This window comes from Schaalia sp. JY-X169 (genome assembly GCF_014069575.1).
Lineage (GTDB): Bacteria > Actinomycetota > Actinomycetes > Actinomycetales > Actinomycetaceae > Scrofimicrobium.
This window is the reverse complement of record NZ_CP059675.1, coordinates 2,302,509-2,360,179: the sequence shown is the minus strand read 5'-3', so window position 1 is coordinate 2,360,179 and position 57,671 is coordinate 2,302,509. Positions and strand designations below refer to the sequence as shown.

Here is a 57,671-nt window from a genome sequence, read left to right as displayed (position 1 = left end):
ACAGTGCCGGAAGGTAGAGGACAAGGGTGACAATGCCTGTCCACGCCAGGTATCTCCCCTCCGATGCTCCGATGAGGACGCCGTCGAGAAGAAACACAACGCCCCCGATAGGCATGAGCAGACCCGCGACAAGAAGCGCTCCCGATGCTGCCTGGTGCATTACGGGATCGGTCCCAAAGGCAAGCGGTATCCACGGTGAAAGCACCGCCATGACTACTCCGAGGACCGCCGCGGATCCGGCGCCCCAGAGTGTCATTTTGCGTACCAGAGAGCGCAAAACGTTGCGGTGACCACTGCCCAGTGCGACTCCGACTAGGCTCTGCGCGGCGATGGCGAGGGCGTCGAGCGCGAATGATGCCATGGTCCACACAGTGTTGACCACCTGGTGTGCAGCAAGGGCAATGACGCCGGCCTGCGTTGCGATCGCAACTGTCGCAAGGAGTGCAAGCCTGAGAGAGATTGTCCTAACCAGCAGTGGCAGGCCCGCGCCAAACGCACCGCCGAGACCTGTGAGTGAGGGCTTGAAAGAAACACCAAGTGGGCGCGCCTTTCTGACCACCACGGACACCAACGCCACGCACATCAGCGTCTGGGTCACCGAGAGGCCGATGCCCGCGCCGAGTATCCCCAAGTTGAGGCCGAAAATCAGGAGCAGGTTCAGTCCGACATTGACGATTGAACCGCCAGCTAGGACATACAGGGGAGTCTTCATGTCGAGGACGCCCCGGAGAGTTCCAGTTGCGGCCAGGATAACCAGCATGGGGAGCATACCGAAGGAGGCGCCCCTCAGGTAAGCAACCGCCTGTGGAAACACCTGTGCATCAGCGCCCATGAAGGTGATGATTGTGGGTGCAGAGAACACTAAGACTGTCACCACGAGGATGCCGATTCCCAGTGCCAACCACATTGCATCGAGGCCCGCCTGGATGCCCTCCTTAGGGCGCCCAGCCCCCAGTGCGCGGGCGGTCAGCGCGGTCGTTGCATACGCAAGAAATACGAATACACCAACGAGGGTCGTAAGGATGGTTGAGGCGAGTGAAAGACCAGCTAACGGCGCGGTTCCAAGGGATCCGACCATGATCGAGTCGATCATCAGCAGCAGCGGCTCTATTACAAGGGCGCCAAGTGCAGGGACGGCAAGCCCGAGGATTGTCCTACTGGAAAAGTCGAGTTCAACACCTCCATGAGGGCCTCGGTTGGAACCTTCACGGGACACTTGAGGGTAATTGTCATCTGCCGGCGTGTCGGGAGAAGTTCTTTCCACCAATTCTGCTTCCAGTTCTTTTACACAGCTTGTGAACAACACTGTGGATATGTGTGAACCCATCTAGGCGCGAGATGACGCCACAGAGGACCCAAGCTAGAAAAACTGTTCACCCGCACTCATCCACCCTATTTCCACAACTAATCCACAAACAATCCACCGATAAGTTGTTCACATCCCCAGGTTTTCCACACTCTACCCACATTGAGGATTGGAAATTACTTCCGATGCCCCATAGTGTTCCCAAGGGTGTCACGCATCGTTCATGTTGATGTCTGGAGCTTGCATCAAGAAGTTTTCCCACAACCTGCGGGTTTTGAGAAGCGAGATCAGGAGAACAGTGGATAACTCACCGAGCGATTTTGATCGTGTCCCGCCTCAGGCGCTGGAGGCTGAGCAGTCAGTGCTTGGGTCCATGCTGCTCAGCAAGGATGCGATCGGTGAAATAGGTGAGATCATCTCGGGGATCGATTTCTATCGGCCACAGAATGAAACTATCTACAACACCATCCTCGACCTCTATTCGCGGGGCGAACCTGCCGACCCAATCACCGTCGCTGCGGAACTGGAACGAGCTGGTGCTCTTAAGAGGATTGGTGGGGGAGCGTATCTCCACAGTCTTACGGCATCCGTTCCAACAACCGCGAACGCGACTCACTATGCGCGGATCGTCCGTGAGAAGGCGATGTTGCGGCGCCTAGTTAGTGCGGGGACGCGCATTGTCCAACTCGGTTACTCCGAGGACGGTGGCGAGGTGGACGACCTCATGGATGCCGCTCAAGCCGAGGTTCACGCAGTTGCCGAAGGGCGCCAGAAGCAGGACTACATTGCTCTAGGAGAGATGTCGGATGACATCCTCACCGAACTCGAGCGGATAGCCAACAACAAGAACAAGCTAACGGGCGTACCTACAGGGTTTTCTGATCTTGATTCCTTGACGCAGGGGCTTCACCCCGGACAGATGGTCATTATCGCTGCGCGTCCGGCAATGGGTAAGTCAACTCTCGCCCTCGACATCTGTCGCAGCGCCGCCATTCACAACAACATTGCGGCCGCCATGTTCAGTCTGGAAATGTCGCGTTCAGAGATAGCCATGCGCCTACTTTCTGCGGAGACGGGGGTTTTTCTGGGGAAGATGCGTTCGGGTGACATGACAGCTGACGACTGGACCAGGGTCTCGAAACGTGTGGGTGAAGTATCGTCAGCACCGCTCTATATTGATGATTCTCCGAACATGTCAATGCTGGAGATCCGCTCGAAGTGCCGCCGTCTCAAGCAACAGCACAACCTGGGCCTTGTGGTCCTCGACTACCTGCAACTGATGTCCAGCGGCAAGAGGGTTGAATCCCGTCAGCAAGAGGTTTCAGAATTCTCTCGTTCGCTGAAACTGCTGGCTAAGGAGCTGGAACTCCCGGTGATTGCTGTAGCACAGTTGAATCGCGGACCTGAGCAGCGCAGTGATCACAAGCCAATGATGGCTGACCTACGCGAATCCGGTTCGCTGGAACAGGATGCCGACGTGGTTTTCCTGTTGCATAGGCCCGACTACTATGATGCCGAGGACCGTCCTGGTGAGGCCGACATAATCGTTGCGAAGCATCGCAATGGTCCAACCGATACCATCCCAGTTGTCTTCCAGGGCGCCCAGGCCCGGTTTGGCAACTTGGCGAGGCACCCGGGCGAGTTCGGGTAGGCCCCCAGGGGATCGCAGCCCGGCGCCACACCCACCAACCCCCATTCTCATTAGCGAGCCGATTGCGCCTTAGCGAGCCGACTAGGCATCTATAACAGTGTGATTGACGTTCAAACCGGGCCCATTCGGCTCCCTATGCCCTAGTTGGCTCCGTAGTGCTTGGACACTGATCCTTGGTGACAGGCCTCAAGACCCCGCTGCGCGCATTCCGGCCATTGTGGGGGCGAGCGTGGGGGTGAGCATCGGGTTCGCGCGGCGATCCGGTCCTCACAAATGCCTACTGCTGTGCCTTGCTGGCGATACAGGTGTGCTTGTGAGCCTATGAGGCTGCCGGGACACGCAACGAGTCGGACAGACGATCGATACGCGCGTTCGTTGCATCGATGCGCTCGTTGATAGTACGAAGCTCGGCTTTGGTGTCCATTCGAAACTCCGCGATCTCACCACGGAGAGAGGCTTCCAGTGCTTGGGTTCTTGCCTGTTGGCTAATGTCGAGCGTTTGGATTCGTTCTTGGAGGTTGGTATCAACGGCCTTGATTTCTTTGCGGAGGTTGGTATCGAGTGCTTGGATCTCGCCACGCAACTCGGTGCGCATAGCACCCATTTCGTTCCGGAGTGCTTGGTCACCAGCCCGCATCTCGGTACGGAGGCTAGATGAGAAACCCACCATGGTGCCAATTAGCGTCAGGATTATCCCAAGCGCAGAGACGATTATCGCCACCAGTTCCACCGACATTGTCACCATCTCCTGATTATCGCCCAGTACCAAGCCATTGTCACGGTTCAGAAATGGTCCCATCCGTCAAACAAGTGGACAAGGACCAAAGCGGTCACCTGTGGATTCCACCGGAAATGCTGTGCTGTGGACGGAGTGGCTGCGATGGTGGCCGTCGCTTGCGGAGCCAAATGGTCGTGATGCGGTTTTGGGACCGCGGACTTGGGTGTGCCTCAGCCAGTGAGCTGTGAGTTGTTTACCAACGCCGACCTTTTGTTTATCGGCGCGGACCCGCGCCAATCTGGGACGTAAGGCCCAAGTTGTAAAATACAAACTCCCAGGTCAAACACTATTTGAAAGTTGCGAATGTGATTGCGTGCACGTAGGCCACGATGTTCCTAGATTTGAAACATGGTTGAAATTAGAATCCACGGGCGAGGGGGCCAAGGGGTTGTCACGGCTTCTGACCTAGTCGCCATGGCCGCATTCCACGAGGGCCACCACGCGCAGGCATTTCCATCGTTTGGCTCCGAGCGCACAGGTGCGCCGGTCGTCTCCTACTGCCGCGTTGAGGACAGGGAGATCCGCAGTCGCGAACCCGTCCTCGAACCCGACATCATCATTGTCCAGGACCCCACTCTGCTCACGGTCATGGACGTCTTCTCCGGACTGAAGCCCGGCGGGTACGCCCTCATCAACTCAAGTAAGACTCTTGAAGAACTTGAGCTTGAGGACGTCCTCAGTAAGACGGATGCCGACCACTTGGTAACAGTGCCGGCCTCAGAACTGGCACGCGAACACCTGGGACGTCCTCTTCCCAACGCGGCCCTGCTGGGCGCCATGTCCGCTTTGACTGGCCTGGTAGACATCGCCAGTGTCGAGGGCGCGATCAAGCAGCGCTTTCATGGGCGTTTGGGTGACTCGAACTCGGCCGCAGCCCGCGCGGCCTACGACTATGTAAAGGAGAGCGCGGATGCGGAAGCAAATTGAGGGGTCCAAGGCCGTCGCTGAGACGGTCGCGCACTGCCACCCCGAGGTGATTGCCGCCTACCCGATTAGCCCTCAAACACACATTGTTGAGGAGCTTTCTAACCTGGTGAAGCGCGACGTCCTCAAAGGCTGCGAATATATCAACGTTGAGTCGGAGTTTGCCGCCATGTCTGCCTGCATCGGCGCCAGCGCCGCAGGGGCGAGGACGTACACCGCGACGGCATCACAGGGCCTCTTGTTCATGGCCGAGGCCGTCTACAACGCCTCTGGCTTGGGAATGCCCATTGTCATGACTGTCGCCAACCGAGCCATCGGCGCACCTATCAACATCTGGAATGATCACACTGACGCCATGAGCCAGAGGGATTCCGGGTGGTTGCAGCTCTACGCTGAAGACAACCAAGAGGCGGCCGACCTGCATGTTCAGGCTTTCAAGATTGCCGAGGAACTGTCACTTCCTGTCATGGTGTGCATGGACGGGTTCATCCTCACCCACGCAGTTGAGGTCGTTGACATTCCCGAAGAAGCAAAGATTCGCGCATTCCTGCCGCCATTCGAGCCACGGCAAGTGCTTGACCCCAAACACCCTCTCTCGATCGGCGCCATGGTTGGCCCAGAGGCTTACACGGAGGTGCGCTACCTGGCCCACCACCGGCAAATGCAGGCACTCGACCTCATTCCCCAGGTCCAAGAGGAGTGGAAAGAGTTGTTTGGACGCGACTCGGGCGGGCTGGTGAAGCCATACCGCATGGAGGATGCGGACACGGTGATCGTCGCCCTCGGATCCGTGCTTGGCACCATCAAGGATGTTGTCGATGAGCGCCGTGAACAGGGTGAGAAGATCGGAGTCCTAGGCATCGTCTCATTCCGTCCCTTCCCGACAGAAGCGCTCCGTGAGGCTCTCGCTGGGATAAGCCGCGTCATCGTTGTTGAGAAGGCTTTCAGCGTCGGGATCGGTGGCATTGTCGGCGCTCACCTGCGGCCCGCACTACCTGACGGCGACGTGTCCTTCTTTGAAGTCATTGCCGGACTGGGCGGTCGCCCAATCACGAAACGTTCACTTCACAAGATGATCGACCAGGCTGCCCGGGACGATCTGGAACCACTGACATTCCTCGACCTCGACCAAGAGCTTGTCGACAAGGAACTGGCTCGCGAAGCCGAATCACGTCAGTCGGGTCCCGCGGCAGAGAACCTGGTTCGCCTCGCTCGCGAACGTACCGACTCGGCTCTCGGAAGGTAGGAAAGACAATGAAGGTTGAACTAGGAATACCTGCCACGCGGGAGACCGAGATTCCCTCCCGCGACAACGTGAAGTTCTATCAGGTTGGTTCCTACGCCGTGGGCAACCGCCTTGCCGAGGTGATCGACAGGTCGATACAGTCCGATCCTCACCGCTACAACTCCCTCACCTCCGGTCACCGCGCATGCCAGGGCTGCGGTGAGGCGCTTGGCGCCCGCTATGCCCTCGACACGGCGATGGCGGAAACCGATGGTGACCTGGTTGCAGTAAATGCCACCGGATGCCTGGAGGTGTTCTCCACCCCCTACCCAGAGTCAGCATGGACTGTTCCGTGGTTACACTCCCTGTTCGGCAACGCCCCGGCGGTTGCGACGGGGGTGGCTGCGGCGATGAAAGCGAAGGGGCGAAACACCCGGGTTGTGGCGCAGGGCGGCGATGGTGGAACTGTCGATATTGGCATGGGCTGCCTGTCAGGCATGTTTGAACGCAACGATGATGTGCTCTACATCTGCTACGACAATGAGGCCTACATGAACACCGGCGTGCAACGTTCCGGTGCCACGCCCCCGACCGCACGCACCGCAACCACCCAGGCAGTGGGGGAGCACCCGGGAAACATCTTCGGCCAGGGCAAAGACATGGCACGCATTGCGATGGCCCATGAGATCCCCTACGTGGCGACCGCTACCGTGGCTGACCTGCGCGACCTCGAATACAAGGTCCGTAAGGCCATGACGTTCCGCGGGGCGCGCTACATTCACGTGTTGGTACCGTGCCCGCTGGGCTGGGGGACGCCCTCGAACGAAACGATCAAACTGGCAAGACTTGCGACGCAAACTGGGTTCTTCCCAGTGTTCGAGGCCGAAGCCGGAGAAGTCACTTCAGTATCGAAGATTCGCCGCCCCGCCCCAATCGAGGAGTACTTGAAATCCCAGCGTCGCTTCGCATCCCTGTTCCGCCCGGAACGCGACGAAGAGGCACTGGCACGCCTGCAGGCAATTTGTGACCGCAATATCCGCCGCTACGGGCTGATCGAGGAAGACAAGTTGGACTCGGACGTCCTCGAACGCGTTGTCAATGCGCCTGAGGATCCTGAAGGGCGCTTCGACTCCATCCGCCAGGCAACTGCCGAAACTAAGCGGGCCCAGGTTGAGGCCGCATTCGGCAAGCGGAAGAAGAGCAAGCTTGAGGGAGAGAGTTTCTCAACCGTCATGCGCCCCGAGTTCGAGGGCGATGCCCGCTCGCAGGCTGGTGGTGCGCAGGGACGCTCGCACACCAAGGCCGGATCCGGTTCGGCAACCGACAAGCCGCTTGCGGAGCGACGCAGCGAGGTGCTCATTGATTCTTCAGGAATCGAAGCGGGGCCATCCGTCCTCGACCCCGAGACTGAAACGTTCGGAGTCCACGACCCCGGCACCACGAACTACGAGGGCGACGTAGAAGCCACCTCGAATGAAGAGGAGAAGTAGAGATGACAACCGTTGACCCACGTCCCGCGACCGAACCGTTCGCAATCACTCTGGAGGTCGGTTCCTCGCTTCTGAATGAGACCGGATCCTGGCGCAGCGAGCGTCCCATCTACGTCGACCTGCTTCCTCCCTGCAACCAGGGCTGCCCTGCTGGTGAGAACGTTCAGCAGTGGCTGTACCGTGCCGAAGAAGGTGACTACGAGGGCGCCTGGCGGCAGATCATGTCCGACAATCCTCTGCCCGCTGTGATGGGACGCGTTTGCTACCACCCCTGCCAGACGGTGTGTAACCGCGGGTTTGTGGACGAGGCCGTGGGGATCAACTCCATTGAGCGCTTCCTTGGTGACAAGGCAATCGAAGAGGGTTGGAAGATTTCTGTAACCGCCCCGCCGACTGGCAAACGTGTCCTGGTGATTGGTGCTGGACCATCTGGGCTTTCCGCTGCGTATCACCTCCGCAGGCTTGGACACCGTGTCACGGTCAAGGACGCAGGGCCCATGGCGGGTGGAATGATGCGTTTTGGAATTCCCAAGTACCGTCTGCCACGCGAGATCCTTGATGCGGAAGTAGAACGCATTCGTGAAATGGGTGTCCATTTCGAGTTCAACTCCAAAGTTGAAGATGTCGAGGCCGCAGCGAAGCAGTATGACGCTGTCTTCGTGGCCGTGGGTGCCCACATTGGGCGTCGCGCGCACATCCCCGCCGGCGAGTCAGCGAAAATCATGGATGCAGTGACCATGCTGGCGGATACTGAGGTCGGTGAGAAGCCGCTTCTGGGTCGCAGGGTGGTCGTCTACGGTGGGGGTAACACGGCGGTTGACGCGGCTCGTACAGCCAAGCGTCTGGGTGCTGAAGAGGCCGTCATCCTCTACCGCCGCACGCGCGACAAGATGCCCGCCCACGATTCCGAGGTTGCAGAGGCCGAAGAAGAGGGCATCATGATGCGCTGGCTTTCCACCGTCAAGCATGTCGATGGCGGCTCGATCACCATTGAAAAGATGGAGCTTGATGACAAGGGCTTCCCCCAGCCGACGGGCGAAACCGAAGAACTTGGTGCCGACTCCCTCATCATGGCGCTGGGGCAAGAGGCTGACCTCAGTCTCATGGAGAATGTTGATTCGATTGAGATCGAGGACGGAGTCGTCAAGGTCAACTCCCAAATGATGACCGGACTGCAGGGTGTCTTCGCTGGCGGCGACATGGTGCCTTCCGAGCGCACGGTGACCGTCGCGATCGGACATGGCAAGAAGGCCGCGCGCTACATCGATGCCTACCTGCGCGGCGGACATTACACGGCCCCGGAAAAGCACCCCGTAGCGACACTTGGGCGCATGAACACCTGGTATTACGCGGATGCTCCCAAGCAGGTGCGGCAGAGGATTGAAGGCGCGCGCCGCTCGTCAACTTTCGACGAGGTCGTTCAAGGTCTAGATGAGGAATCCGCGGTCTTTGAAGCTCGACGTTGCATGTCATGCGGCAACTGCTTTGGTTGCGACAACTGCTTCGGGGTTTGCCCAGACAACGCCATCACCAAACTGAAGCCGGGGGAGTACGAGTTCAAGTACGACTACTGCAAGGGCTGCGGTCTTTGCGCTGAAGAGTGCCCGTGCGGCGCGATCTCAATGATCCCAGAGGAGGTCTAGGCTCTTAGCGTGATTACGCTAGCGCCAAACACCAAAGAACCCCGAGTGGAGTCCTGGGAGGATATCGCCCTCCCGGACTTCGCGAAACTCGTCATTGAGCAGGCCCGGCAGAACCACGATGCACGTGGGGCTCTCGGTCCGACAATCATTGCGATCAACGGCCGCAGTGGGGCAGGCAAGTCGACGCTGACGAGGGCGCTTGCGGAAGCATGCTCGAGGGCGGGGCTTGGCGACGCAGCCATCCTTGAGGCGGATGACCTGATGTGGTGGGAGCCGATGTGGCAGTGGGCTCCCATTGCCATCGATGGCGTGTTTGAGGCGCTGCGACGTGGTCAGGGAGTCGCCCTCGTCCCCCCAATGTGGCGGGAAAAGGGTCGAGAGGGGTCAATCGAGATTCCCCAAGACACAGAGGTTGTTATTTTCGAGGGCGTGGGTGCATCGCAGATCGCATTTGCGGAATACCTAGACGCCAGCATCTGGGTGCAGTCCGACTACCTGGTGGCACGGCGCCTCGGGCTGGCGCGCGATATCGCGCATGGTGGGAATGGTGACGCGGAAGAATCAGAGCGCTTCTGGGATGAGTGGGACGCGTCAGAGTGCACTTTCCTTGAGGAAGATATGCCCTGGCATCGCGCCGACTTCACCGTCCTCGGGACATCGGAACGACCCGAAGCGCAGGCAACGCAAAAGGCTGTGGCAGTGGCGGTGAACCAGCAGAATAACCGCTGACTTCATGCCACAACCACAGCCCTTGCTGAGATTGAAACGTAGCCCCTAACCGATACCGAGCGGGATCGAGTGACCGGGAACTGCGCTGATAAGTTCCTGGGTGTAGGGCTGCTTCGGGTTTGCAAACAGCTGTTCCGAAGAAGCGGCCTCGACAACCTTGCCGTTCTCCATAACCACGACGTCATCTGCGATCAGACGAACAACTGCGAGGTCGTGGGTGATAAACAAGTAGGTCAGATCCAGTTCCGCCTGCAGGTCGTTGAGCAGGTTGAGGATCTGGTTCTGTACGAGGACGTCCAGCGCCGACACCGCCTCATCCAACACCACGACCTCAGGCTTCAACGCCAAAGCGCGAGCGATAGCAACACGCTGACGCTGGCCGCCCGACAGCTCGTTCGGGTAGCGTCGCATCGCTGAGCGGGGTAAGGAAACCAGGTCGAGCAGTTCAGCGACCCTTGCCAGACGCTCCTTCTTGTTGCCAACCCCGTGAACTCGCAGGGGTTCTTCGACAATTCTGAACACTGAATACATCGGGTCCAGCGACCCGTAGGGATTCTGGAAGACCACCTGCAGGGTCCGCCGCAGGTCGAAAAGCTCCTTGCGGCCCAGAGTCGCAAGGTCGTGTCCTCGGAGGAAAACCTTTCCGGAGGTTGGGTCCAGCAGGTTGAGAATAATGTTCGCAACCGTTGACTTGCCCGATCCCGATTCGCCCACGATAGCCATGGTTGTCCCGGTGCGAACCCCGAAGGTGACGTCGTCAACAGCCCGGAGGATCTTCTCCTCACCCTTGGCGCCGCGCACCTCAAACTCTTTGACCAGGTTCTCGACGCGAACGATCTCCTCGGTCGAGGTCGCACCCGCGCCGGTTCCGGTCAGTTCCTCTTCGGTGGTTTGCACGCCCCGCTCATGTGCGGAAATAATCCGCTTGGAAGCGAGTGATGGGGCCGCCGCGACCAGACGTTGAGTGTAGGGGTGCTGCGGGTTTTGCAGAATATCCAACGCAGGACCGGACTCAACAACCCGCCCTCGGTGCATGACGATCAGCTGCTCAGCCCGCTCAGCAGCGAGGCCGAGGTCGTGGGTGATGAACAGAACCGCTGTTCCCATTTCGGCAGTCATGGTTGCCAGGTGGTTGAGGATGCGCTTTTGGACCGTCACGTCCAACGCCGAGGTCGGCTCATCCGCGATAAGCAGTTTCGGGTGTGCGGCAAGGCCGATGGCAATGAGCGCTCTCTGACGCATACCGCCAGAAAACTCGTGCGGATACTGCTTGGCGCGGCGAGGCGCGTCAGGAAGGCCCGCTTCTTCGAGAAGGTCAGCCACCCGCTGGCCCCGCTCAGAGCGCGGCACCACGTTGTTGGCTGTCAGTGCTTCCTTGACCTGGGAGCCGATGCGCCACACCGGGTTGAGGTTGGTCATGGGGTCCTGGGGGACCATGCCGATCTCACTGCCGCGGTACTTGACCCAGTCTTTGGGGCCAAGTTTGGCGAGGTCCTCTCCATCGAACTCAATACTGCCGCCAGTTACCTTGCCGGTGCCGGGAAGAAGTCCGATGATGGCGGCTGCAGTAGTTGATTTGCCCGAGCCCGATTCGCCAACGATCGCCACAGTCTGACCGGGGTAAATGGTCAGGTTGGCCTCTCTTACCGCGGGAACCATACCTGTTGACGACTTGAATGCGACACTGAGGTCAGTGATCTTCAGGAGCGGCTTGGAAGTATCTAGGTCGAGCTTCTGGGCCGCCGAAATGGCGACGGCGTCCTCGACCAGCGACTCTTCGTAGACGGTCCGACCGTCGGGAGCGTCGGCCTCGTCGGCAGTGGAATCGCGCATCTCTTGGCGATCTTCTGTCTCGGTGAGGCGGCTGGGCGCGTCGGAGGCGTCCTCGTACTCCGCTAGGGGATCGGCCCCGGCAAAGAAAGACTCATCATCCGGTGGCACCGGAGAGTCGCCATCGCGAGCAGGACGGAACGACTTGTTGAGGTTCTTGTCGTCCGGAATGAAACCCATATCTGTCATCGTTTACGTGCCTTCGGGTCGAGGGCGTCACGCACAGCGTCGCCCATCATGATGAAGCTAAGGACAGTCATACCCAATGCGATAGCCGGGTAGAACAGCACCATCGGCTGAGTTCGCAGGGCAGCTTGGGCGCGGCTGATGTCGCCACCCCAAGAGACGATGTCCGGTGGGAGGCCAACACCAAGGAACGACAGGGTTGCTTCGGCAACAATGAAAGTTCCGAGGGCGACGGTCGCATAAACGATGATCGGCGCGGCGGCGTTCGGCAGAATGTGCGACGTGACGATACGCCAGCGTGACGCCCCTGTGGCGCGGGCGGCGGTAACGTACTCTTCATTCTTCCCGGACAGGACGGCTCCACGAGCAATACGTGCGATTGAGGTCCAGCCAAATACGGAAAGGATGAAGACGACCATCCACACGTTGCGGTTGTCCTTGAAGAGCTGCATGAAGACGATTGCAGCCAGAACCAGTGGAACCGCGAAGAAGATGTCGGTTAGTCGGGACATTACCGCGTCAATCCACCCGCCAAAGTAGCCTGCCAGGGTGCCGATGACGGTGCCTAGAAGGGTGACGATGATGGTCGTGAACAGACCCACCGATACGGAAGCGCGTGCCCCATAGATCACGCGTGAGTAGATGTCACAGCCCTGGCGGTCAAACCCGAAGGGGTGTCCGGAGCGGGGGTCCGCAAGCGAGTTTGAGAGTTCGCAGAACTTGGGGTTCTGGCTGGTGAACCACGAAGGAAACAGTGAGAGCAGCACCGCGAGGGTGATGATCGTAAGGGCGACCCAGAAGAGGGGGCGGGTCCGGAGGTTCTTCCATGCCTCACCCCACATTGAAGACGGTGCGGAATCGTCTGCAACAGCGTCGACGGCTCCCAGGCCGGTTTCATCTGTCGGAGATACGTAGCGTTCTTGGCCGGGCCGCGCTTTTTTCAGGCCCATCGAGGGGACAGGTGAGTTAGGCATAGCGGATCCTTGGGTCCAAGACTGCGTAAAGCAAGTCGACTAGAAGGTTGGCGACGATGTAGACAAGCACGAGGGCGGTCGTCACAGAGACAACCGAGGACGGCTCACCTCGAATGATCCCTTGCCAGAGCATTCCGCCAACACCGTTGATTCCGAAAATACCTTCGGTGACAATGGCGCCGCCCATGAGGGCCCCGAGGTCAGCTCCGATAAAGGTGACGACCGGGATCAGGGAGTTGCGCAGAATGTGGCGGTTCATCACGGATCCGGAGGTCAGGCCTTTGGCGCGCGCCGTACGGACAAAGTCAGCACCGGCTGTCTCGGAGATGGACTGGCGCGTTAGCCGAATGATGTATGCAAGCGAGACTGCGGATAGCACAATCGCTGGCATAAGCAGTGATTTGAAGCTCACGTTTGCGCCCACAGTGGTTGGAAGCAGACCCCACTTCACTCCGACAAAGTACTGGAGGAGGAAGCCGATCACGAATGTGGGGACCGAGATCAAGACCATGGAGAAGACCAGGATTGTGGAGTCAAACCACTTGCCCTTGCGCATTCCTGCAATGACACCCAAGAGGATTCCGAAGATTGCCTCAATGGCGATCGCCATGAACGCCAAGCGAATCGTGATGGGGAATGCGTGTGCCATTTGCTCAACAACGGGTCGACCGGAGAAGGTCTTCCCAAAGTCAAACGTCACAACACCTTTCAGGTAGAGCAGGTACTGCATCCAGAAAGGCTTATCAAGGTTGTACTCGGCGCGGATGCGCGCTTGGACGGTCGGGTCAAGCCCGCGGTCACCGCCCAGGGCGGCAACAGGATCGCCAGGCATCAAATACACCATGGCGAAGATCAAAAATGTGGCGCCGAAGAAAACCGGAATGGTCTGCAACAGGCGGCGCCCGATATATCTAGGCATAAAAAGGGTCCTCGGCTGGGCCTACAGGATGGCATGCACTATAACGCGAACACGGGGTGGCGACCATCGGTCGCCACCCCGTGAACACTTTTGCGTTAAGTGCTGATTACTTGGAGATCTCGTAGTACAGCGGGACGGAGTTCCATCCAAACTCAACGTTCTGCGCGACCTCGGCGTAACCACCAGTTACGTTCGAGTACCACAGCGGAACTGCCGGGAGATCCTCAAGGAGGATTTCCTGTGCGTCCTGGAGGAGGGCGGTGCCTTCTTCAGGGGTTGCAGCTGCCGCGGCATCGTTGAGGAGAGCATCGAAGTCAGCGTTGGAGTAGTCGCCATCGTTCGAGCCTGCGCCCGTTGCGTAGAGCGGGCCGAGGAAGTTACCCAGAGCCGGGTAGTCAGCCTGCCAGCCGGTGCGGAAGGCCGTCTTGATGGTCCGGCTTGTCACTTCGTCACGAAGCGACTTGAAGTCCGGGTAGGGCTTTCCAACCGCATCGATTCCAAGGTTGTTGACCAGCTGGTTTGCAACTGCGTCAACCCAAGCCTGGTGTCCACCGTCAGAGTTGTAAGCAATTTCGAACTTGCCGGTGAAGGGGCTGATTGCTTCTGCTTCTGCCCAGAGTTCCTTGGCCTTGTCAGCGTCAAAGTCGAGGACGGTAGCGTTGGTGAGGTTGCCATCCCAACCGTCGATGACAGGCGAGGTGAAGTCGCGGGCAGGGGTGCGGGTACCGGAGAAGATCGCGGTCGTGATTTCTTCACGGTTGATTGCCATCGAGATTGCCTGGCGACGGAGGATGCCCTCTTCGCCAGCGAAGTGCTCAAGGCTCTCCGGGATGGTGAAGGACTGGAAGACAGCTGCGGGCTGGTTGATGGCGCGGTCGCCAAGTTCCTGCTCGAAGGTTGCCAGAGCTTCATCCGGGATGGCGTCAAGGACGTCTAACTGACCGGACAGCAGGTCTGCGTATGCAGCGGTCTGGGTCGGGTAGAAGATGAAGTCGATCCCACCATTGGCCGGGGTGCGCTCACCGGTGTAGCTCTCGGAAGGAACCAGCTGGAGGCGTTCGTTGTGAACCCATCCTTCGCCGCCCAACTTGTAGGGGCCGTTACCGATTGGCTCCTCGCCACCCTTCTCAGGATCGTCCAGCGTGGATTGAGGAAGCGGGAAGAACGCCGAGTAGCCCAAGCGTAGCGGGAAGTCTGATTCCGGCTGCTTGAGTGTGACGGTGAAGGTGGTGTCGTCTACGACCGTCAGGCCGGACATGGTGTCACCACTCTCGATCAGACCATCTTCAGTGGTGCCTTCGATGGGAGCAAAGAAGTATGCAGAGAGGTGCTCATTCTTCGCACCCAGGTTCCATGCGTCAACGTAGGAGGCTGCGGTCACCGGAGTGCCGTCAGAGAAGGTCTGGTCGGCCTTCAGCTTGATGGTGTAGGTCTGGGAGTCTTCGGTCTCGATCGACTCGGCAGCCTCGTTGTGTACGGAGCCGTCGGCTGCGTAGTAAACCAAACCGGAGAACAGCAGGTCAACAACCCTACCGCCACCGACCTCGTTGGTGTTGGTGGGGATAAGTGGGTTCTGGGGTTCGGTTGAGTTAGCGGTGATCATCTCCGCTGAAACTTCTCCGGCTCCGGCATCTCCGCTCTGGTCCGCACCGCTCTCAGAGCTGGTGCCACCGCCACTGGAGCAGGCGGCTAGGGAGAGTGCGAGTACGGCCGGTACTGCCAGCCACGTCCTCTTCAGACTCATAGTCCCTCCTTACAGGATCTATAGGTTTCGGGGCGCATTGGGCGCCCAGACCTCTGCACCATAGGGAGTAATGTGCATTTTGCGAAGGCCGCGTTCATCATCCGAACGCAAATTTTTGGTAACGGTTCGATAAACATACAGGTCAGAGTAGGTTTGTCGTCAAAGATAACAGAATGGTTCCAAAATTCTCTGAGACAAAGACTGGCATTTCTGCTTCAAAATATGAACGAATCGTAGGTGCTTCGAGGTGTTCCAACCCACCCCTACCTCACATTATTGGGGGGTAGACTCTTCATGGGTTCGGAGCCCCCACATTTCGGGTGCCCGGACATGGAAAGAGGCTCTGCCTCAGTACCTAAGGGGGTGGCCCAGGACTTGGGAAGTCAAAGTAGCAACTCGTGTCCGCCTCCCCAGCGCTGCCACGGGTAGCCGATTCGCAAAGACAGTTCATTCTGTTTGAAGTGGGCCGGGGAACGGATGCGAGGAAAACAGCCAGTTAGCCAACCTCAATCCAAGGCTCATCATGAAATTCAAGATGTTCAAGAGTCGGGCTCCTGAACCACTATCAACTGTGCCCGAAACGCTCAGAGAAGTTGTGGCTGTCGGGACTCCGCGCGCTCTCTCTCTGTGGCTCACTGATGTGGACCACGACCTCATGGGTAATCAGATTGACGACCTCGACGCGCCGCAGGCTGAACGACTCACCGAGTTGCTAACTCCCGCATCGGCCCGCGAGCTCCTAGAGTCCATTGGCGACTACCAGGCGTACATGTTCCTCAAGAAGCTGCCACTGCCGGTCGCTGCGGGGCTCCTCGATACCTTGGATGCGGATGAGGCAACCCAGGTCATTGAGCTCATGGATGAGGATGACCGTCATGAGGTCCTGCGTGCAATGGAGTATTCCCGCTCCGCCCTCGTTCGTGGACTTTTGGCTTGGCCGGATGATTCGGCAGCGTCCCGTATGCGTCCGGTCTTCCTTCATGTCGGTAGCGAGGCGACCATGGCGGACGCAGTAGCGGTGGCACGGAGAGACCCCGATTCTCTCGAAGAGGGCGTCTTCGTGACCGAACAGACCAGCCACGGTCAGGTGGCGCTCGGGTGGGTCTCTCAGAACGCAATGGTTCTTGCGAAACGAGCCGACCTAGTTGCGGACCACATGGTTCCAGCGGACCGCCTGCAGCAGTGGTCGGTGAAACCTCTGGCAGACCAGGAACGGGTTGTTCACCGCGTGCGGGCGCGTGACTCCGAGGTCGTTCCGGTGATGGACGGTAAGTACATACTCGGCGTGATCACCATGGATTCGGTCAATGAGATTCTTCGCGAGGAGACGACCGAGGACGTTGAAATGATGGGTGGGTCCGCACCACTTGAAGTGCCCTACATGCAGGCTTCACCCATCAGGCTGTGGTCAAAGCGCGTCGTGTGGTTGCTGGTGCTCTTTGTTGCCTCCATGTATACCTCCAACGTCATGCAGGCGTTCGAGGACGTTCTGGCGGCGGCGATCGCCCTGAACTTCTTCATTCCGCTCTTAATCGGTACAGGTGGAAACGTCGGAACCCAGATCACCACGACTCTGATCCGTGCAATTGCGGCGGATGGTGTGAGACTACGCGACGTCTGGGGCGTGATGTGGAAGGAGTTCCGGACCGGCCTGCTGATTGCTGGGACCATGGCTATCGCAGGTTTGGTACGCGCGTGGACGCTAGGGGTCGGGTGGCCAATCACGTTGACGGTGATCATTTCCTTGGCAGCGATTGTGATGTGGTCATCTATGGTTGCGGCAATCCTGCCGCTGATTCTCAAGAGGATGCGCCTCGACCCCGCGGTCGTATCGGCCCCGATGATCTCCACCATCGTTGATGGGACGGGGCTCTTGATCTACTTCAGCGTGGCCAAGCTACTGATCCCCGGCCTCTAGGGCGTTCATCCGGCAGATGTCGGAGGTGCTCGGTAGCCTTTGTGGAAGGGAAGGCGAGAGGGGGACTCGGTGCGTTTCATTGCTACTGCCGACTGGCAACTGGGGAAGCAGGCGGCATTTCTGCCGCCTGAGGCTCGCGCGCGCTATGCCCAAGCTCGCCTCGACGCGGTTGCGCGGGTGGGTCTGGTAGCGGAAGAAAAGAACGCGGACTTCGTTGTTGTGTGCGGCGACGTGTTCGAATCCAACCAGTTGGACAGGCAGATTCTCAGCCGAACGTTTGAAGTCTTGCGGGGGTACACGGTTCCCGTCTACCTCCTGCCTGGTAATCACGACCCGCTTGATGCTGCTTCAATCTATGCCTCTCCGGAGTTCCTGCGGGGGTGCCCGCGTGGTGTGCAGGTCCTTAGGGAAAGCGGAGTGGCTGAAACGATCTCTTGCCTTGACGGCTCGACGGTTCAGCTCATTGCCGCGCCTTGGTTTAGCAAAACTCCCCGTACAGATCTGACCAGGGAAGCCGTTGAGCATGCAGGGAGCTCGGATGATGGGGAAGAGGGTACGACTCTCGATGGCGGCGAGTCGCTGCGCCTTGTGGTTGCTCACGGCGCGGTTCGCTCGCTGTCCGCGGCTCCCGACGCATTAGGGCTGGTCGACGACGCGTTCCTAATGGCGCAGATCAGCAAGGGGGCAATTGACTTTGTGGTTCTGGGAGACAGACACGGGACGCTTGAGGTGGCGCCAGGTATCTGGTATCCCGGTACCCCTGAGGTCACTGCGGAACGCGAGATCAATCCGGGCAACGTCCTCGTCGTTGATATTGATGGAAAGTCGCGACGTGCAGATGTGGCGTTGGAACACGTAGGCAGTTGGGAACTGCGTGCACTGGACTTTGCCCTCAACAATGATGACGACGTGGACCGCCTGTTGGCAGAGTTGGAACAGGTGACGAACAAAGAGAAGACGGGACTGAAGTTGGCGCTGACGGGCACGTTGTCCGTGCGGGAAAAGGCGCGGCTTGATGACGTCCTCGACCGCATGGGTGACCTGTTCGCACGCCTCGATGTTTGGGAGAGCCACACTGACTTGGCGGTGCTGTCTGAAGACGATGACTTTTCTGGTCTGGGCCTGGGTGGGTTCACACTGGCGGCGGCGGGTGATCTTCAGGCGCAGGCACGAAGCGAAGCCGGGACGGATGCAACGGTGGCAGCCGACTCGTTGGGGCTGCTCTATCGGCTTGCAGGGGGGACGTCGTGAAGTACAACAGGGTGTTGCTGCGTAACTTCCGGGGCATTGACCATGCGGAACTGGAGCTAAGCGGGGGTGTCAACGTTGTCTGGGGGCCCAATGAAGTTGGCAAGTCCTCGATCCGTGAGGCGATCGGGCTTCTGCGCAGGTACAAGGACTCTTCCAAGGCCGCTGCAATCAAAGACGTTGCGCCAATTGGTCGCGATGGTGCTCCCTTTGTTGAACTGGAGCTAGAGACTGGACCGTACGCGCTGGTGTATCGAAAGCAGTGGCTGCGACGTCCTCTCACGGAACTTGAAGTGACCGACGGCGCCGGACGGCTGCAGCACTTCACCGGTGATGAAGCACATGAACACTTTGAGCGACTGTTGGCAGAGACGGTCGACCTCAACCTTCTGGACCAGGTCGATGTGGCGCAGGGCGATTCTTTGCACCAGGCGAAGCTGGCGGACGTAACAGCATTGCAGCAGGCCTTGGGAGAGATGCCGGAAGGGGACGGCGCAGATGTCCTCATGGAACGGGTAGAGAAGGAATATCGGGAGTATTTCACCGCGGGCGGCAAAGCCTCCGGTACTTTGAGAAGCTCGCGTGAGGCAGTGGAGCGGCTGACTACCGATTTGGACGCCGCCAGTGAACGCTATCGGGCAGCGGAAGAATGGACTGCAGAATTCGCGGGCAATGAGCGTTTGATAGAGAAGCTCGCGAAGAAGCTGGAACTTGACAGGTCGAGCCTTGCGGCGGCGCAGGAAGAGAATAGGGCGCTGGAAGAGCTGCAAGGGCAACTGGAACTGGCGCGTGCAGACGCGGCTGAGGCGGAGCAGAGCATTGAGGCGCTGAAGGCTGAGCGTGCGCTACGCGTTGGCCTGGAAGAGCAGATTGCAAGTGCGGCGCAGGGCGTCAAAGAGTCGGGTATCAAGGCTGAGGAACTGACGGCGCGGCTAGCCGAAGAGGTTGCGGAGCGGGCGGAGAGGGAAGAGGGGGCCTCTGCTGCAGAAAAGGCTCTTGAGGTTGCCCGGAAGAAGGTTCGGGTTGCGCAAGATCAGCTGTCCCTACGTCGCGATGTGGAAGATCTCAATGCGGCACGACGGTTGGTTACTAGAGCTGAAGCGGCTGATAAACGCCTTCGTGCGGCCGTAAAGAAGCTTGCATCCCTCCCGGTCACTGGTGAGAAGTGGGGGAAGATCCTCGAATGCTCCAACCGGGCAGATGCCGCTGAGGGGGCGTGGAGGGCTGGCGCTCCCGTGGTCACCGTTCATCCACTCGGTGAACGGGATGTCTCAGTGTTGGGAGCCGGGGAAGACGACGTGACGGTTGTGCAGGATTCCTTCACCACAGAAGTCCTCGGAAGGTTGACGGTCGACGTTGCCGGAGTCGTGAAGATAGAAGTGGCAGCGGGCCGGTCGCCAGAGAAGCTTGAAGAGGGACTTAGGGGTGCTCGGCGGGAGTTGGCTAGTGCGCTTGAAGAGGCGGGGGCTACCACGGTTGACCAGGCGCGGGAGGGCAGCGTGGAGCACGGGCTTGCCCAATCTGAAGTGCTACGGGCCACGGATACACTGCAGGCCATTACCGAAGATTCCAGCCTCGATGACCTCCGCTCCGCGGTGGCCGTCCTCGAAGGAAAGCTCAGCGGGCGCGACGTTGCCGCGGTCGCAGATGGAGAAGTTGCGGAACTGGCGGATGCCCAGGAGCAGCTTCATTCTGACGAAGACAGGGCTCAGCAAGAGCACGCCGACGCCCGCACCATGCTGCAGGCAGCCCGCAAACAGGAGGATAGAACAAGGGAAAGGCTTGCGGAGCAAAACCTTGCGGTGGCCAAGCTTGCAGCTGAGCTGGGGAACAAGCAGGCACGGCTCGCCGACTTGCGGAAACGAATGTCTGATGACGACGTCGCGGTGCAGCTCGAGGAACTTGGGGGAAAGAAGGCAGACTCTGACAAAGAGGCGCGGGCGCTTGCGGACAGGTTAGAACAGGGTGGGGGTGAGGCAATAGCGCTCCGACTTCTTAACTTGCGCCAGGCAGTGCCAGCGAAGACGGACCGGCTCAAGGCCCTAGAGGATAGAAATGTCGAGCTTTCTGCCCTTCTGAAAGATCGTGGCGACGAAGGGGTGTTTGACAGGGTGCAAACTCTGGAGGCAGATCTTCGGTCCGCAACCGTAGAGAATGGGCGTGTGGAAAGACGTGCGAGCGCGGCGGAACTGCTTCGAAACGTCCTGATCAAGCATAAGCAGCACGCTCAGGAACAGTATGTTCGACCGTTCGAACAGGGAATCGATAGGTGGGGGAGAACGCTGTTTGGTGCGGACTTTGCGGTCCAAGTGGATAGGGACTTGAGCATCGTTTCTCGGACGCTCAATGGGGTGGCCGTGCCTTTCGCTTCCCTGTCTGCGGGGGCCAAGGAACAGTTGGCGTTGCTGGGGCGCCTTGTGTGCGCAAGTCTGGTGGACTCCAGTTCGGGAGCTCCAGTTGTGCTTGATGACTCCCTGGGATTCGCAGACCCGGATCGACTTGCCGGGCTGAACCTGATTCTCAACAGTGTTGGGCAGGACTCTCAGGTCATTGTGTTGACATGCCAGAGGGATAGGTTTGAGGACGTGGGGAGCGCAAGCTTCATCGGGCTGTAGCGTCCGATCCAGCCGCCCGCCTCGCCCCTCCGCACACACCCAGCATGACACACACGGACACACCCACAGGTCTGCCCACGGGCAAGCCTCCGCTGCCCGCCCGCCTCGCCGACCGCGCCCGCCGCCCGCGCCCGCCGCCCGCCCTGAGATGTATACGTGGGGGCCAAATGTATGTCTGGGGTACACACCCCAGACATACATTTCATCCCAACCTATACATTTCGCGCACCGGTGCCTGGACAGCTCACTGCGGTTCCTGGACGTGCCGGCCCGGTGCCTGGAATGCTGACCCCGCTGGGTGTGCCAGCACTACGGAGCCACTTGAGGCATGCGGAGCCGACTAGGCCCGAGTTGGTCGACAATCACACCGTTATGCAAGCCTACCTGGCTCGCTAATGCTGGGCTGTTTCGTGGGATGGCTGGGCGGGCCGCGGCGACGATGGGGCTGCCTCGTGGGATGGCTGCACCGCTTCGAACTCGGGAAGTGGTACCGGCTTTTGCTGCAAGACGCGTCGCAGAGTCTTGATGCCCAGCAGCGCCGCAATGACCATGAGCCACGCAAAGATCAGCGTGAAGGAAAAGCCACCGCGGTGCCCAGCTAAGTCAATGGCAGGCCCAGCCAACGCTGAGCCAAGCGAGACCCCAAGCGTCATTGCCGTAGACATCCAAGTCAAACCTTCAGTAAGACGCTCTGGTGGACTGATTCTCTGCACCACCGTGTTTACGTTGGTCATTGTCGGTGCAATTGCCAGACCCGAGAAGAACATCAGGACAGCAAGCACCATCAGGTTGGGGGCAAAGACAAACGTGCTGGCCCAGAAGGCAAGGATCACAACGCCGCCGATGAACAGCTTCCACAGAGGAGTGGACCAGACGCGCGCCCCATAAACAACGGCAGAGATCAGTGAGCCTAGCGACATAGAAGCCAGGATGATCCCAGCCATGTAGGACATCTGCACCTCATCCGCGAAAGCGACTACCGAAAGGTCATTCGCACCGAAGAGAGCACCCGTGAAGACGTAGGTTCCGGCCAGGGCAAGCATCGTGCCACTGCGCATGACGGAGCGCTTCTTCTGTCCGGGTACGGGACGGTTGGTTGGTGGTTGGGTGGAACGCTGAAGAAGGAACAGCAGAGAGCCAACCACCATGAATGCCAGTGAAACCCACAGTCCAGCAACAGGATGCACCGAGGCGGCAAGCAGTGTTGCAGCAACTGGGCCCAAGACAAACACCAGCTCATCGAAACCGGCTTCCATAGCGTAGGCAACCTGAAGTTGAGCGGGGCTCTTGCAGACGTAGGCCCAACGGGCTCTGACTAGGGCACCCAGTGAACCCGAGGTCGCACCCATGACAACTGCCAGGATCGCCAAGATGGCTGGGGGTGCAAGGTTTAGAATCGCAAAAATCAACGCCACAACAGAAAGGGAAGAGACCATGACCGAAGGCAGCATGACTTGCATCTGCCCATAACGGTCAACCATCCGTGCCAGCACCGGAGCACACACTGCGAAAGCAATAACCTGCATCGCGCTTATTAGTCCAGCCAGCGAGTAGCTGGAATACAGTGCGCGAATAGCCAGAATGATCGATATGCCGACCATAGACATGGGTGCGCGCGCCAAGAGGCCAGCCAGGGCAAACTGCAGGGCTCCAGGCAGGGAGAGGATTTCGCGGTAACGATTCAGCACCACAGCATTCTAGGGACCCTGCAACCCCTAGCAAGCACGCTGTTTGGGAACTCACAGGCAGCGCATCCTCGCAGCCCTACTCGAGGGCTGCTGCAACAACCACCTTTGCCGCCTCCTGAACCTCACGCAGGTGCTCGGGGCTCACAAACGATTCAGCATAAATCTTGTAGACGTCCTCGGTGCCGGAGGGGCGGGCAGCGAACCAACTGTTCTCCGTCGTCACCTTCAACCCACCGATGGGTTCGTTGTCTCCCGGTGCGCGGACAAGCTTTGCAGTAATGGGTTCACCAGCCAGGGTATCCGCGGTGACGTCCTCGGGGGACAACTGAGCAAGCTTCGCTTTCTCAGCCTTCGTTGCCACCTGGTCGATTCGGGCGTACCAGGACTCACCAAACTCAGCGGTCTGCTCCCTGTGGATTTGTGAGGGAGTCTTACCGGTTACAGCCATGATCTCAGCGGCCAAGAGGCACATGACGAGGCCGTCCTTATCCGTCGTCCACACCGTGCCGTCCTTGCGGAGGAAGGAGGCTCCCGCTGACTCCTCGCCCCCAAATCCGAGGGAGGCATCCAAGAGACCGGTGACGAAGTACTTGAAACCAACCGGGACTTCCATGACGTCACGAGAAATCGCCTTACCAACACGGTCGATCAGCGAAGACGAAACCAGGGTCTTCCCGATCCGCGCATTGGCAGGCCAGTTCTCACGGTGCGTGAAGAGGTACTGGATGGCGACCGCTAGGAAGTGATTGGGGTTCATCAGCCCATCGGAAGTGACGATCCCGTGCCGATCGGAATCGGCATCGTTGCCGGTTGCGATGTCGTACGGATACACACCGTCCTCGTCCGGAATCATCTTGGCAAGCAGTGATGCCATGGCGTTCGGCGAAGAACAGTCCATGCGGATTTTCCCGTCCCAGTCCAGCGTCATGAAGGACCAGCGTGGATCCACTGTTTCATTGACGACGGTGAGGTCGAGGCCGTAACGTTCGCCGATTGCTCCCCAGTAGTCCACTGCAGCTCCACCCAGAGGGTCCGCACCTATGCGAATTCCCGCTTCACGGATTGCTTCAAAGTCAATAACGGTCTCAAGGGCGTCGACATACCGCCCCAAGAAGTCGTAGAACTCCACGTTCGCCATTGACGATGGTTCTTGTGAGAAGGTGCGGGGAACATCGCGCCACCCACCGGAGAGCAGTTCGTTCGCGCGATCTGCAATCCACTTGGTTGCATCAGACTGTGCGGGGCCTCCGGTCGGTGGGTTGTACTTAAATCCACCGTCCGAGGGCGGGTTGTGTGAAGGGGTGATGACGATACCGTCCGCGAGTCCCGGGCCTTCTTGGCGCAGCGCATCCGGAGCGCCGTTCGCCTCAAGGATTGCTAGCGACACGGCAGGCGTCGGGGTCCATGAACGTCTTGCGTCGATGTAGGTGGTGATTCCCGCGGCTGAGAGGACCTCGAGGGCGCTTCGCCATGCCGGCTCAGACAGGGCGTGTGGGTCAGCACCAACGAAAAGTGGTCCATCTGTTCCCTGCGCGGCGCGATACTCAACGATTGCGGCGGTAATGGAAATGATGTGCGCCTCATTAAATGTCCCGTTCGAGGACGTACCACGGTGTCCCGAAGTGCCGAATGAAACCCTTTGGATTGGGTCGTTGTAGTCGGGGACAATGTCGTAGTAGGACGCCAAAAGGGCGTCGACATCAATCAGGTCTTCGGGCCTTGCTACCGTTCCAGCGCGCTCATGCATGGATAACACTTCCTTATGTTATTGAACCGACTCCTAACCGGTGTCGGAGTGTTCGTCACCACCAATACTAGGCAGTTTCCACCCGTTTGCGGCTACTCTGTCTGCCATGGGAAAAGCTAGCCGACGCAAAAAGATTGATCCGTCAAAACGTGAGAAGTTCCGTCCTCTCATTCCATTTGTTGACCGTCCGTTTGAAGGGCTGACGATTGAGAGGGATCTGGTCGCCATGCGCGAACTGATTCCCTGTGCCGTCCTGCCCGCAAAGACCAACGCTGACAATGGTTCGTCTGAGTTTGATTTTGTGACACTCCTGCCTGATGGTGCACCCGCGATGGTGCGCGAGGACGGCCGTATTCTGGTGGGTTTGCAGACCCGCTTCAACTCTTCCGACCTCTCTCACGACCTGGCGGGCGCGCTGACAGCGGCGATTGCGATGGAGGACTCGGGTGAAACCGGTGTCGTCAAGTTTGACGTGCGCGATCCTGCTCCGCGACTCCAAGACGTCCTCGACCGCGCATTCATTGCTGACGACAAGAAGATGAAGAATGCGGCGCACCCAACGCAGGTGGAGATCCGCGAAGATTTCGAATACTGGTTCAATCCGGAGGAAGATCTGGATGAGGACATGCTGGTCGCATTGCAACAGAACCGTGACGATATGGTTCCAACCGCTGCCGTCGAGGGCGTGGATGGGATGTTCTGGTGCCAGATGAACAATAACTTCGTCCGTTACGTAACCGAGATTGAAGAGGATCCGTTGTTCACGGCTCTGGCGCGCCTCCAGGCGAGCGGTGCTGCGAAACTTGGGGAGAACTCGAAGTTTGTCGGTGCTTTCCGTGCGTGTGGTGTTGCAATCCCGGTGTTCCAGGTGGACCCCGAAGCGACCCCGGCAGACCTGGAAGCCCCGGCTCTTGCGCTCCGCGATCAGCTCGCGAAGGCACTGACCAATGACACGCCACTGACTGACGATGAACGCCGCGCGCGGGCCGGGCTCATCTCCCGACAGGTGACAATTCGCTAGGTAGACGGTCAGCAGCTACTAACTGCACTGTTGTGGCGTGAAAACCGGTGAATTCACGCTGGAAATCTGCCACAGCAGTGAAGTTAGTGGCGGTGTCCCGCGCGGCGACCGAAGAGCCTTCGATGAGGCGAATCCGCGGGGTTTGGGCTTGCGCGGGATTGCGTGGGTTTGCATTTTATGGGGTTTTGGCTGCCAAGCATCTCCATTTGGCGGGGGTGCTGCTTAGTCACTCGAATGCCCTCGGCAGCTCCTCAAGACTCCTTCGGCAGCAAGCCTTGCCGAGGGCGTTTGCGAGCAGCCGAGAAGTTATCCGCGGACAAGACTAAGATGGTCGGCGTGAGTCATTCCACAGCGAGTTCCGGGCCCCAGAGGGTAGCTGTTGTTATTGCCGCGCGCGATGACAGGGAGACGATTCCTGCGACTGTGCGCGCCTGCTACGCCATCCCGGATGTGGATTTGATTGTGGTTGTGGATGACGGGTCTGATGACGATACAGCTCACGCAGCCAGGGGAGCTGGTGCTGTCGTGGTGCGTCACTCCGTGCCTCGGGGAAGGGCATCTGCACTGGAAACAGGCGTCAAGGTCGTGGCGATGCGTGATCGTGTCGACTGGCCTGCGCGTCACCTGCTCTTCCTGGATCCGAACCTTGGGGATAGTGCAGTTGAGGCAACGGCGCTGGTTGATGCGGTCAACAGCAAGCTCGCGGCTTGCGCGATCGGCGTTATTCCAGAGGAGACCAAGTCGGGACGCCGTGGAGCCGCAGAGAAGGCGGCCTACAAGACGATTCGGGGAATTACCGGGTGGCTGACGTTCGACCCGCTGTCTTCGGATCGTTGCCTAACCCGTGAAGCAGTCAATGCCATAATGCCTTTTTCTACCGGGTTGGCCGTGGACGTCGCAATGACAGTGGACTTGATTTCGTTGGGGTTCACGGTTGTTGAAGTTCCCTGTGCGTTTGAGTTCAGGGGCGAGGCCGGTCGGCGCGACAACTATGCTGTGCCCCGGCGCGGCGACATTTGGTGGACAGTGAGGGCGAAGCGTCTTCGCTCCCGCAGGATCAAACGCGCTGACCGCTTGGAGAAGCTCCGCCAGGGCTTGGGCATTCCCTACGGAATGGTCTCCGGGCCTGCGCGCCCGCCCGGTGATACGGACGAGGCCGAGGCACCGCCCTCTTCTAGGGTCGCAGACCTCTCGTAGGGTTGCGAGGGGCACCTCCCCACTCTTCCAGCAAGCCTAAGGTTGCCGAGGTCACGTAAGGTTGCCCCCGTTCGTGCGGCGGGCAACCTTAGGCGACGGCGGCAACCCTACGTGATTGCGGCAACCGTAGGCGACGGCGGCAACGTTAGGGACAGGATTCCGACCGGTCACGGGCCACGCGGGGGTCTCTTGGGTCACGTGGGGCTTGCTTGGTCCCGGGTCGGGTTTCGCTAGCCCGCTGTGCGCAACCGCAGCGAGTTGGCAACCACGAACACCGAAGAGAACGCCATCGCAGCCGCCGCAATCATCGGATTCAGCAGTCCCAAGACAGCCAACGGCACGGCCAGCAGATTGTAGAAGAAAGCCCAGAACAGGTTCCCCTTGATAACGCGTAGTGTCTTGCGTGAGATGCGAATCGCGCGGGGCGCGGAGCGCAAATCCGAGTTCACCAAGGTTATGTCGGCAACAGCCATCGCCACATCCGTGCCGGATCCCATAGCCATCCCCAGGCCCCGTTTGGAAGCCTGAGCCATCGCAGCGGCATCATTGACGCCGTCTCCGATCATGACAACAGTTTTCCCCTCATTTTGCAGCCGCTCGACCTCGTCCCTCTTCTCTGATGGAAGTACCTCAGCCCGCACCTCAGTTATCCCCACCTGGGATGCGACGTGCCGGGCCGCCGCAGTGTTGTCCCCGGACAGAAGGACGGAGTTGATTCCAAGACTGGCCAGTTCCGCAATCGCTTCGGCCGAGTCAGGTTTGATGGTGTCACGCAACACGATCAAACCCAGAACTACCGCTCCCGTGATCTTCTCGGGAAGGACTCGCTCGCGTTGTGGGGGTGTGTCTGGCGCGCCGAGCGGGGCGGCCTCCAGGTTCTCGCGACGCTGAACGGTTCCGCCATAACCGGCTGCGGCCACAACGTCCTCAAGCTCCCTGTCGGAGTAGTCCTGATCCAGCGTGATCATTGCTGTCTCAGTAGCCAAGTTGACCTGTGCCGATACGCCTGGGAGCTTCTTGAGTTTACGTTCAACCCGCCCCACGCACGACGCGCAGGTCATTCCGGTGACACCCATGGTGACCTGCGCTAGGTGGCTTGCTTCCAGAGTCTGGTCAAGTAGACCTTCCAGGGAATCTGTCGAGAGTTCCTCCCCGGATTGCAGATCACCGTTGGCCACAAAATTTGAGGCGGGTGCCGAGACAACAGCGACCACAGTCGCCCCCGAATCCTCAAACGAGGCCTGCTGGTCCGCCAGTCCAACAGGCAGCGCGATACCGTGCTTAGCCAACCACCTTGAACCACCGACGAGGACGACAGCGTCGTTCCCACTGCCCAGACTCGCTGAAACGCCCTTGCCTGCGTGGTTAGCGAATGCGCTGATACTTGGCATTTGCAAACCACGTTCTGCTGCCGTCCGGTAGATAGCCTTGGCGAGTGGATGCTCAGATCCTGCTTCCACAGCAGCCCCCAGAGCCAAAAGAGATTCTTCATCCTGATCAGGTGCTGCGGGCAGAACCTCGTCGATGGAAAGCACGCCACTGGTGACCGTGCCGGTTTTGTCGAGGACGGCGGTGGTGATCGTCCTGGTCTGTTCCAATACCTCTGCGTTACGGATAAGGATTCCAAGTTGCGATGCGCGTCCCGACCCGACTAGAAGGGCAGTGGGTGTGGCAAGTCCGAGGGCGCAAGGGCACGCGACCACCAGTACCGAGACAGCAGCTGTGAACGCTGCCTGCAATGGGTTCCCAAGACCGATCCAGACGATCAGTGTGAGGAAGGAGATCGCAATGATGATTGGGACGAAGACCGCGGAGACCCGGTCTGCGAGCCTCTGAACGGGGGCCTTGGTTGCCTGCGCGTCAGACACCATTCTTCCGATTTGAGCCAGCGTGGTTTCCTCACCAACGCGGGTCGCTTTGACAACGAGCGCACCCCACGTGTTGATTGTTCCACCGGTGACATCATCGTGAATGGTGACATCTTGGGGAAGGGATTCCCCAGTGAGCAGGGAGGTATCGATCGCCGAGGCACCTTCTGTGACGATGCCGTCGGTCGCGACCTTCTCTCCCGGGCGGACCAGGAAGTAGTCATCGACCTTGAGGCTGCGTGCCGGAACGGTTGTTTCTAAGCGTTGCCCAGCGGCAGTCCACGTGACCAAAGTTGCCTCTTTGGCCCCCAAGTCCAAGAGCTTTCTCAGGGCGTCCCCGGCGCGATAACGCGTTCGAGCCTCAGCCCAGCGCCCGGCCAGAAGGAACACGACAATCATCGCGGCGGCCTCAAAGTAGAGTTCAGCGTGACCCGAGTGAGCCGAGTGGTCCAGACGCGGAATGAGCGTCATGCTCATCTTCATGCCGATTTCGCCTGCTCCGCCGAAAAGGAGTGCCCAGTAGCTCCATCCTGCAGAGGCGACAATGCCCAGGCTCACCAGGGTGTCCATGGTGGTTGAACCATGACGCAGAGCCATGAAGGCAGCTTTATGGAAAGGCCAAGCACACCAGGTCACGACAGGGAGGGTGAGGGCAGCAATCACCCATTGCCAGCCAGGAAACTGCAGTGGTTGAACCATCGAAACCACCATGATGACGATTCCCAATGGGAGCGCGACAAAGAAGCGGGTTCGTAGTGCCTGGGCCCGAGCTGACGCGTCCTCACCCACCCGGGGCGTGGAATCGTAAAGAGTCTCCATATTAGTCGCGCCTAATTTCCTTGAGCACGTATCCGGCCTCGGAGACAGCATCACGCAGGGCTTCATCATCAAGGAGCACATCGGAAACGACCGTGACTCTGGATGTTCCACCTGCGTTGAGAATAACTTCGACGTTCTTTACGCCCGGCACCTCTGAGACCTCTTCCGTCACGCTTGCAACGCAGTGCCCGCAAGTCAGTCCATCCACATACAACTCTGTAGTGCGATCAATCTGTTCCACGGTGGGTCCTTTCGTCGGGAGCGGTGTTCGCTCACCCCCAACGATACCCACGCCCTCCGACATGCTCCAGAGCTCAATGCTCAAGGCGAACTGTTGCTGGGGGTGAAGTCAGGCCTGCGGCTCCCATGACCTATACGATTGGGGCAGCCGACGGAGAGGATGAAGTGGAACACTACTATCCCCTACGCCGTGTCCCGCAGGCAGTTTCCCAGAGGGTTCTGTGGGACCACTTGAACGTCTTGGTTCGGCCCCTTGCAAAGAGCGTTGCAGTATCCGCTGTTTCTTCACTCGTGTTCAGCAGGGACCCACTGGTGCGATCCACGTTGGAGGAGCGTGCACGCCAATCCGGTGACGCCGTGTTCTCTCAGATGCAGCACATCTACTTTGACAACCCCGGCCTCGATACGGTTACGGTGCGAACCCTTAGCAAACTTGGCAGAGAAATCGCCTACTTCGGCGCCCGTATTCTGCGGGTTCAAGTCGTTCTGGGCCTAGATCCTGAGGGGCGGGCCGCAAGAAATCTCAAAGCAATCCCCGCAACCGGGTACGACGCTTTGATGGTGACGGGACTGGCCGCAGGGAAAACCCTCGGCTACTTCAAGGGCGGCCGTGTCCTAACAAGGCTGTGGTGGGACAGCGCCAACCCTGAGGCACCCCTGGACTTGGATCCAGGCCACCCGAAGCCGGGGGTGCGCCGCTACGGCGCCCCGACATCCCTGCGGGACATGGCGGCAGATATTGACGACCTCTACTGGGCCCGCGCCTACGGTCAGAGCATCAAGGTGACAAGGGTGGGCGAGGGCGCGACTCGGCGCTGGCTAGTCTCACTGCCAGGAACAGACCACGCGGAGTACGCGACCCAGCCGAACCCCGCCGACTTGGAAGCGAACCTGCGCGAAGAGTTGAACATGCCCAACGCGATGCGGCGGGGAACCATCGATGCCATCCGCACAGCAATGTATCGGGACGGTATCGCGCCAGAGGCGATGGCTGAAGAGAAGGTCTTCATCTGCGGCCACTCTCAAGGGGGGATGATTGCCGCGGCGCTTGCCGCCACGCCGGTCGAGGAAGTTGGAGTAAAGGTCGACCGCATCCTCACACTGGGTTCACCAACACGACGCTTGCGGTTACGTGATGACGTGGTGGCGGTTGCGGTCGAACACGACCAAGACATTGTTCCCTCGCTTGATGGCACACCGCGACGCAACCTTGATCAACGCGTGACAGTTCAGCGCAAATTGCACGCACCTCGCATGAACCCACTCTTCTACGCGCATTCGTCCTCGACCTACACGGAAACCGTGCGAAGGATGGAACGCCAGAGGATAGTCGCGCCATTTGGGCGAATTGGCAAGGCGGTGGGCGCACTCCAGGACTACCTCCCCAAGGACGGTGAACCCTCGCGGGTTTTCCATCTCTATGTGTGGCAGGAGTTGCGTAGTGAGGTCGACCGCCACCCGTGGACCAACATGTTTGACGTGGCTGCTCCGACCGGATGGCAACCCGTGCGCTATGACAGCGAGGTGCTGATCGACGAAGAGGTTGCTAGGCCAGCCGTGGAACGCATCGGGGAACTTGCCGGTCACGTGACAAGCGTGGTCGCAAGTTCTGATGTGGTGACTGCAGCAACAAGATTGATTGAGGGAGCCGGGGACGAAGCAAACCGAGACAACGGGGAGGAAGAGAATGCCTCGACGATTGGGTGAATGGGTCCTTGACCTGAAACTGGTCCGTCCTCTGCGGGACCTGAGCAGATATGCGCCGCGTGCGGGCCTGGCCGTGGCGGCGGGGACTGTCAAGAATCTGTTGGGCAACGTCAAACCGACCCCGGTTCCGGGCCGGACTGAACGCATCCGTTTGGTTGTCAGAGAGAAACTCAGGCTGAGCCCCCTCCTTAAAATGCTGCCCGAGGGCGCGAGGGTCGTGGTCAAGGTTGATTTGGACGAGAGCTTCGGTAAGCCGCTTCTCCTCTCTCTTGACGTGGTCATGATGGCGACAATCGAGGAGCTTAGGGCCTACTCTGAAGCGGAACAGAAGACCTTATCGGGTCTGCTTTCAGACCTTTTGGACCGTGCCGTACTGGTGGCGTGGGACAACCCGGAGATAGCCCCGGTGGCGGTGCGTGGGCGGATCGTTTTCGAGAACACGGGGGATGAGGGCGCCAAGGCAATCACTGTCGCCGACATGACCACCTTGGGGTTCGAGGACGAAATTGCGCGGGTGGAGGACCTCTATCAGCGTTTTGGTGCTCCTCTAGCTGACCCCGATTGGCACCCGTAAGAGGACTGCCTGCCGGGGAGCTGTGCCAGACGGAGCCGACTAGAGAAGGTCGACCAGACGGGCAGCCAAGCCCGTGTAGGTCGCCGGTGTGAGGTTGCGGAGGCGCTCCGCTAGATCGTCTGGCAAATCGGCGTGATTGATGACCTCAAGCATGTCGTCTTGAGAGACAGTGCGTCCCCGCGTTGCGGCCTTGAGGAGCTCGTAGGGTCCAAGTGTGGCTTCCCTGTCCTGCGCGACACCTGAGCTGCTCTGGGCATCCTGGAGTTCCGCGACTCGGAGTCCCTGTTGAATCGCTTCAGAGACCACCTCCCAGTGAGCATCCAGCTCTTCGGCAAGTAGGGACACGTTGGCCGTGAGTCCCGCTAACCCTCGAACCAGATTATCAATCGCAACCAGCGAATATCCCAGTCCAACCCCGATGTTCCTTTGGGTGGAAGAGTCTGAAAGGTCGCGCTGCATACGCGATGTAGACAGGGCTTGGACGAGGACGTCGAGGACGCCATTTGAGAGTTCCAGGTTCGATTCGGCATTCTCGAAGCGGATCGGGTTCACTTTGTGGGGCATGGTTGATGAACCTGTGGACCCCTGGGCGGCGAGCTCCTGCTTGAAGTATCCCAACGAAATGTATGTCCACATGTCTGTCGCAAGGTTGTGAGCGATGCGGTTGAAACGCGTGATGTCGGAATAGAGTTCGGACTGCCAGTCGTGGGACTCAATCTGGGTTGTGAGAGGGTTCCATGTCAAACCCAAGCCCTGCACAAAGCTACGACTGGTCGTAAGCCAGTCGACGTTTGGAAGCGCCACAACGTGCGCCGAATAAGTTCCCGTCGCCCCGTTGAACTTCCCCAGGTACTCAGCTTTTTCGATGCGTTTGAGGGCGCGCTGCAGCCTCCAGACGAAAACACCAAGTTCTTTGCCCACAGTGGTGGGGGTGGCGCTCTGCCCGTGTGTCCTCGCCAGCATTGGAGCGTCGCCAAGTTGCTGTGCCATCTCGGAAAGCCCTCTCACCAGGCCCTGTGCGGCAGGAAGCCACACGTCCTCGACGGCACCGCGGACCCCCAGGGCCACTGAGAGGTTGTTGATGTCTTCAGATGTACACAGCAGGTGGACGGCCTCGGCGTAGCGGTCGAGGGCGGAAGGGGTAGCGGCCTCGACCTCATCGGAACTGTGGGCAAGAATGTGTTCGCGAACCAGGTACTCAACGGCCTTGACGTCGTGGCGTGTCTGCGCCTCAAGGGCCGCAAGGCGTGCGCGACGGTCATCCGTGAAATCCGCGGGCAAGCTTCGCAGGTAGGCGATGTCTTCAGCGGAAAGTGGAGGCAGACCGTCGACAAGGTCGTTGGTCGAGATAAAGACCAGCCACTCAACTTCAATGTAGATACGCAGTCGATTGATTGCGTCCTCGGACAGGTAGTTGGCCAAACGGTGCGTCTGTGCGCGGTAGCGTCCATCAAGGGGGGACAGTGCCCATCCGCGGTCTGCATCTGGGTCAGCACTGAAGGGAGGGAGTCCCTGGGTTGGCATGGTGGTCACGGTGTCTCCAAAGGCTTGGGCGGCGCGTACGTCTTCCCTAAGGATAGACATCAACGGATTCTTCCCAGAACGCCGAAGGCGGTGTTTTCCACAGAAGTGGGTTTACGCGGATGCCGTGAACCCGGGGGCCGTCTACCTTCGAGGGATGTTTAGAGAAACTCATGGAGAATCCGTAGCGGCGGCGCAAAGGTCAGTTGACTACGCCCTTGCCGCATTGAGTCACACGTACTGTCCGACGTGGAAGGGCAGTGCCTCTGTTGCTTGCGCTGACAATCTCACGCAGATTGTCGGCCTTGGTTCAGAGGTGTACAGGCAGTTGCATGTCCTCCGCGTCAGGCTCGAAATGATCGAGCAGCTGCGGGCTGAGGTGCTGGCCACTGCCGCCTTACAGGGGGTGGGGTGATGGAGCAGTGGATGTGGGTCAGCGACGGGCAGACGCAGGTGGATACTTCGGAACTTATTTCTGCAGCGGTGCAGATGTCCGATGCGCTTGCGGCGGCTCGGCGCGCGGCGATGGTGCTGTGGGAGGTTGGGCACCAAGTTGGGCTTGGCGGGGCGTGGCCTGATGGCGGCATGGGGGCGGTGACAACGCCGCTTGGCGTGGAACTGGAGGAGCAGGTTGCAGTTGCCCAAGTCCAGCTGGTGCAGGTGCGGCAGGATCTGCAACAGTTCACTATTCTCAGCGATCGTCACGCCGAGTGGTTGAGCCAAGCAGCCTTGATCTACGCCGGTGCTGAGGCGGGCGTTGAAGGTTACGCTACAGCTTGTGCCACTCTGACTTCGTTAGGGTGTGACTTTCCGGCTGGCCAGGGGTTGGGGGCGCGATTCGGCGCCGGAATGGCACTGTTGGGCGCCCTACCCGCCATGGTGGGACAGTTTCAGTCAAATGGGGGACCGGTAAACGGGACGGTTCCCTCCGGTGGTGTTGAGGCGCAAGCTCACCTTCTTTCTGTCACGGGAACTACTACTGGCTTTCACTCAAGCGTGGTCACGATCGCCCGCTGGTGGAAGTCTTTGGGAGATTTCTTTTCCGGCCGGGGCGGTGGAGTTGTCGTCGCTGACCAGACAGGCAATGCCGTCTGGGGGTCTCCCGCAACCCTGGCAGTAGGGGCTCCGGTAGCCATTCCGTCTCACCCCGCGGGGACCACCGAGGACGCCGTGGTGCGAGCACGGTCACGGTTGGACTCCGCGGTCCTGAAGCGGGGATCCGAGGAGGACGTGTTGGCGGCGGCTCTGGGTGATGGCGGCCAGGTGTCGCCGATGATGCCGTACGTGCCGGATACAAAGGTTGCGACCCCACTCACTGCCTCCGCCCTACTGGCTCGGATTGCCATCTCTGGGTCGTCGCCCTCGGTCGGAGAGGTGCAGATACTCCGTCACCGGATTGTGCCTCCGCCCTCGGCCGCGGTGAACGGACGCGGGGGAGGATCGCGTCAAAGCGACCTGCCACGCTATTCGTGGTCCGTGGTGGTGCGCGGAACGCAAGAGTGGCTGCCGGGAAGCAACAACCCTCAAGATATGCAGTCCAACCTCGAGGTGGTAGCAGGGAGAAACTCAGACCAGACCGCTGCGGTTCAGTTAGCAATGCACCTCGCAGACATAGGCCCGGGCGAACCCGTCGAGTTCGTGGGCCACTCTCAGGGAGGTGCGATAGCGCTTGACCTGGCGGGGAACAAACAGGTCAAAGAGAAGTACAACGTCGTCTCAGTGTTGACGGCTGGTGCGCCAACAGCCGGCGTTGGGGCGGACGTTGATGTTCCGGTGCTGAACCTGGAAAACCTCAGCGACATTGTTCCTTCGCTTGACGGGGCTCCCGCGGATGCTGGCAAAGAGAGGGTGACGGTACTTTTTGATCCACGGGCCCTCCCAGGTTCTTCACAGGGCAATGCACATTCGCTGCGAACCTATGCAGCGGCGGCGACACAGATCGACAGTGAGGCGGCTACGAACCCAATGGCAAGCGAAGTTGCTAAGTGGTCGCAGTCGCGGGTGACCTCACTGGATCTCAGCAATGTTGAGAGTTCTGAGGCCTTGTATTTCCGCACCTCAAGAGCGCGATGACGGCGGGGTGGGAATCGCGTTACCGCGCTGGTCGTGGGAGAATCCACTATGCGCTTCTTGACTACAACACTCGGTAACATGGCGGGCATCTGGGTTGCTGCATGGCTCCTCCCGACCGTAGATTTTCGCCAGGGTGAGGCATGGCAGTCGACCCTCTTCTACCTCTTCGTGATCGCAACTGTTCTGACGGGCGTGAACTGGTTGATTCGCCCGGTAATCCGCGTTCTGGCATTCCCCCTTTACATCCTCACGCTAGGTCTCTTCGCGCTGGTGACGAATGGCCTGGTCTTCTTCATCGTGGGTTGGGGGTCATCGATTGTCCGAGTTCCGCTCGTAGTTGACGGGTGGGGTGGGGCAATTTGGGGCGGTACCATCACCGCAATTGTGGCCGCCATTGTGGGGGGACTCCTCAGCGCGATCCTCCCCTCGAAACCAGCACAAAATGGGGTCTGAGGCAGCCCCCTTTGCGGTACGTTGCTATGAAGAGAACTTGGGAGGATGTCCAATGACGGAAAATTCGCAGCAGAACACCCTCGGTCCACTGACCACCCTGGCGATCGAGGCCGAACGACACACGGTTACCACCAACTACCATCCACTTCCTGTTGTCCTTGCCGAAGGTGATGGAGCCTGGGTTACCGACGTGGACGGCGTGAGGTATTTGGACGCTCTGTCAGGGTATTCTGCAGTGAACTTTGGACATTCGAATCCGCGGATCGTCGCCGCGGCGCAACAGCAGATCGCCAAGCTCGGCCTCATCGCCAGGGCCTTTCACAGTGCGAACTTGGGGGCCTTCTGCAACGCCCTCGCGGATCTCACTGGGATGGACATGGTCCTCCCGGCAAACAGTGGCGCAGAGGCGGTGGAGACCGCGATCAAAGCAGCTAGGAAATGGGGCTACACCGTTAAGGGTGTTGGCGACAACCAAGCCGAAATCATCGTCATGGACGACAACTTCCACGGACGCACATCCACCATCGTCTCTTTCTCAACGGACGAGGACGCCAAGGAAGGGTATGGCCCCTACACACCGGGATTCATCTCCGTTCCATTTGGAGATGCTCAGGCAGTCCGGGAAGCTATCACACCGAACACAGTGGCTGTCCTCACCGAACCAATTCAAGGCGAAGCAGGCGTTGTGATCCCACCCGCAACCTTCCTACCCGACATCCGGAAGATCTGCGACGACAACAACGTTCTCATGATCGTTGATGAGATCCAGTCGGGCTTTGGGCGAACGGGAGCAACTTTCGCCTGTGAACTCCTCGGTGTTCAACCTGATCTTTATACCCTTGGCAAAGCCCTCGGTGGGGGTGTCTACCCGGTGTCAGCAGTTGTGGGTCGGCGTGGCGTCCTCGAAGTCTTCACCCCGGGTACCCACGGGTCAACATTTGGTGGAAACCCGATAGCGGCTGCGATCGGCCTCGAGGTCATCGAAATCACCAAGACGGGGGAGTTCCAGCAAAACGCCCTCGACCGCGGTGCTCAACTACGTCACAGGCTTGAAGGGATGATGGTTGAGCACGCGGGTCTGATTGATGGGTTCCGCCAGATTGGACTGTGGGTGGGAATCGACTTCAACCCAGACGTGGTGACTGGAAGGGAAGTCTGTGAGCTTATGATGGCACATAGAGTACTGATGAAGGATGCTCACGGTTCTGTTGTGCGAATCAGCCCGCCCCTGTGTGCAACGGAGGTGGACATAGACTTCCTGTGTGATGCGCTAGAAGCAACATTGGGACAAGTGGCTTCCTGAAGTTTGTCGGAACTGCAAGGATGAACCAGGGCGGACGTGCTTGACCACGTTGACACTGATGGAGAGGGAAATGCGATGAAGACTGTACATATTGCCGCTGACCACGCTGCTTTTGAGCTGCGGGAGGCTCTTGTGGAACACCTCAAGGACAGTGGTTACGAGGTCGTGGACCATGGTGCATACGTCTACGATGCGCTCGACGCCTACCCGCCCATGTGTATTGCCTGTGGTGAAGCGGTGGTTCAAGATGGTGAGAATGCGCTTGGCATCGTCCTCGGCGGATCGGGCAACGGCGAACAGATGGCGGCGAATCTGGTTGATGGTGTTCGGGCCGCTCTGGTGTGGAATGAATCCACGGCAAGACTCTCCCGCGAGCACAACAAGGCCAACGTAATTTCCATTGGTGCCCGTCAACACACCATTGACGAGGCGACCCGATTGGTGGACATTTTCCTAGAGACGCCGTTCTCAGACGATGAACGGCACATCGAGCGCATCGACATGATGGCCGAATATGAGGCGACTCGCTGCGAAGGGTAGCTCGCGCGAATAGCCCCGCCTGTAGGGCGCCCTAAGACAGGGTTGCAGGAAGGACGAGGACGAGGACGACCGCTGTGGAAACAGCGAACTCCGTGAATCCCACAATCGCGGGACGCAAGGGTTTGCCCAGTTTGTTCGACCATGCGGGGAACGCCACGGACCTCACCAGCAGAAGAGCCCACAAGGCAACAATCCACCAGGACAACATCCCCAAACTTGCGATGACGAGCGCAACGGTCAGCACGACGCCATGGTATGCGATGGAACCGCGGATCCAAGCCCTGCTGCCCCTTTCCCGTATCAACGTCTTCACGTAGGGGATTGTGCCAACGAAATAGAGCGTGAGAACCGCTGTTGCAAGCCACATGCGAGCCCAGTCATGCGGGTTGGAGCCCAGGGAGAATGCAATAGGAGTGAGAAGCTGAGATGCCATGACAGCCGAGGCGCGCGCAAGGAAACTACGGTCTGCATCCCTCCACATTTCCCATACGGCAACGCCAAAGCACACTGCAAGGGCCGGCGCCCAGACCACCAGGTCCGGCTTAATCAACACCAGCCCCAATGCACCCACAGCGGCGAATGAAGCGTAGGTGATGAGCGCACTACGATAGCGAGCCTGTCGACGGGCAACGGCGGCTTTACGCTTCGGGTCCAGGGGTTTGCCACCGGTTCTCTTCCGGGCGCTCGCACTCACCTTGATCCACAATCCAAGGGCGCTGAAGAAGAAGAAAGCAGCCAGCCAGGCGAAGGTGAGGAGCGCTTGCGGCCATGTGAAGCCACCCAGGATGCTGCCTACCAGTATGGGGACCAGCATCATGGCCCAAGCCCCGTGCTGGTTTGTGAGCCATCCTTTACGAACCAGTGCGTGAACCCGCGCGCCGTGCGGAGCCGAGGTCGTTGTCTGCGTACTGTTCATGCTCACCTACTGCCGAGATCCTGCTCTACCCGGCCTCGAGAACCCCCGTGGATCGGAGGACGTGGAGACAAAAATGTCGGGACACCAATGGTGGTGTCCCGACACATCACGGTCGGGGTGGCGGGAATTGAACCCACGACCTCTTCGTCCCGAACGAAGCGCGCTACCAAGCTGCGCCACACCCCGCGACTGCACAAGTATATGGCTCTCTACACCGTTGGACAAACCCGAAGAAGTGAAACCTCCGGGCGGCAGAAGAGGCGAACGGGAGCGTATCGGGAAGTCCCCAAACCCGCGGAGACGTGCAAAGACGAGGATGCGGGTGGTGTCGATGTAGTCCAGTGGGTGAGTCCGCGACTGTGACGGCGTGGAATATCGGTATTGGTCACAATCGCTCCGTAAACGGGGAGGCGTATCTGACCGCCGTGGGTGTGCCCGGCCATGATTAGGTCGGAGTCAAGGCCCGTGAAGTTGTCAAGGACGCGACGGTATGGGGCGTGCGTAACGCCGATCCTCAGCGACGAAGGTTCCCACCAATCCGCGTTGGGAGCAGTTGGCCGGTCACGCTTGATGTGAGGGTCATCGACTCCGACCAACGCAACTGTCTGGTGTGAGTCTTCGATTGGAACATGCAGGGAGCCAGCTTGATTGGTGAGGTCGATCCAGCCCGCCCCGGTCATGGCATTGACTGTTTCTAACCAGGGAAGGTCGGGTTGGAGCGCCGCCCTGTTCGCTGCGTTGGTCGCCGAATGGCCCGGCATTAGGTAGGAGGTCCAGAGCTTCGCCTGGGGTAGGTAGTAGTCATTAGAGCCGAGGACGAATGCACCCGGCTTGTCCATCAGGGGTTCCAAGGCTTCCAAAAGGAGGGGAACACCGTCTACTGAGCCGAGGTTGTCGCCCGTCGAAATCACCATGTCGAATTTCTCAGTGCGTGCAACCCGTGCAAGAAAATCGACTATGAAACCCTGGCGCTCAAACATGTGCAAATCAGAGATATGCAGAATGGTTGTTTCGCGCAACCCGGGACGGGCTGGCACTGAAACGTTGAAGTGCCGCACAATTGGGAAACGCGCCTCGAGGGCTGCAAGACCCACCCCTGCTCCAGCGGCTGCTGTTAGTCCGGCCAGCGCTCCACTGGACCAGCGCATGAAGCCGACAAACCGCGATCCCATTAGGGACTGTCGACTACCAATTTCCTCAAGAGAGGGTCGAGGCATGGCGGACTATCCTCCGGTGTTGGTTTCAGGGGTATCAGGTGTCGCTGCGTCTTGGGTAGCTGCGCCCTGCTGGGCGGTCGCGGTGTTGGCTCGCTGCACAGGCTGGGCTACAGGCCTATTCCCAATGAATACGTCTTCAAAGCCTTGAACTTCTTGGCCCTCAAGAGCATTCACCATGTAATTGGCCCAAGTGTGCCCAAGGAAAGGACCACCGTAAAGATAGTCGAAGTACTCGCCATTGATCATAAGGTTTTGGCCAGGCCGCATCGGGTTGTCTGCCACTCCGGCCCAAATGGCGGTGGAAAGCTGGGGGGTGAAGCCAACGAACCACACACTCGAGTTTTCGTCGGTCGTGCCCGACTTGCCCGCGTAGGGACGCCCGATTTGGTACGGCTGGGATTGGTAGGCCTTGTAGAGGACGTTCGTAACTTGCTTGGCGACGGTTGAGTCAATGGCGGAGGCACACTCCGGCTGGTAGGTCTTGAGGATGGTGCCATCGCGATCCTCCACTTCAAGGAGGGCCATTGGGGAACAGAGGGTCCCATGGTTCGCTAGGGTACCGTACGCCGCGGTGAGTCCAAGGGGGGTAACTTCTGAGGAACCAATGATATTACCCGGCACAGTAAGCACTGTGTTCCCTTCCGGGTCCGTGATCCCCATGGCCTTGGCCCGTTCAAAGATTTGGCAGAAGTCGACCTTTGTTGCCATGTCGCCAAAGGCTTGGTTCACGGAGAGTCGGGTGGCGTCGAGTACGCTGTATGCGCCAGCTTTCCCTTGGTTTGTTTCACCAGGGGACCAAGTTTCTGTGTAGATTGGTTGGCCCCCACATTTGAAAGAACCATTTGGGAATGTGTTTCCACGACCGCCCACGACCTCGTATGCCGAGCGGGACTCGTAGAACCACTGGACCAGCGTGAACATTTTGAATGTTGAACCAGCCTGGAATCCCATGCCGCCTCCGTGAGCGGAATCTGCATTGAAAGAGACTTCAGTGGCCGTAGGGTTCGCTTCGGTGGCTGGCCCGTAGGGCGTGTTCTGTGCCATGGCAACGATGTAACCATTCTGTGGAACAACCGAAGACAGGGCAACATTCAGGCCGGAGCCATCCCCAACCGGGACACGGCCATTAACTGCCGCCACGGCTGCGTCTTGATCCTGTCGGCTCAGAGATGTTCGTAGCGTGAGTCCGCCTGTGTTCAGAAGGTGTTCGCGTTCTGCACGGTCTGCTCCAAAGGTCTCATCTGCCAGGAAGGTTTCGATTGCGAAACGGCAGAAGTATGCGGCAGAGCCGGCACCACCGCAACCCGCGACAGCGTAACTTGGGTTGAGCATCTCCTCGATAGGTGTTGCAACGGCCTCGTTATACTCAGCCTGGGAAATGAAGCCTTCTTCACGCATCTCCCTAAGCACAACGTTTCGACGGTTCTGTGATTCTTCGGGATTCACAAGGGGGTCAAAAAGGCTTGGCTGCTGGACGGCTCCAGCAAGTAGCGCTGCTTCTGCGGGGGTCAAATCTGCTGCGGACTTAGAGAAGTATGTTCGTGACGCGGCCTCGACCCCGTAGAGGTTGACACCGAAGGTTGCGAGGTTCAGATAGCCGGTGAGAATTTCATCTTTGGTGAGCTTGGTTTCTAGAGCGATTGCATATCGGGCCTCACGCAACTTACGTTCCGCTGAGAACTCTGTGGCCTCATCAATGAGGTCCTGGTCGCCTGCCTGCAGACCTCTTTCGAGGAGCATGTTTTTCACGTACTGCTGGGTGATCGTGGATGCGCCTTGGGTGTCACCACTGGTGAGGTTGTTGACGAGGGCGCGGGCCATACCGTGCGGGTCGATGCCGTGGTGGGTGTAGAAGCGCCGGTCTTCGATCGCGATGATGGCGTTCTTCATGATGGGGGCAATTTGCTCGGATTGCACCACGGTCCTGCGCTCCGCGAAGAAACGGGCCATTACGCTACCGTCGGAGTTCAGCATCCGCGACTCTTCGGCAGGCTCAATCACTTCCATTTCGGAGGGGAGCTCACGGAAAGTTGCGGGCACGGCCTTGACAATTGCCCCTCCGGCACCAGCAGCTGGCAGGGCGAATCCAGCTGCAAGGGCTCCAAGCAGCGTTGATATCAGTGCGATCGCAGCGATAATTGCGACAAACTGTACAAGGTTGAGCCTGCGTGAACTGCTGTTACGGGTAGAACTGGCCATGACACTAGCCTAGTCAGTAGAGTAGGAGTGTGGAATAGAAGCACATCTTGCGAGGCTCGCCTCACACTGGAGTGAAGGGCTGTAGATGTGCGGAGGTGTTAAATGTTTACGTCTGAAGACTGGGAAGACCAGAACTGGGTGGTTCATGCACGCTGCGCGTCAGATCCGCCCGACTCACTGTTTGTGAAGGGAGCAGCACAGCGCACAGCCAAGCAAAGATGCTCGGGGTGTCCTGTTCGCCTGCAATGCTTGGCAGATGCATTGCAATGCGGTTGTGACTACGGGGTTTGGGGGGGTCTGACAGAGAGGGAACGAAGAGCCATCAGACGCCGGTTCCCAACCGTAGACGATTGGCCCGCGTGGCTGGAGACGTCTGAGGAGACTGTTGCGACGGAGCTTCGTAAGTCCCAGAGCCCAAAGGTATTGGCGCTGGTGCGTGGCTGATTCGATATGGGCAGGTAGGCTTGGCTCATGAAAAAATGGGAGTATGTAACGATTCCGCTGCTCATTCACAACACCAAGGCGATTCTTGATACCTGGGGTGATGATGGGTGGGAGCTGGTCCAGGTCATTCCAGGACCCTCGAACCCGGAGAACCTGGTGGCATATCTGAAGCGCGAAAAGCAGTAGCAGCCACGCCTTTTTGGTTTGGCTTTGCCGCTGCCGCTGCCGCTGCTGCCGCTCCTGCTGGTCCTGCCAGCGCTGGTGGCTTTGGCTTTGGAAGTTTCGAAGTCCTCGGGCGATTCTGCGGATTGGGGTGGGTAGTGACGGCAATGGTGACCGGTCGTAGAGGCGAAGATCCGACTCTGCGTGTGTGGGCACGTAAGAGTTCCAACAAAAACAGGTGGAGCACCCCGACTTAAGGGGTGCTCCACCTTCTGTTTTTGTTGCAGGAACCTCAGCGGAAGTGCCGTGGGAAGTCACCAGTGCGGCCGAGGGCCACCAGTGGCGCGAGGGGGCTCTAGTGAGCGCGGCGCTGCAGCCGTTCCACATCGAGCAGGGTCACAGCCCGGCCTTCCAACCGAATCCACCCACGCGACACGAAGTCAGCGAGCGACTTGTTGACCGTCTCGCGAGAAGCACCAACCAACTGGGCCAGCTCTTCCTGAGTCAGATCGTGAGGGACATGGATTCCTGAATCCGTCTGAGTGCCGAATCGACGTGCCAGATCCAAGAGCGACTTTGCGACGCGCCCTGGAACATCCGAGAAGACCAGATCGGAGAGGGACTCATTTGTCCTGCGGAGCCTTTGTGCCAGGGCACGGAGCATATGCTTTGCGGCCTCTGGGTTCGTGTCAAGCATCGTCGACAGATCCGAATGGTTCAGCGACAAAAGCGTCGCGGAGGAAACGGCAGTGGCCGTCGTGGAACGTGCCCCCGGATCGAACAGGGTTAGTTCCCCGATGATTTCACCCGGACCAAGAATTGCCAGAAGTGATTCCCGACCGTCACTGGAGGTATGGCCGAGCTTAATCTTGCCTTCGGTAACGATGTACAGCCGGTCACCCGGGTCACCCTCTTCGAAAAGCACCTCTCCTCTTCGGAGTGAAGTGTGACTGGTGCGTGCTGCCAAGGCTGCGAATTGCTGTTCGTTGAGGCCGGTAAATAGGGGCACTCGACTAATGAACTGATCGTCCACACTCATGTTCCATTGACTCCATATCTACTACATCTTTTGCGGTTGCTGAAGGAGGGGTCCCCCGGCTCGCGCACTCACACCATGTGAGTGACCCCACGCCAATGTAATACTAGCTTGCCAGATGACCAACAGACCGACAATACGGCGACTAGCCTCACGTAAAAGGCCCGTGAAATGGGTTCCATGCCTCATTTGGTTTTTGCCCGCGAAAGTTGGCATGGTTGGTTATGGGGACGGAGTTGAGTATGGCTACTCGTGCGGAGATTACCGCTAAATATGCTCGTGAGTATAAGCAACTATCTAAGAAGGATCGGGGACGATTGTTGGATGAGGTGGTCTCGGTGACGGGGTGGAGTCGGGATAACGCTCGTCGACGTTTGTCCCAAGCGGCAGCGCCCAAACCCAAGATCCGCGGCGGCCCATCAAGGCAGCGCAAGCCTCGGCCTTTCAAGTATTCCTATGATGCGCGTAAGACTTTGCAAAGAGTGTGGGCGATGGGTTTGGGTCAGTGTGGGAAGTACCTGGTTGTATCCTTGCCAGGCCTGCTTGATGCCCTTGAGGCTCATGGGGAGCTTGTTGCTGGGGTGGACCGGTATTCCAGTGAGGTCAAAGAAGAGCTCTTGAGTATGAGCGCGGCAACGATTGATCGGTACTTGAAGCCCTTGAAAGAGGGAACAAACCTGAAAGGAGCGGCAACAACCAAGCCCTCACCCTTGTTGCGTTCCTCGATCAAGATCCGTAAGGCAGGCGATGAAATGGAGAACCGTCCTGGCTTCTTTGAAGGCGATACGGTGGCTCACTGCGGGCCAACCTTGGTTGGTGAGTTCGCCCGGACTTTGAACCTGACCGATGTGTATACGGGGTGGAGTGTCACTACCAGCATTAGGAATAACTCCTCGCGTCACATCATTGCTGGTTTGAACCGGATCATTGACCGCTGCCCCATCCCTTTAGAGGGCGTGGATTTTGATAACGGTAGTGAGTTCATCAACTACGATGTCGTGGCCTGGGCTCAAAACCTGGAACTGTATTTCACCAGGAGTCGGCCCTATAAGAAGAATGATCAAGCCAGTATCGAGTCCAAGAATAACCACGTCGTACGCAAATACGCTTTCTACTGGCGCTATGACACACAGGCCCAACTCTCCCTCCTGGAGCGGCTATGGGTAAACGTGAATGACTACATGAACTACTACACGCCAACCATCAAACCAGTAGGGTGGGACACCGATACTAGGGGGCGGCGCAAACGCGTCTACGACACGCCCAAAACCCCCTTCGACAGGCTCAAGGACTCTGGGGCCCTCACCAAGGCTCAAACCTTGGAAATGGAAGCGTACAAGGCGTCATTGAACCCTGCCGCGCTAGCCCGTAACATCACCCGCATCCAATCTGAACTGACCACTCTGGCAAAACGAGGCACCGTGAAACTCATCGCTCAAACCGAAGCCAGAAACAAGCTCCCCAACACCGCCAAAGGCATCAAACTACCCCAAGCCAGCTAACCCAACTTTCGCGGGCAAAAACATATGAGGCACCAAACCAACTTTCGCGGGCAAATTGACATGAGGCATTACGTACGGTGAATCCACCAGATGTGGCTAAACCTTATTGTCTCCTAACCTTGACTGCGGGTTCCTTCACGATCGGGATATATCGTTGCCAAGTGATCAAGCAGGATCTGTGAGACGGCCTCGGGTTCCTCTTCATTCGGAAAGTGCCCTGACTCTGTGATTTCCAAATGCAATACCACTTGGCCACTAAGAGCGGAGTCTTCCACGTACGAGGACGGAGGAACGTGCCCGTCCCGCAGGCCCCGCACTGACCAGACTGGAACTTCAACCCGTCCTTCCAAGACCTTCTTGGATGCTGACGATGGCTTCTTAGTTGCCTGTTCAACTTCCAGAGCCGCATTTGCTGCAAACACGCGCCGCAGTGGGGAAGCGTATTGCTCGGCCAGCCCTGACATGTGGTTGACATGGGACGGTCCGCACCACGAGGTCAACATTGTCTCGACCAGAGAGCCGCTACGCAGCTTGCGTTTGCGTGACAGGGGGACCCTTGTGACGTCGCTTGAGCCGCGACCCACGCGAGACAGTGGGTGGGGCGCAGCAAACGTCACGATTGAGCGCAGCTCCGCCGGTGCCAAATGAGCCACCGTCCATGCCACGGCACCCCCGATACCGGTGCCAACCAGGGTGTATGAAGGTGTCCCCGTGGCGTTGGCTACTGCCACGACATCTTCCGCGAGGTCAAGAAGCTCTACTGAATCGGGTTGGAGGTCGCTTCCTCCCATCCCACGCAAATCCATTGCAATGACACGGAACCCACCGTCTGAAAGAGCCTTGATCTGCTCACGCCATGACCACCAGTTCAGAGGAAAGTCGTGGAGTAGAAAAACCGTTGGTCTGCCTGGTTCATCCCCGGCAACAACCACGTGAAACGAGACTCCGCGAGCATGTACATCGCGGTGAACCCACGGACCAGCAGTGCGGACTTGGGAGGCAGCACTCACTGGTAACGCTGGGCCTTCTCCGTAGCTTTGCGCGCCCATCGGGCCTTCATAGCATGGGGATTAGTTGTTGCCACAGATATCCGCAGCGCCTCCTCACTGCGCCCAGTCCGACGTACTGCAGCAATAACCCAGCCAAGTGCCACCATGAGGAAGCCAAAAGCAAACAGCAACCCGGTGAAACCAGAAGCGAGGAAATGGTTGGCGATGTTGCCGCCAAAATCGTTCCACTCAGCGATGGCTGTCGCGCCCCAGTAGCCAGTCTCCCCCACTAGTGCGGGAACAACGAGGAACGGTGCGCCCGCAATCATCACCAGCGTTCCGACCACAATTAGCCCCAGTGATGACTGGGCAGCAAGGATCGCGATGATGGTCACTGCTATAAGTCCTGCAAACAACTCACCGAGAGCAGCCGCGTTGATGTTCCCGGAAACCATCGGGTTTCCCTGGGCAAAAGCCAACCGAGCGGCAGCATCAGCCAGTAGGTACCAGGCAACAGGCGCAAACAAGAGAGTGAAGAGAACGGAGAGTACTCGCGGCATTGCGCGGCTGGGAAGTACGGGAAGCGCTTCGGCCTCGAACGTGATTGAGGGCCGCGCAGTCGTCATTGCCTCTTCAAAAGTGGCGGCAGCAGGGTGGAGTTTCGATGTTCCACCCGCTAGGGTCACCGCAGATGCTGCCTCAACGACAGTCTCTGTTGCGGCATCACCCTGAATGAGTGATCGGCGGAGTACCTGTGTCGCGTCCTCTTCTTCAAAGTTATCCACAGCGGGAGTGTTAGTCGTCACCTCGTCGGTTACCACGGCCTCACCCACTGCAGTGCCACGCTGCGAGGCAAGTGTTGGACGACTAAAGTCGGTGTCCGCAACGCTGATGTTCTCTTCAAACCCCATAAAGTCATCTTCATCGCCCGTGGGTTCGAGGGCGGTGTCGCGTTCTGCGGCAGCGGAATCTGTGACCCCCACAAGTTCCTCCGTGTTACCACTAGCCCCACCTGCTGGGGCATCCAGTTCTTCACCGGTGAGGACAGATGCCCAAGTCACATCTTCTTCAACGCGGGGGGTGGGTTCAACGATGTCGTCGGACGCGGCGGGGACTGCTGGATCAAAGTCAGCATCTCTATTGTGCTCAACCACTGGGGACCTCCTTATTTGGTGCAAACATATCGCTACAACGCCGTGATCCAAAGGACCCCGCCCGGCTCGTTGCATTGATTGTCCAACTATTCGTGTTTGGCGCACCTAAGCTGGCGTGGATTGGCGTTGAAGATCCATGAAACTGATTGCGAGGTCGGAGTGGAGACGACAGACGGCATGGTGCACTCCGCGTGCTCCCAGCTCCGCTTTGCGGAAGGTCTGCGGCGCCGGTGGCGTGAGGCCCGGGCAGAAGCGGCCATCCAGGAGGCAATGGGGATTTCCTTCATCGAGGGCGTTCGTCTGCCAGCTGCCGACTTGAGGGTGCTGGTCTCACAAGCAGACGCCCTCGACCAAGTTGACGCTGGTGAGGCGCAGACCTTGGGAATCTGGAGGGCCGTGTGGGAGATCGAGCAGCAGCTTCCAGCCCTCAACCAGCGCGAGCCATCCCAAGCCGGTGCGCCCAGGGCCGTTCCCGCAGTGTTGGCAGGGATCAACCGAGATGTCTGCTCGTACCTGGTCGCAGCCGGGTTCCTTTCACCGGCTTCCGTTGCTGTCCCCCGGGAGCCGACCGTGCTTCGTCGACTCCTAACGCTCAGCGCGGAACCTGAGACCACAGCGCTCCACAAGGCGTCGGAGTCCTGGCGCCTGATAGTTTCCAATCAGTTGTTCGAGGTCGGGTCGGGTGCAACGGGCGTGATATTCGCGAAATGGATGCTTGCAAGATCCGGCGTGGAACCAACCGGTGTTGCAGTTCTCTCCGACTGGCCATCGAGGAACAGGTCCACCTACGCGGGGATCGTCAACGACCATGCGGCACCAAATGCGGCATGGAGTGAACTGGTCAACAGGTGCGTCATCGACGGGTGCGCCGCGGGGGAAGTGGTCGCACGATCCGTCCAAGCTGGAAGGTTCCCAACCCGCTAGGGACTCCCGGAGTAGACCTGCAACGTGGAGTTTGTCCCCAATACACGGTTTACAGCGTGTTCCACAGGGAGGCCAATTCGTGGTGGCAGGCATGCCCGCAATCTTGTTTTCTTGGGGTATGAATAACGAAACAAACGAACATCCACGTCCCAGGGTGTGGGTCATGACCGAGGACGCGGAGCTACGTGAGTCGCTTGCGGACATGTGTCGGCTGGCCCTGCTGCGTCCCATTGCCGTTGTTGCTGATGGCGCGATCACGCTCCGCAGAGGCGTGAAGAGAAACGACATCTTAGTGATGGAGCATGGCGTCCAGGTGCCGGAGCTGTTTGCCTCCCTACGTCGAATCACAGTCACTGGGGCGCAAGACAGTGACGCGCACGGACATGTCGACATCGTGATTCCAGGGGACGAGGTCGCACTTCTGCACCTGCTTTCAAGAGCGGCTGACGAGGACGATGTGGGGGAGAGGGCCAAGGAAGATGTGATTGTCCTGGTCGGTGCGTGGCATGGTGGCGGTGGGGCAACGACGGCCTCGTACCGGCTTGCCAGAGCATCGCGTTCCGTGCTTCTTGACGCGGCGGGTAACTGGGGTGGTGACCTGGCACTGGAGGATGAAGTACTCGTGTGGGACGACATCGATCCCCGTGATCTTCCGCCGTCTCCACGGCTGATAGCGAACCTCCCCAGAATTGCTGGCGTACCAACTTTGACCATGAGCCTGGGGATTCCACTAAGGCCGGATGATGACCGGGTTTTTGCTGTTGCGCGCTCACTGAACCGCGGTGTTGTCGTCGATTGTGGGGTGCATCTTGATGCGCTGTTTGAGTTAGCTGAGAGGTTGGAGACCACTGAGAAAAGGGTGCTGACGGTGCTGACTGGCACTGGTAATGAGCGCGGGGCAGCTGCTCTCGGGCGTTGGAAAGCCAGCACTTCCGAGGTGCAGGAGCCGCTCTATCTCTTGAATGGGCGCCCCCATCCAATTTTTCATGCTGTGGCTGACAGGTTCGATCTCAAATGGCGCAGGTCACCGCGGTTGGGGTCGACTCGAGGATGGAGAAGAACTCAAGAGAAGCTGTGGGTCGCTTAGGGATCGCGGGGGCGCGCAGGCTGGTTGCCGAGGGCGGGCGCGCGTCGGAGGCGATCATAGAGCACGGTCCTCCCGCGGATGGCCCTCGGGCGCGGATTGACCAGTGGCATGAGATCCAGGCCGCCAGGGTCGGCATGTCCACGCCCCTGTGGCTTCTTCTGCGCCAACCGGCGGTGACGGATGTTGTCATATCTGGTGTCAACGCGTGGGTGGACAGAGGAACGGGTTTGGAACGTGTTGACCTGCATCTTGAAGGTGAGGACCAGGTTCGAAGGCTCGCAACCCACATGGCAGCCGCCGCTTCTCAGAGGTTGGATGATGCGAAGCCGATTGTTGACGGTGTTCTTCCAGGCCCGGTTCGCCTGCATGCCGTAATTCCTCCTTTGGCGCAGAGTGGAACATCAATCTCCCTGCGGGTTCTTCGTTCTCACCCATTCACTTTGGAAGACCTGGTTGAAAGGCAGACCCTGTCACCCGCCGCCGCGGAACTGCTGCGGGAAGCCGTTGCTAGCAGAGCTTCCATCCTCATCGCTGGCGCAACCGGCGCTGGCAAGACCACTCTGCTTGCGACTCTCCTGGGACTATCTGCTGCAAATGAGCGGATTGTGGTGATCGAGGAGGTTACAGAGCTTGCCATCAACCATCCCCACGTTGTGTCCCTGCAGGCACGTCCGGCCAACATTGAGGGTGAGGGAGGTGTTGGTCTTGAGGAGTTGGTGCGCGGCGGTATGCGGATGCGGCCGGACCGGCTGGTTTTGGGTGAGTGCAGGGGTGGTGAAGTGCGTGAGGTTCTCACTGCTTTGAACACGGGTCACCGCGGAGGGATGGCAACGATTCACGCCAATTCGATCGAGGACGTCCCCGCCCGTTTGCTCGCCCTCGGACTTTTGGCAGACATGGAGCGTGTAGCAGTTGCGGCCATGGCGGCCTCTGCCTTTGACCTGGTTGTTTTCCTCAATCGCGACGAGGGCGGGTGCCGCTACGTGCAGGCGATCGGGGAGTTGCGTCTGGTGGATGAACGGTTGGTGGGATCAACCTCTTGGCGCGATGATCGCAAGGTTCCTCGTGGCAGGCACGCCTCAAACTCGGCGTCTGGGCGACAGTGATGGATCTGGAGACAGCGGTAACGGGCCTTGTTGTCTCTGTCGTCGTGTTTATTGGGGTGGTGTGGTCCCAATCGCGTGCCAGAGAAAGGCAGATCCTCAAGGGGCTTACTCCACGTGCTGATTCGGGAGCGTCGGGTGGGGATCCCTCTGGGAAGACTCAACAATCTGGTGTGCCCTTGCTGAGACGGCGTTCCAGACGCGGTGGTGATGACATTGATTTGGCGGCACTATGCGTCCAGGTGGCAACCAGGTTGAGGGCCGGGGGTGGCACACAGGAAGCGTGGAGGAGGAGCTGGCTGTTAGCCAGCGGTGACTCGGATGTGACGATGGGAAGCAGCGGTGTCCCGGAGCCGTTGGAAGCGATGGATACCGAGGGTTCACAGATGGTGGTGGCAGCGACGCGTTTCTCAGTGGAAACGGGTGCGCCGCTGGTGGATGTTCTTCTGTCCTGTGCTCGTAGCCTCAACGAGTTGGAAGAGGCTGTGGCAGCGCAGAGAATCGCCTTTGCGGGCCCTCGCCTGTCATCCCGGGTTCTCACTGCACTTCCGGTGGTTGGCATTCTTGGCGGAGAGGCTCTGGGTGCAGCGCCTCTGACCTGGTTCCTTTCTGGTTTAGTGCCCTCTTTGGTGGGTTCTACCGGGGTGGTTCTGGGTGTTGCCGGACACTTGGCTAGTCAGCGCCTCATCAGTAACGCTGCTGGTAGAGCACAGGACGAGCTACGGGCGCCCGTACTCTGCGATCTGATGGTCTCCGGATTGCGAGGCGGGGGCGGGATACCTTCCGTCCTCGAGTCACTGGGCTCTTCGCTCCAAGAGCCGACTTACGGACGGATCGCGCGGGAGCTGTTGCTTGGCGCGCGTTGGGACGAAGCCTGGACTCCCTGCCCTCCGGATGGTGGACTCCTTGAACGTGCGCTGCGGCCAGCGTGGGAGGACGGGGTTTCCCCCACACCTCTCCTTGAGCAGGTCGCTGGTGATTCGCGGCGTAAAACCGTTAGCCAGGCCAAGGAGGCTGCTGAGCGCCTCGCAGTGAAGCTGGCTGTTCCCCTGGGTCTCCTGCTATTGCCCTCATTCGTTTTGCTGGGTTTGGTTCCGATTGTCTTCTCCTTGCTGGGCAGTCAAACGCTCCTGGGTGTGGGTTGAATCCACAGGACGAGGAATCTGGTGTTGTCAACAGATTTGCTTTGAGGTGGTGGATTCTGGATCTGCGTTCAGCAATGGTTACCCCACGGCACGGTTGAGCTAATCGGCTCAAAGAAACGAAAGAAGGGGAAACAAAATGAAACTACCGGTACCGAACAACATGGTGGGGCGTCCATCAGAAGACTCCCTTGTGCGGCTGCCAGAGTCGGCATTTGCCGTCGTGGCGGCCCCGGATGCGGAGGAAGGATCGACGACTGTTGAGTACGCCCTGGGCGCAGTTGCAACCGCAGCATTTGCCGGTCTCTTGCTGGCGGTGCTGAAGAGTGGTGGCGTTAAGGGCATGCTCACCAGCATCATCCAGTCCGCATTGTCTCTGTAGGAGTCAGGCGGTGGCGCGGCGTCAGGTATCTTTGCGAACTCGTCCTCGGCGCGAAGAGAACCCCAAAAATCACCATGAGGAAGGGATGGTTACCGTTGAGACCGCTCTGTCCCTGGGTGGGGTGGTCTTTGTGGCCTTGGCTCTGATTGTGGCTGTTTCGGTTGCGGGTCTGCACGGGGAGGTGTGCCAGGTTGCCCGGGATGCTGCAAGGGCACATTCCTTGGGCATGGCCGACATGGGCCCAACAGCTGTGACCCGGGTGGACGTTGCGGTTCAGGTTAGTGACGCGGGCTCATGGATAACTGCTAGGGCATCGGCAGCACCATTCCAGGTCGGTCCCTGGCAGGCTCCGGCTGTGAGGTGTGAAGTCACGGGGGTAAAGGAACCATTTGTTGGCGGCCTCGGCGGTGGATAAGAAGGAAATGTCCCCTCTGACCGGTGCTCTTGCTCGGCGCAGCTCGGTGAGCCCGAGGACGCGTGCCATTGACACGGGTGACACCACAGGCGGTGAGGAGGGTTCTATGACCATCTGGTTTGCCGGTTTCTCGGCCGCCCTGGTGGTGGTTGCCCTCCTCATCTCTTCGGTGACCGCCGTGTGGTCGGCCAAGACTCACGTGCAAGCGGTTGCGGACATGGCTGCTCTAGCCGGGGCAGACATCTCCTCAGTTGCGGTCTTTGAGGCTGCACCCACGCGGAGTTTGCCGTGTGCTCAGGCGGAAGAGGTCGCCAAACGCAACGGGGCGGTTCTCAGTGAATGTTGGGTCACCGACGCGGACACCAGGGTCGTGGTCCAAAGACCCGTGTCCCTGTTTGTCTTCACCACAGCCGTCTCGGCAAGGGCCCGCGCTGGCCCCTCGCCAAACTGGTGAGAGCGGCACGCGCTCAATTTCTCCTCAGACAAGGGAGCGTGTCGAGGCCGCCATGACAGAGCTCGGCTATCACCCCAATGCCAATGCACGAGCCCTTGCCTCGAACCGCGCCAACGTCATCGGCCTGATTCATGCAGGCATCCCCGGTTGAGATGTGCCAGAACTGGGCGCGCATTGGGTTGCGCTATCCATTCAACGAGTTCCGTGCATGCTGGAACATGGCTGGACAGCCCCTGGGTCAGCGCCTTGCTGATAAGCCTCCCATGTGGGGTCTGCTGGGGCTGGGATCGCTGATTCCGGAGATGCTGGCACAGTCCATGATGGGTTACGCCATTGTCTGCCCCGACATGATTGGGGGTGGCGAAATCAATGCGATGGAAGACCAGTCGAGCGTCGACCAGGAGTTCTTTGTCCGCTACGCCCAGTTGGCTGCACTGTCACCGATGATGCAGTTCTCTGTTCTGCCCTCCCGCGTCCTCGACGAAACGCACTACCGCGCGGTCAGGAATGCAGTTGAGACACGTGAACAGATGATGCCGGTCATTCTGGGGCTCGCCGAGGAGTCGACCCGAAGCGGGGAGCCAGTCATTCGTCCGCTCGCCTACGAGGACGCCTCGCTTGCGGACATCACCGACCAGTTCATACTTGGTTCGGACTATGTGGTGGCACCTGTGCTTGAGAAGGGCGCGACAGTTCGCAGCGTCACGCTGCCGGACGGTTCCTGGCAACAGCTCGGTACAGAGGGCGAACCTATTGGCGGACGCCAAACCATCACCGTTCCCGTCACCTTAGAGACACTGCCGGTCTTTGAGCGGGTGCGTTAGCCGTCAGCCGGCAGACCCTCGCGTCACCTTGACGTGCCATTCCTCCGGCCCCTCCTGAAGGTATTCAACGTCGATCGGGAATCGACCCTCAAGCTCCCGCAGTAGGGGAACCGGGGCGTGTGGTGCGATAAGGACGAGGGCGTCCCCGGGCGCGATTGCGTCGAACGCCCCGTGAATGGTGGCGTGGCGGATCTGGTGTGGGATGGTGCGAACGTCGAGCACAGGTGTGCTCACATCAGTGTGTCCGCACGCGCATCCGCCTGGCTTCTGGCTGGCAATCTCAATGTTCTCAGGCACTTCTGTTCCTCACACTTATCGACTTGGGAAGCTGATGCCGCCACCATACATCTAAACGACAGGTGTCGTACAGTTGTGTTCAAGTGGGCTTTCACTGCCTTTCCTGCGTGCTAGCCGTGATCCGCGCGTACGATCGAATGGTGGGCAGTAACGCCACTACCCGGCGTTTCTGCCCAGTTCAGTTGAGACGCAAGGCAAAGGAGCCAAAGTGGGAGTATATGTAGTTACCGGCGCAGCCTCCGGTATGGGGCGAGCAGCAGTTGAGCAGTTGCGTTGGGAGGGTCACCGCGCCATCGGTGTTGACCTACACAATGCCGACGTGATCGCCGACCTGTCGACCGAGGACGGTCGCCGCCACGCAATTGAAGAGATCTATAAGTCAGCCGGGAACCGCCTTGATGGTGCTGTTCTTGCTGCTGGTCTTGGACCAATCCCGGGTCGTGAAGAACTGATCGCGAAGGTCAACTTCCTCGGTGTGGTTGAGCTGCTGGAAGGAATCCATGATCTTCTCGCAGCAGCAGGCAACGCCAAAGTTGTCATCTTCTCTTCGAACTCCACCACCACTGTTCCGGGTATCCCCAAGGAACTGATTGCAGCCTTCAAGGCAAGGGACATGGACTCAGTCCTAGCGATTGGTGAGGCTGCTGGCCCAGACGCCTTCCCGAACTTCATGTATGCCGGTTCAAAGATCGCTATCACGCACTGGATGCGCACGATAGGCGTCACGGAGGAATGGGCAGGGCGCGGCATTCGCGTCAACGCCCTAGCGCCGGGTGCGGTTCGCACGCCTCTGATCGACAAGCAGCTGGCTGACCCGGAGCTTGCCAAAGCCATCAAGTCGTTCCCAATCCCAGTGCGGGAGTTCGGTAAGCCTGAGGAAGTCGCCAAATGGGTCATCTTTATGTTGTCCCCGGCCGCTAACTTCCTGTGTGGCTCTGTCATCTTCCTAGACGGTGGTACCGACGCTTACTTCCGTGCGGATGACTGGCCTCAGCCGCTACCGGCTGACGAAATGCCACGCTACATCCAGAAGATGCAGGAGTTCAACGCGGCTAAGCCCGAGTAACACCAAGTGGCGCCGCGCCTATCCAACTGTGATCTGGCGTGGCGCCATCGCCTCCATCTGTGCCATGACCTGCAGCACTGCTTCCGGCGCGCGGTCCGGCGGGTACTTGTACTTGCGTAGCAGCCGTTTCACGTTGGCTCGCAGCCGCGCCTTGACGTCTTCCCGCACCGTCCAGTCGGTCCGCACATCTTTCCTCATGGTGTCGACCAGCTCCCGCGCAATTTGTGCAAGGACGCCACCGCCAAGCACATCAACCGCGGACTCATTTTGGGCAATGAGGTCGTAGAAGGTCAGCTCGTCTTCTTCCAACGGAGGGTCAAACTGCTCGCCACGTTTCGCCTCTTCGATGATGTCATCCGCCATCTCCGCCATTGCCGCAATGACTTCCGCGGCGGTGAGCTGCTGGTTGGCGTAGCGGTTCATCAACTCATTGACACGCTCTGAGAAGACCTTCTTGCGGACCTCGTTGTATTTGGTGACCTTTCCGGATTCGGCGAGTAGCGTCGCCTTCAATGCCTCAATCGCCAGCTCCGCCTTACCGCGTTGCATGACCTCTTCGCTCCACTCACCCCTCAGAGCGTCAAGACGAGGACGTTCCAGGCCGGCCTCCTTATAGATGTCGATGACACCTTCGGTCGAGGTCGAAGTGACGATGATGTCCCCAAGCAGCCGTCGCACATCCTCTGGCAATGGTTCACCACGGGCGATCCGGTCCTGTGCTTCCAGCTTCGCCATCCACACACGCACTTCTTCATAGAACCGCACTTCGTGGCTGATCGGCTCCATCTCAGGCATGTTCGCAGCAATCGCGTAGGCCCGCGCAAGGCCTGAGGCAATCGCCTTGAACTTCTCAGCAACCAACCTCTTGTTGGGCCGCTGCGGATCAATGTTGCCGGGAGTCTTTGGGGACAGCAGCATGGTCGCTACCTGTTGGATGGCCCGTATCCATCCTCGTTTTGGATCCTGGTTAACCAGTGCTTTCCACTCCGTACCGACCAGGGCGCGTAACTCTTCTACCGCGTCCATCGCAACTTCAGCGGCTTCTGCAGCAGTGGTTCCACTCCCGCGGGCCCCTCCCTTGTCTGTGGTCTGCGTCCATTCCTTCATCGCGGCAGCAAGGTTGTCGGTAACCGGCGCATACGCGACCAGCAGCCCGTCATTCTTGCCTCGATAGGTGCGGTTGACGCGTGCCAACGTCTGCATTAGCAACGCACCCTTGAGGGGGCGGTCCAGGTAAATGGTGTGCAGCGGTGGCGCATCAAACCCTGTGAGCATCATGTCTTTGACGATGACCAGTTCCAGTTCATCATCAATGTCCTTGATGCGGTTCTTCACCGCCTTCGACTGGCTGGGACGCAGCACATGCTGACGGATAAGCGGCTTATCAGAGGCGCTTCCCGTGTAGACAACCTTGACAACACCCTTGTCGGGAGCCTCGTTGTGCCATTCAGGCCGCAGCGCAATGATCTCTTCGTAGAGTTTCGCCGCATTCTCCCGCGTCGAACACACCACCATCGCCTTGCCGGGCCCGCCAATGAACGGCTGCATCAGATCACGACGCACCTCCCAGTGTTTTACGAGGTCGCCAGCCAGTTCTTTGAGCCGCTGCGGAGACCCGTACACGGTGTTGAGCACCGCCACGCTCTTCTGTAAGCGGTCCCGATCGGCCTCATCCAAAGACTCAGTAGCCTCTTCAGCAGCGTCGTCGATGTCTGCATCCCGCACACCTTCAGCACGTTCCAACTTGATGAGCCGCGGCTCAAACGCTACCGGCACCGTCGCCCCATCTTCGACAGCCCGAAGGAGGTCGTAGGTGTCGATGTCATCCCCAAACACCCGTCGCGTATCGCGCTCGCCCTCGGCAATGGGGGTCCCGGTGAATGCGATCAGTGTCGCGTGGGGGAGCGCTGACTTGAGGTGGGCCGCATACCCGTCAATGTTGTCGTAGTGACTGCGGTGCGCCTCATCAACAATGACAATGATGTTGCGCCGGTCAGACAGCAGTGGATGCCTCTGTCCCGCAGCCTTCTCGTCTTCGGTCAGCCCGAACTTCTGCAGGGTCGTGAAGTAGATTCCTCCGGTGCGTCTCTGCGCCAACTCTTCACGCAGCGCCGCCCGACTCACTACCTTCTGCGGCTTTTCTGGCAACAGCGTGCTGGAGGAAAAAGAGTCGGAGAGCTGGTTATCCAGTTCCGTCCTGTCAGTAATGACAATGATGGTGGGGTTCGCAAGTCTGGGGTGGCGCATCACCTTGGCGGTGAACAGCTCCATCTCCATCGACTTGCCGGACCCCTGCGTATGCCACACCACCCCCGCGCGACCGTCGGAATCCACCGCCCGCACAGTACTGTCGATCGCCTTCTTCACGGCGAAGTACTGGTGGGGTTTGGCAATCCTCTTCAGCAAACCTTTCTCGGACGCATCGAA

At 59.1% G+C, this 57,671-nt stretch carries 50 protein-coding genes and 1 tRNA gene (2 of these 51 cut by a window edge); 31 read left to right on the top strand and 20 right to left on the bottom strand.

What is annotated here, in order from left to right; all coding sequences use genetic code 11:
* Nucleotides 1-1,264, bottom strand: the 5' portion of a protein-coding gene (locus tag H2O65_RS10215; RefSeq protein ID WP_259349524.1) for an MATE family efflux transporter. The gene continues 179 nt to the left of window position 1, outside the view; only the first 1,264 of its 1,443 coding nucleotides appear in the window; it begins with the start codon at nucleotides 1,262-1,264; its stop codon lies beyond the left edge, outside the window.
* 340 nt (nucleotides 1,265-1,604) lie between these two features.
* Between H2O65_RS10215 and dnaB the strand changes: the two genes are divergently transcribed.
* Nucleotides 1,605-2,957, top strand: coding sequence for a replicative DNA helicase (gene dnaB, locus H2O65_RS10210; RefSeq protein ID WP_259349523.1), 1,353 nt, complete (start codon nucleotides 1,605-1,607; stop codon nucleotides 2,955-2,957).
* Nucleotides 2,958-3,276: 319 nt separating this feature from the next.
* Here dnaB and H2O65_RS10205 read toward each other — a convergent pair whose 3' ends face one another.
* Entirely contained in the window at nucleotides 3,277-3,756 is a 480-nt protein-coding gene (locus H2O65_RS10205; RefSeq protein ID WP_182141582.1) for a hypothetical protein, read from the bottom strand.
* A gap of 327 nt (nucleotides 3,757-4,083) precedes the next feature.
* On the opposite strand from H2O65_RS10205, the gene H2O65_RS10200 reads away from it, so the two are divergent.
* From H2O65_RS10200 to H2O65_RS10180, 5 genes are read left to right on the top strand one after another with little or no spacing between them, the layout of a single operon-like run.
* Nucleotides 4,084-4,662 (top strand): 2-oxoacid:acceptor oxidoreductase family protein, encoded by a 579-nt coding sequence (locus tag H2O65_RS10200; protein ID WP_182141581.1) that lies wholly within the window; start codon nucleotides 4,084-4,086, stop codon nucleotides 4,660-4,662.
* The gene (locus H2O65_RS10195) at nucleotides 4,646-5,905 is read left to right on the top strand and encodes a transketolase C-terminal domain-containing protein (protein WP_182141580.1); all 1,260 of its coding nucleotides are present in this window, start codon (nucleotides 4,646-4,648) and stop codon (nucleotides 5,903-5,905) included. Before H2O65_RS10200 ends, H2O65_RS10195 begins: the two co-directional genes overlap by 17 nt.
* Before the next feature lie 8 nt (nucleotides 5,906-5,913).
* A complete protein-coding gene (locus H2O65_RS10190) occupies nucleotides 5,914-7,374 on the top strand; it encodes a thiamine pyrophosphate-dependent enzyme (RefSeq protein WP_259349522.1) in 1,461 nt (486 codons plus the stop codon).
* 2 nt (nucleotides 7,375-7,376) lie between these two features.
* Entirely contained in the window at nucleotides 7,377-9,017 is a 1,641-nt protein-coding gene (locus H2O65_RS10185; protein ID WP_182141579.1) for an NAD(P)-binding protein, read from the top strand.
* 45 nt (nucleotides 9,018-9,062) lie between these two features.
* Complete coding sequence (locus H2O65_RS10180; protein ID WP_182141578.1) at nucleotides 9,063-9,746, top strand: hypothetical protein; 684 nt, start codon at nucleotides 9,063-9,065, stop codon at nucleotides 9,744-9,746.
* Between the two features lie 45 nt (nucleotides 9,747-9,791).
* Here the strand turns inward: H2O65_RS10180 and H2O65_RS10175 are convergent, their stop codons facing one another.
* The 4 genes from H2O65_RS10175 to H2O65_RS10160 all read right to left on the bottom strand — a co-directional run bounded on the left by H2O65_RS10175 (nucleotide 9,792) and on the right by H2O65_RS10160 (nucleotide 15,399).
* Nucleotides 9,792-11,579 carry an ABC transporter ATP-binding protein gene (locus tag H2O65_RS10175; RefSeq protein WP_182142774.1) on the bottom strand — a complete coding sequence of 596 codons (1,788 nt, stop codon included), beginning with the start codon at nucleotides 11,577-11,579 and terminating at the stop codon, nucleotides 9,792-9,794.
* A gap of 182 nt (nucleotides 11,580-11,761) precedes the next feature.
* Nucleotides 11,762-12,736, bottom strand: a complete 975-nt coding sequence (locus tag H2O65_RS10170) for an ABC transporter permease (RefSeq protein ID WP_182141577.1) — start codon at nucleotides 12,734-12,736, stop codon at nucleotides 11,762-11,764.
* Nucleotides 12,729-13,655, bottom strand: a complete 927-nt coding sequence (locus H2O65_RS10165; RefSeq protein WP_182141576.1) for an ABC transporter permease — start codon at nucleotides 13,653-13,655, stop codon at nucleotides 12,729-12,731. Before H2O65_RS10165 ends, H2O65_RS10170 begins: the two co-directional genes overlap by 8 nt.
* A 106-nt stretch (nucleotides 13,656-13,761) precedes the next feature.
* Entirely contained in the window at nucleotides 13,762-15,399 is a 1,638-nt protein-coding gene (locus H2O65_RS10160) for an ABC transporter substrate-binding protein (RefSeq protein WP_182141575.1), read from the bottom strand.
* A gap of 523 nt (nucleotides 15,400-15,922) precedes the next feature.
* On the opposite strand from H2O65_RS10160, the gene mgtE reads away from it, so the two are divergent.
* The 3 genes from mgtE to H2O65_RS10145 all read left to right on the top strand — a co-directional run bounded on the left by mgtE (nucleotide 15,923) and on the right by H2O65_RS10145 (nucleotide 21,180).
* A complete protein-coding gene (mgtE, locus tag H2O65_RS10155; protein WP_182141574.1) occupies nucleotides 15,923-17,317 on the top strand; it encodes a magnesium transporter in 1,395 nt (464 codons plus the stop codon).
* 69 nt (nucleotides 17,318-17,386) lie between these two features.
* On the top strand, nucleotides 17,387-18,568 hold the full coding sequence (locus H2O65_RS10150) for a metallophosphoesterase (protein ID WP_182141573.1): 1,182 nt from the start codon (nucleotides 17,387-17,389) through the stop codon (nucleotides 18,566-18,568).
* On the top strand, nucleotides 18,565-21,180 hold the full coding sequence (locus tag H2O65_RS10145) for an AAA family ATPase (RefSeq protein WP_182141572.1): 2,616 nt from the start codon (nucleotides 18,565-18,567) through the stop codon (nucleotides 21,178-21,180). The genes H2O65_RS10150 and H2O65_RS10145 overlap by 4 nt, the downstream gene beginning before the upstream one ends.
* Before the next feature lie 392 nt (nucleotides 21,181-21,572).
* Here the strand turns inward: H2O65_RS10145 and H2O65_RS10140 are convergent, their stop codons facing one another.
* Together H2O65_RS10140 and pgm are read right to left on the bottom strand one after the other, a co-directional pair.
* Nucleotides 21,573-22,868: an MFS transporter gene (locus H2O65_RS10140; RefSeq protein ID WP_182141571.1), complete on the bottom strand. Its 1,296-nt coding sequence runs from the start codon at nucleotides 22,866-22,868 to the stop codon at nucleotides 21,573-21,575.
* A 76-nt stretch (nucleotides 22,869-22,944) separates the two neighbouring features.
* A complete protein-coding gene (gene pgm, locus H2O65_RS10135; RefSeq protein WP_182141570.1) occupies nucleotides 22,945-24,615 on the bottom strand; it encodes a phosphoglucomutase (alpha-D-glucose-1,6-bisphosphate-dependent) in 1,671 nt (556 codons plus the stop codon).
* Nucleotides 24,616-24,721: 106 nt separating this feature from the next.
* On the opposite strand from pgm, the gene H2O65_RS10130 reads away from it, so the two are divergent.
* Nucleotides 24,722-25,636: a DUF5926 family protein gene (locus tag H2O65_RS10130; RefSeq protein WP_182141569.1), complete on the top strand. Its 915-nt coding sequence runs from the start codon at nucleotides 24,722-24,724 to the stop codon at nucleotides 25,634-25,636.
* 327 nt (nucleotides 25,637-25,963) lie between these two features.
* The gene (locus tag H2O65_RS10125) at nucleotides 25,964-26,833 is read left to right on the top strand and encodes a glycosyltransferase (RefSeq protein ID WP_182141568.1); all 870 of its coding nucleotides are present in this window, start codon (nucleotides 25,964-25,966) and stop codon (nucleotides 26,831-26,833) included.
* 230 nt (nucleotides 26,834-27,063) lie between these two features.
* On the opposite strand, the gene H2O65_RS10120 is transcribed toward H2O65_RS10125, so the two are convergent.
* Nucleotides 27,064-29,520 carry an HAD-IC family P-type ATPase gene (locus tag H2O65_RS10120; RefSeq protein ID WP_182141567.1) on the bottom strand — a complete coding sequence of 819 codons (2,457 nt, stop codon included), beginning with the start codon at nucleotides 29,518-29,520 and terminating at the stop codon, nucleotides 27,064-27,066.
* Nucleotide 29,521: 1 nt separating this feature from the next.
* Entirely contained in the window at nucleotides 29,522-29,761 is a 240-nt protein-coding gene (locus H2O65_RS10115; protein WP_310649229.1) for a heavy-metal-associated domain-containing protein, read from the bottom strand.
* Nucleotides 29,762-29,886: 125 nt separating this feature from the next.
* Between H2O65_RS10115 and H2O65_RS10110 the strand changes: the two genes are divergently transcribed.
* Both H2O65_RS10110 and H2O65_RS10105 read left to right on the top strand, forming a co-directional pair.
* Nucleotides 29,887-31,467, top strand: a complete 1,581-nt coding sequence (locus H2O65_RS10110; RefSeq protein ID WP_182141566.1) for an alpha/beta hydrolase — start codon at nucleotides 29,887-29,889, stop codon at nucleotides 31,465-31,467.
* Entirely contained in the window at nucleotides 31,448-32,041 is a 594-nt protein-coding gene (locus H2O65_RS10105; RefSeq protein WP_182141565.1) for a hypothetical protein, read from the top strand. The genes H2O65_RS10110 and H2O65_RS10105 overlap by 20 nt, the downstream gene beginning before the upstream one ends.
* Nucleotides 32,042-32,080: 39 nt before the next feature.
* Here H2O65_RS10105 and purB read toward each other — a convergent pair whose 3' ends face one another.
* Nucleotides 32,081-33,565 carry an adenylosuccinate lyase gene (purB, locus tag H2O65_RS10100; protein ID WP_182142772.1) on the bottom strand — a complete coding sequence of 495 codons (1,485 nt, stop codon included), beginning with the start codon at nucleotides 33,563-33,565 and terminating at the stop codon, nucleotides 32,081-32,083.
* A gap of 154 nt (nucleotides 33,566-33,719) precedes the next feature.
* Between purB and H2O65_RS10095 the strand changes: the two genes are divergently transcribed.
* The 5 genes from H2O65_RS10095 to H2O65_RS10075 all read left to right on the top strand — a co-directional run bounded on the left by H2O65_RS10095 (nucleotide 33,720) and on the right by H2O65_RS10075 (nucleotide 37,931).
* Complete coding sequence (locus H2O65_RS10095) at nucleotides 33,720-33,977, top strand: hypothetical protein (RefSeq protein ID WP_182141564.1); 258 nt, start codon at nucleotides 33,720-33,722, stop codon at nucleotides 33,975-33,977.
* Entirely contained in the window at nucleotides 33,977-35,635 is a 1,659-nt protein-coding gene (locus H2O65_RS10090) for a hypothetical protein (protein WP_182141563.1), read from the top strand. The genes H2O65_RS10095 and H2O65_RS10090 overlap by 1 nt, the downstream gene beginning before the upstream one ends.
* A 48-nt stretch (nucleotides 35,636-35,683) precedes the next feature.
* Nucleotides 35,684-36,088 (top strand): phage holin family protein, encoded by a 405-nt coding sequence (locus H2O65_RS10085; protein ID WP_182141562.1) that lies wholly within the window; start codon nucleotides 35,684-35,686, stop codon nucleotides 36,086-36,088.
* Nucleotides 36,089-36,140: 52 nt separating this feature from the next.
* Nucleotides 36,141-37,391: an ornithine--oxo-acid transaminase gene (gene rocD / locus H2O65_RS10080; RefSeq protein ID WP_182141561.1), complete on the top strand. Its 1,251-nt coding sequence runs from the start codon at nucleotides 36,141-36,143 to the stop codon at nucleotides 37,389-37,391.
* 75 nt (nucleotides 37,392-37,466) lie between these two features.
* The gene (locus tag H2O65_RS10075) at nucleotides 37,467-37,931 is read left to right on the top strand and encodes a ribose-5-phosphate isomerase (protein ID WP_182141560.1); all 465 of its coding nucleotides are present in this window, start codon (nucleotides 37,467-37,469) and stop codon (nucleotides 37,929-37,931) included.
* 31 nt (nucleotides 37,932-37,962) lie between these two features.
* On the opposite strand, the gene H2O65_RS10070 is transcribed toward H2O65_RS10075, so the two are convergent.
* The 4 genes from H2O65_RS10070 to H2O65_RS10055 all read right to left on the bottom strand — a co-directional run bounded on the left by H2O65_RS10070 (nucleotide 37,963) and on the right by H2O65_RS10055 (nucleotide 42,263).
* Nucleotides 37,963-38,847: a YwiC-like family protein gene (locus H2O65_RS10070; protein ID WP_182141559.1), complete on the bottom strand. Its 885-nt coding sequence runs from the start codon at nucleotides 38,845-38,847 to the stop codon at nucleotides 37,963-37,965.
* Between the two features lie 112 nt (nucleotides 38,848-38,959).
* Nucleotides 38,960-39,033: transfer RNA gene (locus H2O65_RS10065), tRNA-Pro, on the bottom strand.
* Between the two features lie 23 nt (nucleotides 39,034-39,056).
* Nucleotides 39,057-40,064, bottom strand: a complete 1,008-nt coding sequence (locus H2O65_RS10060; RefSeq protein WP_259349520.1) for a metallophosphoesterase — start codon at nucleotides 40,062-40,064, stop codon at nucleotides 39,057-39,059.
* A gap of 6 nt (nucleotides 40,065-40,070) precedes the next feature.
* Nucleotides 40,071-42,263 (bottom strand): transglycosylase domain-containing protein, encoded by a 2,193-nt coding sequence (locus H2O65_RS10055; protein ID WP_182141558.1) that lies wholly within the window; start codon nucleotides 42,261-42,263, stop codon nucleotides 40,071-40,073.
* Nucleotides 42,264-42,365: 102 nt separating this feature from the next.
* Here H2O65_RS10055 and H2O65_RS10050 point away from each other — a divergent pair, with 102 nt between their 5' ends.
* Both H2O65_RS10050 and H2O65_RS10045 read left to right on the top strand, forming a co-directional pair.
* Complete coding sequence (locus H2O65_RS10050) at nucleotides 42,366-42,707, top strand: WhiB family transcriptional regulator (protein ID WP_182141557.1); 342 nt, start codon at nucleotides 42,366-42,368, stop codon at nucleotides 42,705-42,707.
* A gap of 27 nt (nucleotides 42,708-42,734) precedes the next feature.
* Complete coding sequence (locus H2O65_RS10045) at nucleotides 42,735-42,893, top strand: DUF4177 domain-containing protein (RefSeq protein WP_182141556.1); 159 nt, start codon at nucleotides 42,735-42,737, stop codon at nucleotides 42,891-42,893.
* Between the two features lie 331 nt (nucleotides 42,894-43,224).
* On the opposite strand, the gene H2O65_RS10040 is transcribed toward H2O65_RS10045, so the two are convergent.
* On the bottom strand, nucleotides 43,225-43,908 hold the full coding sequence (locus H2O65_RS10040; protein ID WP_182141555.1) for a Crp/Fnr family transcriptional regulator: 684 nt from the start codon (nucleotides 43,906-43,908) through the stop codon (nucleotides 43,225-43,227).
* A 239-nt stretch (nucleotides 43,909-44,147) separates the two neighbouring features.
* Between H2O65_RS10040 and H2O65_RS10035 the strand changes: the two genes are divergently transcribed.
* Nucleotides 44,148-45,407 carry a DDE-type integrase/transposase/recombinase gene (locus H2O65_RS10035; protein WP_182141554.1) on the top strand — a complete coding sequence of 420 codons (1,260 nt, stop codon included), beginning with the start codon at nucleotides 44,148-44,150 and terminating at the stop codon, nucleotides 45,405-45,407.
* 113 nt (nucleotides 45,408-45,520) lie between these two features.
* Here H2O65_RS10035 and H2O65_RS10030 read toward each other — a convergent pair whose 3' ends face one another.
* Nucleotides 45,521-46,417 (bottom strand): alpha/beta fold hydrolase, encoded by an 897-nt coding sequence (locus tag H2O65_RS10030; protein WP_182141553.1) that lies wholly within the window; start codon nucleotides 46,415-46,417, stop codon nucleotides 45,521-45,523.
* Nucleotides 46,414-47,550, bottom strand: a complete 1,137-nt coding sequence (locus tag H2O65_RS10025; protein ID WP_182141552.1) for a hypothetical protein — start codon at nucleotides 47,548-47,550, stop codon at nucleotides 46,414-46,416. Before H2O65_RS10025 ends, H2O65_RS10030 begins: the two co-directional genes overlap by 4 nt.
* A 126-nt stretch (nucleotides 47,551-47,676) precedes the next feature.
* Here H2O65_RS10025 and H2O65_RS10020 point away from each other — a divergent pair, with 126 nt between their 5' ends.
* The 9 genes from H2O65_RS10020 to H2O65_RS09980 all read left to right on the top strand — a co-directional run bounded on the left by H2O65_RS10020 (nucleotide 47,677) and on the right by H2O65_RS09980 (nucleotide 53,881).
* Nucleotides 47,677-48,474, top strand: a complete 798-nt coding sequence (locus tag H2O65_RS10020) for a hypothetical protein (protein WP_182141551.1) — start codon at nucleotides 47,677-47,679, stop codon at nucleotides 48,472-48,474.
* Nucleotides 48,475-48,637: 163 nt separating this feature from the next.
* Nucleotides 48,638-49,561 (top strand): hypothetical protein, encoded by a 924-nt coding sequence (locus H2O65_RS10015; RefSeq protein WP_182141550.1) that lies wholly within the window; start codon nucleotides 48,638-48,640, stop codon nucleotides 49,559-49,561.
* Nucleotides 49,525-50,667, top strand: coding sequence for a TadA family conjugal transfer-associated ATPase (locus tag H2O65_RS10010; RefSeq protein WP_182141549.1), 1,143 nt, complete (start codon nucleotides 49,525-49,527; stop codon nucleotides 50,665-50,667). Before H2O65_RS10015 ends, H2O65_RS10010 begins: the two co-directional genes overlap by 37 nt.
* Nucleotides 50,667-51,809, top strand: coding sequence for a hypothetical protein (locus H2O65_RS10005; protein ID WP_182141548.1), 1,143 nt, complete (start codon nucleotides 50,667-50,669; stop codon nucleotides 51,807-51,809). Before H2O65_RS10010 ends, H2O65_RS10005 begins: the two co-directional genes overlap by 1 nt.
* 136 nt (nucleotides 51,810-51,945) lie before the next feature.
* Nucleotides 51,946-52,188: a DUF4244 domain-containing protein gene (locus H2O65_RS10000; RefSeq protein WP_182141547.1), complete on the top strand. Its 243-nt coding sequence runs from the start codon at nucleotides 51,946-51,948 to the stop codon at nucleotides 52,186-52,188.
* An 85-nt stretch (nucleotides 52,189-52,273) separates the two neighbouring features.
* Complete coding sequence (locus H2O65_RS09995) at nucleotides 52,274-52,603, top strand: hypothetical protein (protein ID WP_182141546.1); 330 nt, start codon at nucleotides 52,274-52,276, stop codon at nucleotides 52,601-52,603.
* A gap of 106 nt (nucleotides 52,604-52,709) precedes the next feature.
* Complete coding sequence (locus H2O65_RS09990; RefSeq protein ID WP_182141545.1) at nucleotides 52,710-53,057, top strand: Rv3654c family TadE-like protein; 348 nt, start codon at nucleotides 52,710-52,712, stop codon at nucleotides 53,055-53,057.
* The gene (locus tag H2O65_RS10720) at nucleotides 52,939-53,208 is read left to right on the top strand and encodes a LacI family DNA-binding transcriptional regulator (RefSeq protein WP_398396386.1); all 270 of its coding nucleotides are present in this window, start codon (nucleotides 52,939-52,941) and stop codon (nucleotides 53,206-53,208) included. Before H2O65_RS09990 ends, H2O65_RS10720 begins: the two co-directional genes overlap by 119 nt.
* Entirely contained in the window at nucleotides 53,189-53,881 is a 693-nt protein-coding gene (locus H2O65_RS09980) for a TIM-barrel domain-containing protein (RefSeq protein ID WP_182141543.1), read from the top strand. Before H2O65_RS10720 ends, H2O65_RS09980 begins: the two co-directional genes overlap by 20 nt.
* A 3-nt stretch (nucleotides 53,882-53,884) precedes the next feature.
* Here H2O65_RS09980 and H2O65_RS09975 read toward each other — a convergent pair whose 3' ends face one another.
* Nucleotides 53,885-54,178 carry a DUF2249 domain-containing protein gene (locus tag H2O65_RS09975; RefSeq protein WP_182141542.1) on the bottom strand — a complete coding sequence of 98 codons (294 nt, stop codon included), beginning with the start codon at nucleotides 54,176-54,178 and terminating at the stop codon, nucleotides 53,885-53,887.
* A 208-nt stretch (nucleotides 54,179-54,386) separates the two neighbouring features.
* Here H2O65_RS09975 and H2O65_RS09970 point away from each other — a divergent pair, with 208 nt between their 5' ends.
* A complete protein-coding gene (locus tag H2O65_RS09970; protein ID WP_182141541.1) occupies nucleotides 54,387-55,244 on the top strand; it encodes an SDR family oxidoreductase in 858 nt (285 codons plus the stop codon).
* Nucleotides 55,245-55,262: 18 nt separating this feature from the next.
* Here the strand turns inward: H2O65_RS09970 and H2O65_RS09965 are convergent, their stop codons facing one another.
* Nucleotides 55,263-57,671, bottom strand: the 3' portion of a protein-coding gene (locus tag H2O65_RS09965; RefSeq protein WP_220458750.1) for a type I restriction endonuclease subunit R. Its footprint extends 774 nt past the window's final position; 2,409 of the gene's 3,183 nt are visible here — the last part of the coding sequence; the start codon falls outside the window, past its right edge — the gene reads right to left on this strand; it ends in the stop codon at nucleotides 55,263-55,265.

Coding starts and splice junctions, on each gene's coding strand:
- H2O65_RS10205 (WP_182141582.1), bottom strand. CDS start 3,756: ATGGGACCATTTCTGAACCGTGACAATGGCTTGGTACTGGGCGATAAT.
- H2O65_RS10200 (WP_182141581.1), top strand. CDS start 4,084: ATGGTTGAAATTAGAATCCACGGGCGAGGGGGCCAAGGGGTTGTCACG.
- H2O65_RS10195 (WP_182141580.1), top strand. CDS start 4,646: ATGCGGAAGCAAATTGAGGGGTCCAAGGCCGTCGCTGAGACGGTCGCG.
- H2O65_RS10190 (WP_259349522.1), top strand. CDS start 5,914: ATGAAGGTTGAACTAGGAATACCTGCCACGCGGGAGACCGAGATTCCC.
- H2O65_RS10185 (WP_182141579.1), top strand. CDS start 7,377: ATGACAACCGTTGACCCACGTCCCGCGACCGAACCGTTCGCAATCACT.
- H2O65_RS10175 (WP_182142774.1), bottom strand. CDS start 11,579: ATGCGCGATTCCACTGCCGACGAGGCCGACGCTCCCGACGGTCGGACC.
- H2O65_RS10170 (WP_182141577.1), bottom strand. CDS start 12,736: ATGCCTAACTCACCTGTCCCCTCGATGGGCCTGAAAAAAGCGCGGCCC.
- H2O65_RS10165 (WP_182141576.1), bottom strand. CDS start 13,655: ATGCCTAGATATATCGGGCGCCGCCTGTTGCAGACCATTCCGGTTTTC.
- H2O65_RS10160 (WP_182141575.1), bottom strand. CDS start 15,399: ATGAGTCTGAAGAGGACGTGGCTGGCAGTACCGGCCGTACTCGCACTC.
- mgtE (WP_182141574.1), top strand. CDS start 15,923: ATGAAATTCAAGATGTTCAAGAGTCGGGCTCCTGAACCACTATCAACT.
- pgm (WP_182141570.1), bottom strand. CDS start 24,615: ATGCATGAGCGCGCTGGAACGGTAGCAAGGCCCGAAGACCTGATTGAT.
- H2O65_RS10130 (WP_182141569.1), top strand. CDS start 24,722: ATGGGAAAAGCTAGCCGACGCAAAAAGATTGATCCGTCAAAACGTGAG.
- H2O65_RS10125 (WP_182141568.1), top strand. CDS start 25,964: ATGGTCGGCGTGAGTCATTCCACAGCGAGTTCCGGGCCCCAGAGGGTA.
- H2O65_RS10120 (WP_182141567.1), bottom strand. CDS start 29,520: ATGGAGACTCTTTACGATTCCACGCCCCGGGTGGGTGAGGACGCGTCA.
- H2O65_RS10110 (WP_182141566.1), top strand. CDS start 29,887: ATGACCTATACGATTGGGGCAGCCGACGGAGAGGATGAAGTGGAACAC.
- H2O65_RS10105 (WP_182141565.1), top strand. CDS start 31,448: ATGCCTCGACGATTGGGTGAATGGGTCCTTGACCTGAAACTGGTCCGT.
- purB (WP_182142772.1), bottom strand. CDS start 33,565: ATGCCAACCCAGGGACTCCCTCCCTTCAGTGCTGACCCAGATGCAGAC.
- H2O65_RS10095 (WP_182141564.1), top strand. CDS start 33,720: ATGTTTAGAGAAACTCATGGAGAATCCGTAGCGGCGGCGCAAAGGTCA.
- H2O65_RS10090 (WP_182141563.1), top strand. CDS start 33,977: ATGGAGCAGTGGATGTGGGTCAGCGACGGGCAGACGCAGGTGGATACT.
- H2O65_RS10085 (WP_182141562.1), top strand. CDS start 35,684: ATGCGCTTCTTGACTACAACACTCGGTAACATGGCGGGCATCTGGGTT.
- rocD (WP_182141561.1), top strand. CDS start 36,141: ATGACGGAAAATTCGCAGCAGAACACCCTCGGTCCACTGACCACCCTG.
- H2O65_RS10075 (WP_182141560.1), top strand. CDS start 37,467: ATGAAGACTGTACATATTGCCGCTGACCACGCTGCTTTTGAGCTGCGG.
- H2O65_RS10070 (WP_182141559.1), bottom strand. CDS start 38,847: ATGAACAGTACGCAGACAACGACCTCGGCTCCGCACGGCGCGCGGGTT.
- H2O65_RS10060 (WP_259349520.1), bottom strand. CDS start 40,064: ATGCCTCGACCCTCTCTTGAGGAAATTGGTAGTCGACAGTCCCTAATG.
- H2O65_RS10055 (WP_182141558.1), bottom strand. CDS start 42,263: ATGGCCAGTTCTACCCGTAACAGCAGTTCACGCAGGCTCAACCTTGTA.
- H2O65_RS10050 (WP_182141557.1), top strand. CDS start 42,366: ATGTTTACGTCTGAAGACTGGGAAGACCAGAACTGGGTGGTTCATGCA.
- H2O65_RS10045 (WP_182141556.1), top strand. CDS start 42,735: ATGAAAAAATGGGAGTATGTAACGATTCCGCTGCTCATTCACAACACC.
- H2O65_RS10040 (WP_182141555.1), bottom strand. CDS start 43,908: ATGAGTGTGGACGATCAGTTCATTAGTCGAGTGCCCCTATTTACCGGC.
- H2O65_RS10035 (WP_182141554.1), top strand. CDS start 44,148: ATGGCTACTCGTGCGGAGATTACCGCTAAATATGCTCGTGAGTATAAG.
- H2O65_RS10015 (WP_182141550.1), top strand. CDS start 48,638: ATGACCGAGGACGCGGAGCTACGTGAGTCGCTTGCGGACATGTGTCGG.
- H2O65_RS10010 (WP_182141549.1), top strand. CDS start 49,525: ATGGAGAAGAACTCAAGAGAAGCTGTGGGTCGCTTAGGGATCGCGGGG.
- H2O65_RS10005 (WP_182141548.1), top strand. CDS start 50,667: ATGGATCTGGAGACAGCGGTAACGGGCCTTGTTGTCTCTGTCGTCGTG.
- H2O65_RS10000 (WP_182141547.1), top strand. CDS start 51,946: ATGAAACTACCGGTACCGAACAACATGGTGGGGCGTCCATCAGAAGAC.
- H2O65_RS09995 (WP_182141546.1), top strand. CDS start 52,274: ATGGTTACCGTTGAGACCGCTCTGTCCCTGGGTGGGGTGGTCTTTGTG.
- H2O65_RS09990 (WP_182141545.1), top strand. CDS start 52,710: ATGACCATCTGGTTTGCCGGTTTCTCGGCCGCCCTGGTGGTGGTTGCC.
- H2O65_RS09980 (WP_182141543.1), top strand. CDS start 53,189: ATGCAGGCATCCCCGGTTGAGATGTGCCAGAACTGGGCGCGCATTGGG.